We start from the raw sequence: 57,671 nt of genomic DNA on the forward strand, positions 1-57,671 counted from the left end.
GCGCAGGCCGTCGGCCATGGCCTTGATCCGGGCCTCGTTGAGCATGAGCCGGTCGAGCATGGCGGCCGAGAGCCCCTTGGCCTCGCCCGCTTCCAGGTCCTTCCGGTTTTCCTCCATGAGCTGGACGGTGTTCCTGACCAGGGACCCGGCCATGGCCAGGAGGAGCCCGTTCTTGGCGGGGGCGGAAAGCTTCGCCATGGCGATTGCGGCCTGGCGGGCGTCGGCGGCGATGTTCCGTATCTTTTCGGCGATCGACATGTCAAACCCCTCTCTTGCGGATTCAGATGTGGATACCACCAATTCCACTTTGTCACATGTGGTTTCTGCTGTGTGTAAAGGGGACCGTCGGTGGAGCTATGACAACGCGAAACTACAGCACAACGAGATTGTCCCGGTGGATGATCTCGTCCCCGTACTTGTAACCGAGGATTGCCTCGATCTCGCCGCTGCGATGGCCGAGGATACGGATGATCTCGTCATGGGAATAGTCCACGAGCCCCCGGGCGATCTCGGTACCGTCGCTGCCGCAGACCCGGACACAGGCGCCCCGGTCGAACTTCCCCTCGACCCGCACCACCCCCGACGGCAACAGGCTTTTCCCCTGACGGGCAAGAACCGTGCGGGCGCCGTCGTCCACGATGATCCTCCCCGATGGCCGCAGGGTGTGGGCGATCCAGTGCTTGCGCCGGTTGAGGCTTTCCTTGCCGGGGAGGAACAGGGTCCCCACCTCGCGGCCGGCAAAAGCCTCCGCCAGCAGGGACGGCTTCCTGCCGTTGAGCATGAGCGTCGGCACCCCGAACTGGCCGGCCTTCTTGGCCGCGGCCAGCTTGGTCACCATCCCGCCCGTGCCGACGGTGGAGCCGCTGCCGCCGGCGGCCCGCTCCATCTCCCGGGTGATCTGCCGGACCAGGGGAATGAGCCGCGCGTCGGGAGTGGTGCGGGGATCGGCCTCGTAGAAGCCGTCGATGTCGGTCAGGATCACCAGCAGATTGGCCTCGGCCAGGTTGGTGACCAGGGCGGAGAGGCTGTCGTTGTCGCCGAACTTGATCTCGTCGAAGACCACGGTGTCGTTTTCGTTGATGATCGGGATCACCCCGAAGGAGAGCAGGGTGTCGAGGGTAGCCCGGGCGTTGAGAAACCGTCCCCGGTGGGCCAGGTCGTCGCGGGTCAGGAGGATCTGGGCCACCTTGTGCCCGAAGGGGTCGAAGGCCTCCTCGTAGGCGTGCATGAGGCGCGACTGGCCGATGGCCGCCGCCGCCTGCTTCTGGGGGATGCTCCGGGGCCTGCCGTCGATGCCGAGCTCTTTCCGCCCCGCGGCCACGGCGCCCGAGGAGACGATGATCACCTGGCGGCCGCTGGCGCGCAACTCGGCCACCTGGGCGGCGATGCTGCCCATGAGGGGCTTGTTGAGCCCGTTGTCGCCGCAGGTGAGGACCCCGCTGCCGATCTTGATGACGATCCGCTTGACCTTGGCAAGGATTCCGCTACGCATGGCGCCGTTCTACCACTCCTCCCCGTCCCTGCCCCAGAGGGAGCGGGCGATTTCGTCGAGCAGAGGGGGAATCCCCTCGCCGGTGGCGGCGGAGAGGGGAAAGACCGCAAGGCCCCGCTCCCGGAACCAGGGGAGCACCGCGGGCAGATTCTCTCTCACCGCAGGGAGATCCATCTTGTTGACCACCACGATCTGGCGCTTGTCGGCCAGCTCGGGACTGAAGAGGGCCAACTCCCGGTTAAGGGCCTCGTACTCGCGGACGGGGTCCCGGTCGGGCATCCACGAGAGGTCGAGCACGTGGAGCAGCACCGTGGTCCGCTCAACGTGCTTGAGGAAGCGGTGGCCGAGCCCCGCCCCTTCGGAGGCCCCTTCGATGATCCCCGGGATGTCGGCGATGACAAAGGAACGGTAGTTCTTGTAGGGAACCACCCCCAGGTTCGGCTTAAGGGTGGTGAACGGGTAATCGGCGATCTTGGGCCGGGCTGCTGAAACGCGGGTTATGAATGAGGATTTCCCCACGTTGGGGAACCCCAGGAGTCCCACATCGGCCAGGAGTTTCAGCTCCAGCCGCAGCCAGCGCTCTTCCTCGGGCTCGCCCGGCTGGGCAAACTTCGGCGCCCGGTTGGTGGACGTGGCGAACCGTGCGTTCCCCTGGCCGCCCCGGCCCCCCTTGAGCAGGACGATTTCCTCGCCGGCCGCCACCAGGTCGGCCAGGATCTCGCCGGTCTCCGCATCCTTGATGATGGTACCCGGCGGAACAGGAATGACCAGGTCCTCACCGCCAGCGCCATGGCGGTCCTTGCCCATGCCGTTTTTGCCCGAGCCGGCCTTCAGGTGAGGCCGGTAGCGCAGATCCAGCAGGGTGGACAGGTTCGGGTCGACCCGGAAGATGACGTCGCCGCCCCGACCGCCGTCGCCGCCGTTGGGGCCGCCGAAGGGAATGAACTTTTCCCGGCGGAAGGAGACGCAGCCGGCGCCGCCATGGCCCGACTGAACGTGTATTTTTACCTCATCGATAAACTGCATGGCTTCCCGTGAAATGCGTGAAATGAAACAGAGACTATAGCAGAATTCGTCAGATGTCGGGCAAAAAAAATCGGCAGCACCCACTGCCGGGGGAAAGAAACGGGGCAGTGGCTCCCCGGGTGATGTGCGGCTATTACTCGATGTGGCAGGCAAGCCAAAAAGCGCTGGGGCAATCCTCCACCGCCAGATGCATGGGGCGGGGGGTGAGCATGCTCTGACAGGCGAGACAACTCACGGTGGACCTTCAGAGATTCCAATGGTACACTTTCCGGGCAGTCCGTAACGTGCGCCTTCAGCGCCTCGGCACCTGCACCCGGACGTTGCGGGCGAAGAACCTCAGCACCAATGGAGAGAAAATCGGCCAGATCAAGGTCAAGGTCACCGCTCCGGCCGCGGATCGCAGTGGCCACCGCCGGCATCCCCCGTAACAGCCTCCGCCGGCTACGCCATCATCCCGCTCACCATCACCGGCGTGACCTACAACAAAACAAGATCAAGATCATCCGGAGTGACGGCAACCCTACCATCTACACCACCTCCGACGCAAACGTCGTCCTGCCCCCACAAGTTCCGGGGTTAGCCGACGAAGAAGCCCTTCGCCGCCAAGGCCTACCTCTCCTGGCGCGCAGGACGAGAACATACCGTGCTGTTTCCCTAACCTGATGTGAACAGTGTGCCTGCAATGCAATACGCCCGGGGATCCCCTTCCCGGGTTTTTTTTGGAATTACGTGGCGAGCGCTGAAACCGATGCCTGCCCCTGAGGGATGGAATTGCACTTGTTGCAAGGGGCTCAACGGGAATGCGTGGCAGGGATGTAGCAAGGGGGGCAGGTATAAACAAAAAGCCCGGAGCGCAAGCCCCGGGCTTTTATTGCCGGTTTTTTCTCCAGCCTGAATCAGTTGGCGGGATAGACGGAAACCTTCTTCCGGTCGCGCCCCAGCCGCTCGAACTTCACCACGCCGTCGATCAGTGCGAAGAGAGTGTAGTCCTTGCCGCAACCGACATTGGTGCCGGGATGGATCTGGGTGCCGCGCTGACGGTAGATGATATTGCCCGCCTTGACGGTTTCGCCGCCGAACTTCTTGCAGCCGAGTCGTTTTGATTCCGAATCGCGTCCGTTCCGTGTGGAGCCGACGCCTTTCTTGTGTGCCATGGTGCTCTGACCTCCCGCGTGGACCGGGTGACGGGCACAGCCCGACAGGTGGTCGGACCGCTTCGTCACGCGTCACGCTGCTACGCGTTGATCTTCTCGATTTTGAGAACGGTTCGGGGCTGACGATGCCCGTACATTTTACGGAAATTTTTGCGCCGCTTCGACTTGAAGACCAGGATCTTCTTGTCCTTGCCCTGATCGACGATCCTGCCGACGACAGAGGCGCTGGGCACTAACGGTGTTCCGATCGCTACCGTTTCGCCGCCAACCATGAGGACGTCCTTGAGCTCGACGGTGTCACCCACCGCTCCCTCAAGCTTTTCGACTTTCAGAAAGTCGCCTTCGGAAACTTTGTATTGCTTCCCTCCGGTTCTGATTACCGCGTACATGTACCTTCACCACCTTTATACAATTTTTGAAAGAGCATAGAAAAATATCCAAATTCCATCAATGAGTCAAGGACTTTTTTCCTCGCCCGATTTCCCGCCACGGTCAGATTTCCACCATGACATCCTCGCCCACGACCTGGGACGGATAAATCTTGAGGGAATACTCGGGGAACTCCCTGCAGGCGCCGGTTTTCAGATTGAAGCGATACCCGTGGCGCTGGCAGGAGAGGTGCTCCGCATCTTTCACCAGCGCCCCGGAAAGGGGAGCGCCCTGGTGGGGGCACTCGGTCTCGCAGGCATAGACCTGGCCCTTGGCCTTCACGAGGAGGATATCCTGTCCATTGACGGTGACAACTTTCTTCCCGAAATCGGGGATTTCGGAAACCTTGGCAACGAATACCATGCGCGTCCCCCTTGAACCTGCCGTCAGCTGATGGCGATCTCGAACTGCTCCTGATGAAAACCGGGCTTGGCCCGGACTGTAATCCGCTTTTTGAACTTCTTCTCCAGCTCCTCCAACCCCCGCCGCTCCTCGTCGTAGAGGAGATCGGCCACCTGGGGATGCACGGTGAGCATTGCCTTGCTGCCGCGAATATCGAGCATCTCCCGGCGCAACTCGCGGAATATCTCGTGGCAGATCGTGGTCTTGGACTTCACATACCCTCTCCCCTCGCAGTAGGGGCAGGGCTCGCACATCATCCGGCCGATGGACTCCCGCACCCGCTTGCGGGTCATCTCCACCAGGCCCAGATCCGAGATCTTCAGGATGTTGGTCTTGGACTTGTCGGTCTTCATGGCCTCCTCAAGCGCCGTGAAGACCTTCTCGCGGTTGACCTCTTTCTCCATGTCAATGAAGTCGATGATGATGATCCCGCCGATATTGCGCAGCCTGAGCTGGTAGGCGATCTCCTTCACCGCCTCCAGGTTGGTCTTGAGGATGGTGTCCTCCAGGTTGTGCTTGCCCACGAACCGGCCGGTGTTGACATCAATGGCGGTGAGGGCCTCGGTCTGCTCGATGATGATGTACCCGCCGCTCTTGAGCCACACCTTGCGCCCCAGTGCCCGGCTGATCTCCACCTCCAGCCCGAAGTGGTCGAAGATGGGCTCCTCGTCGTCGTAGAGCTCCATGGAGTACTTCATTTTGGGCATGAACGTGGAGATGAACTGGACGATCTTGTCGTGCTCGTGCCGGGAGTCGACCACGATGCGGGAAACGCTTTCGGTAAGGATGTCACGGATGACCTTCTGGGTCACATCCAGATCGGCGTGGATGGGGCAGGGGGCGTGGGCCTTCTCGTTGCGCCTGACGACCTCTTCCCAGAGCTTCGTCAGGTAGTTCATGTCCGCAACCAGATCGTCCTCGGTCTTCCCTTCGGCGGCGGTCCGGACGATGAATCCTCCCCCGGCCGGCTTTGCCCGGCCCACGATCTCCTTGAGCCGCTCGCGCTCCGACTCGTCCTCGATCCGCCGGGACACTCCCACGTGGTCCACCGTCGGCATGTAGACCAGGTGGCGGCCCGGCAGCGACACATGCGAGGTGATGCGTGCCCCCTTGGTGCCGATGGGCTCCTTGGACACCTGCACCAGAATCTCCTGCCCTTCCTGGAGGAGCTCCTCAATGGGGTGGAGGGGGTGGAGGACCTGCCGTTCGCTGTCGCTCTCCTCGCCGTTCACCTCCATGAAGGTCTCGAACTCTTCCATGGCGTCGAAGACGTCGGCCACGTAGAGAAAGGCCGCCTTCTCCAGGCCGATGTCGACGAAGGCCGCCTGCATGCCGGGCAGGACGCGCACGACCCTTCCCTTGTAAATGTTGCCGACGATCCCCTTTTCGCGGCTCCGCTCGATGTAGAGCTCGGCAATGGTGCCGTTCTCGATGAGAGCGATGCGGGTTTCGTGGGACGAGGTGTTGATCACCAGTTCATTGGCCATTGATGGGTATCCTGTATGGAGAATTGAATCACGATTCCTTGAAAAGCACCTGGAGCTTCTCGATCCTGGCCTCAGCCAGGGCCTCCGGCGCAAGCCCGGTGATGGCCGAAACGAACTCCAGCGGCTTGCCCCGCCCAGTCACCATCTCCAGGGTGTCCCCCTCCACGGTGAGTTCGGCCAGTTCCCGGCGCAGGTCGTACTCCTGGACCCGCCCCTTCTTTTCGCGGCGCATCGGCGCACTCTCCCGGGCCAGGAACGCCGCAGCCAGTTCAGGCAGCCCGGCGACCGCCCCCGGAGGAAGCGTAACCCGGTAGCGCACCTTGTCCATTATAACAGAGAGGGAAGGACTGCCCGGAGGGATCACGGATGCCTCGATGATCCGTACCCCCTCGGGGAGGGCCCCGTTGAGGCGCGTGCCGATGTCCGTCGGGTCGGCGTCGGGGGAAAGCTCCATGTCGAGATATTCGGCCCACGATTCTACACCGACCGAAAGGGCAGTGGCAAACGAGAATTTGGGGTGGGGATGGAACCCGCGGGAGAAGCGGATCGGGATTCGCGACCGTCTCACCGCCCGGGTAAAGAGACCGATCATCTCCAGGTGACTCAGAAACCGCATGGCCCCGGTCTTGGTGTAACGGAGCCGCAGCGTCACCTTCCCTTCGACATCTTCCGCCTCATCCTTCTCCCGCCGGGTGGTCGTGCCCTGCCAGCCGCCATCGGTGGTGCGCATCCGCACCCGGTCGAAATCACAGACACCACAGCCGGTGCAGCGGCCGGTACGGCAGTCCTCCGTGGCCGCCCCCTGCCGCGACAGCTCCAATTCGCGGAGAAGAAACGCCCTGGTAACGCCGAAATCCAGGTGATCCCAGGGCAGAACCTCATCCGGGTCCCGGCGGCGATGATAGAACTCCGGATCGATACCGGTTTCCTCGAAGGCAGTCAGCCACGCGGCCTCGTCGAACCGGTCGCCCCAGCCGTCGAAGCGGCAGCCCAGCTCCCACGCCCTGCGGAGCACGGCCCCGAGCCGCCGGTCGCCCCGGGCGAAGACCCCTTCCATGAAGGAAAGAGGCGCATCGTGCCACTTGAAGACCAGCTTGCGCGCCCTGAGCTCACGGCGCAGAAGGCCCTGCTTTTCCAGGATCTCGCCGACCGTGATCTGGGGCTCCCACTGAAAGGGGGTGTGTGCCTTGGGAACGAAGGTTGAGACCGACACGTTCACCTCGCCCCCGTTGCCGGTCCGCCGCCCCTCCATCTTCACCTTGCGGGCCAGTTCCACGATGCCGTGCAGATCTTCCTCCGTCTCGCCCGGCAGGCCGATCATGAAGTAGAGCTTGATCAGGCGCCACCCGTGGGAGTAGGCCTCAAAGGCATTGCGCAGCAGATCCTCCTCGGAGATTCCCTTGTTGATGACCTGGCGCAGCCGCTCGCTCCCCGCTTCGGGCGCCAGGGTGAAACCGGTCTTGCGAACGGTGCGGATGGCCTCCACCAGCTCATCGTTGAGGCTTCCCACCCGCATCGACGGGAGCGACACGGCGATCCGCTCCGAGGCGTAGCGGGCCATGAGCTCGGTCAGCAGCGGCGTGAGGCAGCCGTAGTCGCCGGTGGAGAGGGACAACAGCGATATCTCGTCGTAACCGGTGGTACGAAGGGTCTCCTCCACCAGCGACAGAATCTTCTCCGGGGAACGTTCCCTCACCGGCCGGTACAGGTAGCCGGCCTGACAGAACCGGCACCCGCGGGTGCATCCCCGGCCGATCTCGACGCTCACTCGATCGTGAATCGTCTTCAGAAAGGGGACCACCGGGGCAGTGGGATAGGCGGCCGACTCCAGGTCAGCCAGAAAGCGGCGCTTCACGGAGCCATAGCCGGGGCGCAGCGGTTCCACGGCGGCGATCCTGCCGCCGTCCCCATACCCCACGGCGAAAAAGGAGGGGACATACACGCCGGCGATGCCCGCCAACCGCTCCAGCAGCGCTGCCCGTGCTCCGCCGGTACGCTTCCATGCCCGGAATGCCTCCGCTATTTCGATGACCGCCTCTTCTCCGTCACCCAGGAGAAAGGCGTCGAAAAAGTCCGCCAGCGGCTCCGGGTTGCAGGCGCACGGTCCGCCGCCGATAATGAGCGGATGGCGCTCGTCCCGCTCTGACGCAAGCAGGGGGATGCCGGCCAGGTCAAGCATGTTGAGGATATTGGTGTACGAGAGCTCGTACTGAAGAGTGAACCCGACGATATCGGCACGATCCAGGGAGGTGCCGCTCTCCAGGGTGGCCAGCGAACCCCCTTCTGCCCGCAGTTGGGCCTCCCGGTCTGGCCAGGGGGCATAGGCCCGCTCGGCGGCAACACCGTCGAGGCCATTGAGCACGCCATAGAGGATCTGAAGCCCCAGGTGGCTCATGCCGACCTCGTAAACGTCGGGAAAGGCAAGAACGAAGCGGAGTTCCGGCGTTGCGGCACAGCGTGTGCCCACCTCTCCCCCCATGTAGCGTGCCGGCTTCTCGACGGCAAGTAACCTGTTGTCGGACACTCTGGTTATCTCCGGAATTGCGGATAAGTCCGCCGATTTGTAAAGGAATTACTGTAGTACACAACCAGATGCCGTGACAAGCGAAATGCCCCAGGCCCCAACCGCCTCATTTGCGGTATCGTCATGAGCATTTGCGGTCGCCCCGGCACGAAAAACACGGACCGGCACCGGCCCTCTTCCAGCTAACACACTGACGTATAAGGATATTTTACAAACCAACACCAAATGGCACGCTCCATGCTCTATGGAAAGATACATCACCCAATTTTTTGGAGGTACTCGTAATGAAAAAAGTTCTGTCCACCCTCGTAGCCGCTCTTGTTGCCGTTGCCTTCGCCGGTACCGTCTTCGCCACCGAAGCGAAGAAAGAAGCTGCTCCGGCTGCGCCCGCCGCTCCGGCCGCCGAAATGAAGAAAGAAGAGAAGAAGCCGGTCAAGAAGGCCAAGAAAGCCAAGAAGGCGAAAAAAGAAGAGAAGAAGGAAGAAGCCGCTGCTCCGGCTGCCGAGAAGAAGTAATCTCCTCTTCCCGATTCACGAAAAAAGCCGCATCCCCACGGGGTGCGGCTTTTTTCGTGTCCCGAAGTCGGACGAGGAAAATCCGCCCTACTCCTTCTGCCATACGTAGGGAGGATCAAGGTACGCGTCATAGAAGCCGGGCCAGGCAAGAAAGAAGGTCGCCACTTCGCCGACCCCGGCCAGAGTCCGCACCAGGGTCATCCCGACCCCCTTGAGGGGACCGATCAGCAGCCCCCTGCCGGCTCCGTCTTCGGACCAGGTGACGTAAATCTGCTTGGGAAACTCAGCCCACCCCGTGGCAACATTGGCAACTCCGCGGCCGAATTTACCGGCCATGCCGTCGACCACCTCCTGAGCCGAGGCGTTGTCCACGGAGCGCACCCCGCCGGCACATACAGGCGCCCATTGCCCGGCAATCAACACTGCAACCAGTGCCACGGAGGCAATAACTGCCCTCATTTGCCCTCCCCGCCGGAGACATCCGGGTTGCCCGCCGCCGACCGGAGCCTGTCGTCCCTCGCCTCATCCCACCCCATCCAGACATACTCGGGCTCGACCATCGGATCATAGTAGCCAGGCTGGGGAACCGGGAAGAAAATGGCCTCCGCCGCCCCCATGAATCCCCGGTAGACGGTCATGCCGACCCCCTTGAGCGGACCGACCACGTAGCCAACGGCGCCGCGATCCCTCACACTCAGATATGACTGTTTGGGAAGCTCCACAATGGCCGTGGCCACGTTGGTGACGCCCCGGACGAATTTGTAGGCCATTTTCTCCACAACGAACTCGGGCTTGGGTCCGTCCTGGGCCAGAACCGGGGCGGCAACGGACAACACCAGGGCAAGGGCGAGCAACAGTGCGAAAGCGCGCATGTTTTCTCCTTTTGCTGCATGGTTGGAACCTGCTGTCCCTTGTAACACACTTGGGCCGAGGTGGCAAGCGGCAACAGGCCGCGAATGGCGGGGAAACCGTCAGTCGAACAGGGTCCGTTCCCGGGGGAGAAAGGGGGCAAATTTCTTCATGAGCTGGGCCAGCTTGTCGACGTAATAGTCCACGTTCTCGTCGGGTCGGGCCGGGTCGTGCCGGAAGACCGGTGCGCTCTGCCCATAGACGGTCACCCCCTTGCCCCGCCCCGTGACGTAATAGCTGATCTGATCGCCTGCCCGATACGGCCGGTCGGCGCGGAGCGCTATCTCGAAGGCCGCGGAGGGATTGCGTTTCCCGGCGCGGACCTTCTGCTGGTACGTGGCCGGCGACTCGCCGAGGGTCTCGGTGCGGGCGAGCCATTCTACGGGAAACCGATGCTCGCGGATACGACGGACGTACTCCTCGTACAGGCCCGGAACCTTCTGGGCCTCGTCCGTCAGCAGAAGGCGGATCATCTCCCCCATGAACTCGCGCAGGTAGCGCTCGATCCCCCGCGAGCGAAGGGCGCTCCCCCTCACGGTGATCCGGCCGTCATGGCCGAGCAGGGCGTAGTTTTTGGCCTTGTAGGAAAACATGGCCCGGTAGCGGCCGGCCAGCTCGACCTCGATGCCGGCCGGGAGCGTAGCGGAAAGGGCGCGGACAAGGGCGGCCTCGGCCTCTTCGCCGCTTACGCCGGGGGGCGGAATAAAGTAGACGCCGTCCGTGTCCACCTCCACCGGGCGGGCGCCCCTGTCCCGCAGCCAGTCAAGCATGGCCCCGATGAGTTGCCGGCCCGCCCGGGTCACCTCGGCGGCGGCAGCCAGATCGGCAAAGTGGTGAAGGGGCGCGCCAGGTAGCCGTAAAAGGAGTTGATGAGAACCTTGAAGGTTTGCTGGAGCGCCGCGTAGTAGTCGCGCCGATGGGGATCTGACTCTTCCCGGGCGCGCGCTTGGCTGTCAGCCGGAACCGGCGCAGTTCCTCCAGAAGGGGGAGGAACAGGCCGAGATGTTCCCGGACCGGAGCGATCTGCCGGGCAAGCATGAGCGACGGATAGAGGGAGGCTACGTCGCAGTGGACAATGGGACCGAGAATACCGGTCTCACGGAGCTCCACATACCCCCCTTCAAGGCCTGCACCGTCGCCGCCAGCCGGCAGCGGCACCGCCTCGCGCCGGTGCAGGTACTCGCGCAGGAAGAGGGCGTTGATCTTGGTTGCGTTTCCCCGAATCACGGATGTCTGGTAGGTGTAGGGAAAAATGCGCGCCTGGAGGAACCAGGGGTAGGAGAGGAGCCGGGACAGGGCAAGGGTTTCACGGGTGTCGTCCAGGTTGTAGCGCTTCATGCGTTCCGGGTCGGTGCGGAATGCCTCGTCCATGGCCTGCCGGTCCAGGTAGACCCGGTCGGGCGCGGCCAGACCGAAGTGGATGGCCGCCTGCTTGAGGCCGTAGCTTTCCAGGTCCCTGCTCGACACGTCGTGGATCTGGACGAGAAAATAGGTATCGATGACCGTCCGGCCGTAGACGTCCCAGCGCGGGTAGTCGATGAGCCGTTCAGCCACGGAGAAGCGCGAGGGGTGAACCCGGGGAATGCTCCCGTCCCGCCCCCAGGCGAGCTTTACCCCGTGGCGGGCGGCCCGTGCCCGGATGTACTCCAGGTCGAAGCGGAAGATATTGTGGCCCTCGATCACATCCGGATCGCGTTCCCGGATGATCCCGCCCAGCCGTTCGAGCATCTCCCGCTCGTCCATCTCCGCCGCCGACAGGAACGCTTCGAACCCGCCCTCCTCCATGAGAGCAATGGAGAGTATCCGGTCCCCTTCCCGGTCAGGATTGGAAAATTCGAACCCCTCGCCGCAGGAGGTTTCGATGTCCAGGGCGAGCCGCCGCAGGTGCCCGAACTCGAACCCCTTGAAAAAGGTCTTGCCCGTGAGCAGAAAGTGCTGGTGAACCGGGTCCGGCAGGTAGAGGTAGGGGGCTCCGGGCGCCGACGGATTCTGGCCGGTATGGCGGGCCAGAAAATCACGGGCCGCGGCGCAGCCGTGCCACTCGCGGAACAGGGCCATGAACCGGAGCTCACCCGGTCCGGAAAGCGGGTGAACGGTCACCTCCTCCCGGAATCCATCCAAGAGCGATGGGTCCGTCAGGAGAATGAACGGATGGAAGGGATCGTCCCTCACCACTACCCCGCGGGGAGTCCGGATGAAGAGGCGGACGAACCGTCCGGCCAGTTCCGCGGCCACGATCCCTTCGGTGTCGTCGGCACCGAAGAGGAGACGGTTATCGGTCCGGTCCAGGTCGTTCATGTCATGGGCCTCCCCAAAAACGAACGGCACGGTGCGGGACCGTGCCGTTCATTCGGATGCATTGCACCGGAGGTTATTCCGCGGCGTGCTTTGCCAGGTACTCGGCCACGCCGGAGGCGGTCGGCTTCATGGCCTCGTCCCCTTCCTTCCAGTTGGCCGGACAGACCTGGTCACCGTGGGTTTCCACGAACTGGAGCGCATCGACCATGCGGAGGGCCTCGTCAACGCTGCGGCCGAGGGGCAGGTCGTTGATCACGGCGTGACGGACAACTCCCTTGGTGTCGATGAGGAACAGGCCGCGCAGGGCAACCCCGGCCGCCTCGAAGAGAACGCCGTACTGGGTGGCGATCTCCTTCTTGAGGTCGGCCACCAGCGGATACTGGATGTCGCCGATACCGCCGTTCTCTACCGGCGTGTTCTTCCACGCCATGTGGGTGAACTTGGAATCGACGGAAACCCCGATCACCTCGCAGTTCTTGGCCTTGAACTGATCCAGCTTCTTATTGAAGGCAAGGATCTCGGACGGGCAGACAAAGGTGAAATCAAGGGGATAGAAAAAGAGAACCACATATTTTCCGCGGTAGCTCGACAGCTTGACAGTACCGAAGGTGTTGTCGGGCATAACCGCATCGGCGGTGAAGTCGGGGGCCTCCTTGGTAACAAGCGTACACATGCACATGGTATCGTTTCTCCTTTCTTTGAAATGATGTTGCAGACAAGGAAAACTCATACCAGCCCCACCGGGGCTTGTCAATCAAAAAAGATAAAAACAATCCTCTTTGTCCGCTACACCTCCTTCAACTCACCATTGATGCCCACGGTCACCTCGCGCAGGGGAATATCCTTGCCCGATGCGGCCAGGGCCTGGCGGACCGCCATGACGATACCCCCGCAACAGGGCACTTCCATACGGACCACGGTGATGCTCGTGAGGTCATTGGCGCGGATCAGTTCAGTAAGCTTCTCTGTATAGAAGCGATTGTCATCCAGCTTGGGGCAGCCCACCACCACGGCGCGGCCGTCCAGGAATTCCCGGTGGAAGTCGGCATAGGCAAAGGGAACGCAGTCGGCGGCGATGAGCAGGTCCGCGTTCCGGAAGTACGGCGCGGAGGTCGGCACCAGGTGCAGTTGGACGGGCCACTGGCGGAGCCGGCTTTCCTGGCGCGGGACATCCCGGCCGCTCTCCGCTGCCGGGCGGTCAATGACCATGGCCCGTGATCCGGGACAGCCGCCGTGACCGGAAACGGCCAGGGGAACGGGCTGGTGACCGGCGTGACGGGATTCATGCCCTGCCTGGCCGAGGTGCGCCTCCACCGCCGCCTCGTCGAACTCGTCCGCGTCCCGCTCGATGATCCGGATGGCATCCAGGGGACACTCGCCCAGGCAAGCGCCGAGGCCGTCACACAGATTATCGGCAGCCAGCACCGCCTTGCCGTTTTCTATCCTGATGGCGCCCTCGGCACAGGCCGGAACGCAGATACCGCAGCCGTTGCACTTTTCCTGGTCAATCTCCACGATCTTTCTGATCATCGTTCTCACCCTTTCGTCTTGTCGTTATCTAATATGGCCGCACTCAAAAGAAATAGTGCCAAAGGTAATCGAGCCGGCCCCGCATGATCATCCGCCGCCCAGAAAAGGCCATCACTTCGCGGATTTTTGTCCGGTATTCCGTGCTGTAGCAGTGGATGCGGCAATGCTTGCACGACGGTTTGGGGTCCAGCGGGCATTTTCGCCGTTTGGCAATGCCGTGGGAAAGAAGCGCGGCGCAGGCCGGGCAGAGACTGACCCCTTTGCGGTAACGCCCCTCAAGCTCAGGCGGAACCGCGAAGGGCTCCCGCGCGGCAGGATCGTGGCTGGCGTGGCAGTAGACCCTGACAAAATCGATGAGGACCTTGAGATCCTTCTGCTGACCGGGGGTGAACGTTTCCATGGCTGTCATCATAGCCCAAAGGGGGCCTTTCTGTCATGACGCAGGTCAAAAGGCGCATTTTTGCTTTTCAAAGAATTCTGTGTTATGAATCCCCCATGAGCATCGAACCGGTCATCATTCCCCGCGCCAACCACCCCATCTCCCGCTCCCTCGTCAGCCCCAACGCCCTCCGGGTCCTCTACCGTCTCCGGGACAACGGCTACATCGCCTACCTGGTGGGGGGGTGCGTCCGGGATCTGCTGCTGGGGCGCGAGCCCAAGGATTTCGATGTGGCAACCGACGCCACGCCCAACCGGGTCAAGCGCATATTCCGCAACTGCCGGCTGGTGGGGCGCCGCTTCAGGCTCGCCCACATCCACTTTACCGACGAGATCATCGAGGTGGCCACCTTTCGCGCGTTGTCCCCCCCCGAAGAAGGCGAAGGGGAGCCGATTACCGAAGAGACTGCGCAACGCGGTGGAGACGAAGCGGAACGCCCCCGTCCGCCCCGACACCTGGTGAGCGACGAGGGAATGGTCCTGCGGGACAACGTCTTCGGCACCCCGGGCGAGGATGCCCTGCGCCGGGACTTCACCGTCAATGCCCTGGCCTACAGCATCGCCGACTTCTCGATCATCGACTATGCGGGAGGAATGGAAGATCTGAAGCGGGGAATGATCCGCACCATCGGCGACCCGCGGGTCCGCTTCACCGAGGACCCGGTCCGGATGCTCCGGGCGGTCCGGTTCGCCGCCCTGCTCGGGTTCACCGTGGAGGAGGAGACCTGGCAGGCGATGCTCGATCTGGCACCGGCAATCACCCGGGCCACGGCGCCCCGGCTCTACGAGGAGATGCTCAAGCTCTTCCTGTCCGGGGAAGGTGAGCGGGCCTACCAGCTCTTGCGGCAGACCGGCCTCTTCAGGCACCTCTTCCCCGGCTTCGACGCGTGGCTCGGCGAGGAAACCGACGGGTTCCCCCATGCCCGGACCGGCAGCGCCCTTGAATGGGTGGACTCACAGGTGGGCAGCGGCGAGCCGGTATCGCCGCCGCTCCTCCTCGCGCTCCTCTTTGGCGGGTACCTGGAAGAACGGTCCGAACGCTTCATGGGCCAGGGGGCTTCCCCCCTGGACGCGGTGAGTGCCGCAGTGGCGGCCTTTCTGGGGGAGCAGGCGCCGCTGGTGGCAGTGCCGCACCGGATCGGGCTTGCCGTGCGGGAGATCCTCGCCCTCCAGCAGCGGCTGCGCAGGATTCCCGGCAAGCGCCCCCAGGCGGTCCTGGCCCGGGCCAGCTTTGCCGAGGCCATGGCCTACCTCCGCTGCCGCTGCACCGTGAACGGCGAAGACGGGACGGTGCTCGCGTGGTGGGAGCGCTACGCCCGCGACAGCGTCATGCCTCCCGTGGAACCGTCCGCAACGGGAGGCGAGACAAAGAAACCGCGCCGGCGTCGCCGGCGGCACAGCTCCAGGAAGGCGGCACCGCCGTAGTTTTGCAAGAGCCTCAGTCGGCAGCCGTCTACACATGATTGCGCAGCATCAGTTCCAGGGGAGCGGGACTGAGGTAGACCTGCTTCAACAGATACTCCTGACCGTATTTTTTCACGTAGTGCCTCAGCAGCGTCACCGGCACGATGAGGGGCACCAGGCGCCGGTGGTACTCCCCGATGATCTCCTGGAGTTCGGACTTTTCCTCCCGCGTCAGATGTTTTTTGAAATAGCCGGCGATGTGCTGGAGCACGTTGGTGTTCTTGCGCACCGTGGCATGGAACGACAGCGCCTTCATGAAAAGCTCCTGATAGCAAGCGAACAGATCGTCGCATCCCAGCTCCCTGCCGTGGGCCACGAGAGCTCCCATCTCCCGGTAGATTTCCGGGCTATGGGCCATGACCAGGAGCTTGTGGTCGGAATGGAACGCCACGAGACGCCCCAGAGACTTCCCTCCCCCCAGCAGATCCTTCCACCGGCGAAAGGCGAAGACCCGCTCAACGAAGTTTTCCCGCAGGTCCATATCGTGGAGCCGCCCCTCCTCTTCCACGGGCAGCAGGGGGAAATGCTTCGTGACAGCGTCAGCGAAGAGGCCCCGCCCTGCCTTGGCCGGCATCCCCCGGCGATAGAGCGTTACCTTGAACAGGCCGGAACTGGGGGAATTCTTCTTGAAGATGAAGCCGCACAGGTCTTCTTTCTCCAGCTCAACCACCTTTGTGCGGCAGAAATCGAGCATCTGTTCCGTCTTGTCCACCCTGGTCACGGTGGTGACGAGCCGAACCACTCCCCCATCCGCCTCCAGCCTCATGGCCTCGCGCGGGATCGGCATGCCGCACTCCACCTCGGGGCATACGGGGACGAATTCGAAGAATCTGCCCAGGGTGTCGGTGATGTAGCGGTCATGCTTGTGGCCTCCGTCATAGCGGACCTTCGCTCCGAGCAGGCAGGAGCTGACCCCGATCTTGATGGGTATGGTCATAAATCCCTCACAGATTAACAAATAATTAATGAAATACTCCGCAATGCCGAAGAGACATGTGGTGGGTAAACGAACGGAGAACCAAGGGATGATTCATTAATAAACTGCCGTGACCATTCGGTCATTCTCCTTGAAAATACAGACCCAACTGGTATAATTGTGCCGCTTCCCCCGATAAAATCAAGTCAGGGAGATACCCGAGTGGAGTGGAAGTGCTGCTGGAACAAAAGCGTTATCGAGCCGACCGATTGCCCGAACATCGGCGAGGGCGAAGAGATCCTCTTCTCGTCCCTGCAGCGCAGGGTAATCGAAAAGTGCGTGGATTGCCCCCTGTTCGCCGACGACCTGAAGACACTGCGCGAATCGGGCCACCCCCTGGCGGCAGTGCTCCCCCTTGTGGTGGCGGAGCTCCAGGAACAGCGGAGCCGGCTCCAGTCCATGGTCGGTTTCCTGGACAGTAAGGACCGGGAAATCAAGTTCTTGCACGAAATCAGCCTCGTGCTCCAGACCTCGGTGGATCTGGATGAAGTGCTGTCGGTGGTCATGACCGCCATCACCGCCGGCAAGGGGTTCGGCATGAATCGGGCCTTCCTGCTGCTGACCGACAAGGAGCGCAAGCACCTGCGGGGCTACCTGGGGGTCGGGCCACGGAACTACGGCGAGGCGTGGTCCATCTGGGAGGAGATCAGCCGCGACGACTTCACCCTCAAGGAGATGGCGAAGAACTTCTACCAGACCAAATTCACCAGCGAGAAACAGAAGTTTCACGACATCCTGGAGAATCTGACCGTTCCCCTGGCTGAACACGATCACATCCTGGTCCGTGCACTGCGGGAGAAGAAACCGCTCCTGGTGGAGAACGCCTTCCACAACCCCGGCTGCGACTATTCCCTGACCCAGACCCTGGGGGTCGACACCTTCCTCATCACGCCGCTGGTTTCGCGCAACCGGCGGATCGGGGTGATCATTTCCGACAACTGCGTGACCAATAAGCCGATTACCCCCCAGGATGTCCAGTCCCTCGAAACCTTTGCCTTCCCCGTTGCCTTTGCCATCGAGCGGGCTTCCCTGTACGAGCGGCTCCAGGAGGAACTGCTCAAGGTGACGGCAGCCAACGTCAAGCTCAAGGAGCAGCAGGAGCTCATAGTCCGGATGGAACGGATGGCACTCGTGGGCAAGATCACGTCGAGCATCGCCCACTCCATCCGCAATCCCCTCATGATCATCGGCGGTTTCGCCCGCACGCTCCTCAAGGGAACCGACGAGGGAGATCCACGGCGCCAGTACCTGGAATCCATCGTCCGCGAGGCCCGGCAGTTGGACGAGGTGCTGGACGAGGTGCTCAGCTACTCGGATTCCCTCTACCCCACCCTCGATTCATGGGACGTGAACCAGCTGGTAAGCACCGGATGCCGGGAGCTGGACAGCCGCCTCCAGGAACGCCGGATTGCCTGCCGGCTCCGCCTGGATGCCGAGCTGCCGGCCGCCCGCATCGATTACAAGCAGGTTTCCTTCTGCCTCCGCTCAATCCTGACCTCCGGCATGGACCGGATGCCCGACGGTGGCGAGATAGTCATCGAAACCAGGCTGGAAGGCGAGTGGATCGTGGTCGAGGTGCGGGACACGGGCCGGCCCGCCTCTGCGAGCGGGATGGACGCATCTTCTTCCTTTGCCCCGCCCCGGGAGCTGGGAGGAGGTCTTGGCCCGGAAGTCTGCAAAACTATCATGGAGAAACACGGCAACATCCTCATCATTGAAACCCCTCCCGAGGGAGGGGCTCGCTATCTGCTCAAACTACCCGTAAACAGGGAGGAGGAACCCCATGGCACGACTGTTGGTGGTTGACGACGAAAGCAGCATCCGGCTGCTCTATTCCCAGGAGCTGGCCGAAGGGGGGCATGAAGTGGTGACCGCCGCCACGACAGCCGAAGCGGTGGACAAGATCAGGGAACACGAGTTCGACCTGATCGTGCTGGACATCAAGCTGAAGAACGAGAGCGGGCTCGACCTGCTCCAGAAGGTGGTCAAGGAGCGGCACAACCTGCCGGTGGTCCTCTGCACCGCGTTCTCTTTCTTCAAGGACGATTTCTCCGCCTGGCTCGCCGACGGCTATGTGGTCAAATCCAGCGACCTGACCGAGCTGAAGGAAGAGGTCAAGCGGGTCCTGGCCAAGAGGAAGCCGGGCAAGGAATAACTCTCGCACTTCTGCCATTCAATTCCCATGCAAAGGAGCATCCTATGAAAGCCGTGATCATGGCCGGCGGGTTCGGTACCCGCATCCAGCCCCTGACGAGCAGCATTCCAAAACCGATGATCCCCCTTCTCAACCGCCCGATCATGCTTCACATCGTGGAGTTGCTCAAAAAGTACGAGATCACCGACCTGGTCATGCTCCTGTACCATCAGCCGGCGGTCATCAAGAACTTTTTCCGCGACGGCACCGATTTCGGCGTCAGGATCACCTACGTAACCCCGCTCCAGGACATGGGAACCGCCGGAGCCGTCAAGTGCGCCGAGAAATACCTGGACGAGCGGTTCATCGTCATCAGCGGCGACCTCCTCACCGACTTCAACCTCCAGAAAGTCATCGACTTCCATGATGAAAAAAAGGCCCTGGCCACCATCACCCTCACCTCGGTGAAGGATCCGCTCCAGTTCGGCGTGGTCGTTACCGACAAGGAAAAGCGGATCTCCCAGTTCCTGGAGAAACCCGGCTGGGGCGAGGTGATATCCGACACCATCAACACCGGCATCTACGTCCTGGAGCCGGAGATATTCTCCCACATCCCGGCCGAGGAAAACTACGACTTCTCCCAGGACCTCTTTCCGAAGCTGCTGGAGAAGCAGCAGCCCCTGTTCGGCTACACCGCCAAGGGGTACTGGCGGGATATCGGCAATACCGACTCCTACCGTGAGGCCCACCACGACATCTTCAAGGGAAAGGTGAACGTGAGGATCGACGAGCCGAAGCAGGATCTGGTGGGCAAGGACCTGCGGCTCGGCTCCGACGTGAACCTGGACGAGCACGTGACTCTTGAGGGGACGGTGGTCATCGGCGACAACTCCCAGGTATTCGAGAGCGCCCACATCAAGGACACGGTCATCGGGCGCAACTGCACCATCGAGGCGGGGGTGCGGCTCTCCCGCTGCGTGATCTGGGACAATGTCTACGTCAAGCGGGGGGCAAAGCTGAACGACAGCGTCCTCTGCGGCAACGTCCGCGTGGGTCACGGGGTGGTGATGGAGGAGGGGGTCATCGTGGCCGACGACACCTCCATCGGCGAAGAGTCCTACATCAAGCGCGACGTGAAGATCTGGCCGCGCAAGGTGATCGAGGCGGGGGCCACCGTCACCGGCAACCTGATCTGGGGCGAGAAGTGGAAAAAAGCCCTGTTCGAGGGAGCCCTCATCAAGGGGCTAACCAATATGGAACTCACCCCCGAGTTCGTGGCCAAGCTGGGCTGCGCCTACGGCACGACCCTTCCCAAGGGGAGCTTCGTGCTTTCCGGCCGCGACGCCTACCGCTCCTGCCGGATGCTCAAGCGGAGCTTCATCGGCGGCCTTCTCTCCTCCGGGGTAAACGTCCGCGACCTGACCATGGTCCCGATGCCCGTGCTGCGCTACAAGCTCCGCTCCTTCGGGGAGGTGGGCGGCATCCAGTTCCGCCAGGCCCTGGACGACCCCGCCTCCACCGAGATCATCTTCCTGGATGGCGACGGCCTCGACTTCTCCAGCTCCATGGGCAAGAACGTGGAACGGATCTTCTTCAAGGAGAACTTCCGGCGGGCCCACCACACGGAGCCGGGGGCGCTCACGGAGATCCCCCAGCAGGTGATGGATTTCTATCGCGAAGGGTTTCTGAACGCCATCGGCAAGACGCCGCTCCAGAAAAAAGCGTTCAAAGTGGTCATCGACTTCAACCACTCGCCGGCCAGCCAACTTCTCCCCGGCATCCTGACCCAAATGGGGTGCGAGGTGATCAGCCTCAACGCATACGTGGACGAAGAGCGGGGGGTCAAGGCCCTGTCGGATCGGGACCAGAGCCTTTCGCAACTCTCCAAGATCGTCGCCACCCTGGAGGCGAACGCCGGCTTCTGGCTCGACCCCACCGTGGAGGGGATCATCATGGTCGACGAAACCGGGACGGTCCACGGGGAGGCCGACATCCTGCTGCTGATGGTCGGCCTTGCCCTGAAGGCCGGCGAGAAAGGGGTGTTCGCCATACCGGTTTCGGCGCCCTCGGCCATCGAGCGGATGGCCCAGGAACGGGGCTGCGCCGTTACCCGCACCAAGAGCGCCGATCGCTCCATGATCGAGGCGGCCCTCTCCTCGGAGGTCGTGCTGACCGGGTCCATGGACGGCCGCTTTGCCTTCCCCCGGTTCCAGGCCGCCTTCGACGGCATGTTCGCCATTGCCAAAGCCATCGAAATGGCGGCCCGCAGCGGAGCGTCCATCTCGGCAACTGCCGCAGGAATCCCCCGCCGGGCCTTTCTCCAGACCCGGGTTCCCTGCGTCTGGGACATGAAGGGGGGGATCATGCGCAAGATGAGCGAGGACAGCCTCGACAAGGAGGCAAGCTTCATCGACGGGATCAAGGTCCATTTCGGCGAGGACTGGGCCCTGGTCCTCCCCGACCAGTACCAGCCCCACGTCCACATCGTGGCCGAGGCCCGGGACCCCAAGGCCGCCCAGAAACTGCTGACCGAGTACCAGAAAAAAGTGGAGCAGTGGAAGAAGGAGCTGTCATAAATGACGGAGCCGCTGCGCATCGTCTTTCTCTGGCACATGCACCAGCCCTACTACAAGGACCCGGTGAAGGGCGAGTACGCCCTCCCCTGGACCTATCTCCATGCGGTGAAAGACTATTACGACATGGCGGCCATCGTGGACGCCACCCCCGGCGCGAAAGCGGTCTTCAACCTGGTGCCGTCGCTGCTGGACCAGCTCCTGGACTACGCCTCGGGAGAGGCGGTCGATCCCTGGCTCCTGCGGGCGCGCATGAGCCCCGCGGACATGGATGAAGAGGACCGCCGCTTCGTTCTGGAAAACTTTTTCTCGGCCAACCGGCAACGGTTCATCGAGCCCCACAAGCGCTACCTGGAGCTTCTCTACCGGGCCGGCGACGGCACCAGGGGCAGCGCCCGGCACCGCCAGTTCAGCGACAGGGACATCCTCGATCTCCAGGTCTGGTTTCTCCTGGCCTGGACCGGCGAGGCGGCCCGACGCCGTTATCCCGAGATAGATGAACTGCTCCGGAAGGGGAGGAACTTCACTCCCGGCGACAAGGAAACGCTCCTGGCCCGCCATGCCGACATCCTCAGGGAGATCATCCCCCTCTACCGTAAAATACATGACGAGGGAAAGGCGGAGCTGGCCGTCTCGCCCTACTATCATCCCATTCTGCCCCTGCTCTGCGACATGAAGAGCGCCCTTGCCGCCATGCCCCGGGCAAACCTCCCCGCAGCCCGCTTCCGCCACCCCGAGGATGCCCGCAGCCAGGTGGCGCAGGGGATTGCGCGCTTTCGAGAAATATTCGGCTTTACCCCGGCCGGCATGTGGCCGTCGGAAGGGTCGGTGAGCGACGAGGCCCTCTCCATCATTGCCGGCTGCGGCATCAAATGGGTCGCCACCGATGAGGAGATCCTGGCCCGGACCCTGCCGGCGGGCCTCGGCCCCGGCAAGGGACGCCTCTACCATCCCTACACCTTCCAGCAGGGCGCCCGGGAACTGAAGATGTTCTTCCGGGACCACCAGCTCTCGGACCTGATCGGGTTCACCTACTCTTCGTGGGAGCCTCGCGGGCAGTGGAGGACTTCATGGGCAGGCTCCGGGCGATACGGGAGCAGACCCCCGACGCGCGCGTGGTGCCGGTCATCCTCGACGGCGAAAACGCCTGGGAGTATTACCCGGAAAACGGCTACGGCTTCCTGCGGCACCTGTACGGAACCATCGCCTCCACGGACGGGTTCGAACTGCTCACCTGCTCCGAAGCGCTGGACCGGGGGCCCGAACGGCGGGTCATCGAGCGAATCCATCCCGGCTCCTGGATCAATGCCGACTACGGCATCTGGGTGGGACACCCGGAAGAGAACCAGGCATGGGATTATCTGGAGCGGGCCCGGGAGGCGGCGGTCACCTCGAGCCCCGCCGTGGCCGAACGCCTGGCAGTGGGGGATGGCCGCGGCGAGACGGCGGGCATCGACGACAATGCGCGCCTGGTCTGCACCTCCCTCTACGCCGCCGAAGGAAGCGACTGGTTCTGGTGGTACGGCGACGATCACTTCTCCGTCCACAGCGACCGCTTCGACCGCCTCTTCCGCAAGCACCTCATGAACGTCTACCGGCTGCTGGGCCTCGACGTCCCCCGGGAGCTTTTCGAGCCCATCAAGAAGACCACCCCCGCCGGCTGGTGCGCGAGCCTGCGGCCCTCATCACGCCCCAGGTGAACGGCCTGGTGGATGACTACTTTGAATGGCTCGCCGCCGGGCTGTTCGATCTCTCCAAGCAGTCATCCGCCATGCACGCGGCAGAAAGCCTGTTCCAGTCGTTCTTTTACGGATTCGACCGGAAGAACCTCTACTTCCGGCTCGACAGCCCGGCCCGGCTGGCGGAACTGCTGCAGGTGGACGACGAACTCCATCTGAACGTGGTCTCGGGCGGTGAATTCCGCCTCGACATCACCCCGGCCGCGACGGACGGGCCGCTCCTGCGCCGCGGTGACGGCACCTGGCATGCGACCGGCTCCCGGGGGACCTGGGGCATCGACCGTATCTGCGAAGTGGCGATCCCGCTGGCTCCCCTGGGATTGGAGCCCCGGGGAAAGCTCTTTGCCTCCGTTACCCTCACCCGCGGAGGCGAGGAGTTCGGCCGCTGGCCCGCCGACGCGCCGTTGCTCCTGGCCTATGCCGGGCCTGAACTGGAAATCGACAACTGGATGATTTAGCGGAGGACCAATGTCCGAACTGAGATGGGACCCCCTGAAGCAGCACTGGGTAATCATAGCCACCGAACGGGGACGCCGGCCCCGGGACTTCATGGTGGAGCACAAAGCCACGGATGCAGCCTGCTGCCCCTTCTGCTACGGGCTGGAAGAGAAGACTCCGCCGGAGATATACGCTGTGCGCGACACGGGCGCTGCCAACTCCCCCGGCTGGATGGTGCGGGTAATCCCCAACAAATACCCTGCCCTGCGCATCGAGGGCGACCTCAACAGCCGGGGATTCGGCCCCTATGACGTCCTGAACGGCATCGGCGCCCATGAGATAATCATCGAAACCCCCGATCACGACCGAGACATGGCCGAGCTTTCGCCGGCAGAGATCACTGAGGTCCTCAGGGCATGGCGAGCCCGGTTTCTGGATCTGCGCCGCGACACCCGCTTCCGCTACATGGTCCTCTTCAAAAACCACGGCACCAAGGCCGGCGCCACCCTGTCCCACTCCCACAGCCAGCTCATCGCCGTCCCCCTCATCCCTCCGGTGGCGGCAACCGAACTGCGCGTCTGCAAAGACTACTTCTCCGCCAAGGAGCGTTGTCTCATCTGCGACTTGATCGACTTCGAACTGAAGAGCGGCGAGCGCATCGTCCGGGAGTTCGCCAACTACGTCATCATGACCCCTTATGCGGCCTGCTTCCCCTTCGAAGTGCGGCTCTATCCCAAGCGCCACGCCTTTGATTTCGCCCTGCTGCCCGACGCGGAACTGACGGAACTGGCCGTGGCGCTCAAGGATATGCTCACCCGCCTGCGGAGCATCCTGCGCGATCCGCCCTACAATTTCATCCTCCACACGGCCCCGCCGCGCCACCCGCGCCTCGGCAAGCCCGGCTACTGGAGCTCCATCGAATATGATTACCACTGGCACATCGAGTTGGTGCCGAGGCTGACCCAGATCGCCGGATTCGAGTGGGGAACCGGGTTCCACATCAATCCGACGTCTCCGGAAGACGCCGCGACATTCCTCAGGGAAGCGGGGTCATGAGACGATGAAAATCCTCATGGTTGCATCCGAGGTGGCCCCCTTTGCCCGGACCGGCGGACTGGCCGAGGTGACTGCAGCCCTGCCCGCGGCCTTGCGCCGGATGGGACACGACGTGCGGGTCATCATGCCCTTCCACCGGTGCGCAGCCCAGACGGAGCCCGGGGTGCGCAAGGCGCGTAAAAGCACCGAAGTCACCCTCAACGGCGAAACGCACAAGGGATTACTGCGCCAGGCCGCCATGGGAAATGTGCCGGTCTATCTGGTGGAGAACCGGGAATTCTTTTCCCGCGACTATCTCTACGGCACACCCGAAGGAGACTATCCGGACAACCCGCGCCGGTTCGCTTTTTTCTGCCGCAGCGTCCTGCAGTTTCTCAAGCGGATGGACTTTCGCCCCGACGTGATCCACTGCCACGACTGGCAAACCGCCCTGATCCCCATCATTCTGCGCCTCGAAGCGGCAGACGACCCGTTTTTCGCCCGCACGGCAACGGTTTTCACCATTCACAATCTAGCCTACCAGGGATTGTTTCCCGCCCCGGCCATCGCCGAAACGGGCCTGTCACCCGCCCTGTTCACCACCGAGTGGCTCGAATACTACGGCCAGCTCAATCTCCTGAAGGGAGCCATCCTCACGGCGGATCTCATCACCACCGTGTCCGAAACCTATTGCCGGGAGATCATGACCCCCGCGCAGGGGTGCGGCCTGGAGGGGGTGCTGGCCCGGCGCGGTAACGACCTGTTCGGTATCGTGAACGGCATCGACACCGACGAATGGAATCCGGCCGCCGATAAGCGCATTTTCCGCAACTACTCGGCCCGGGCCCTGGCCGGAAAGGCCGCGGACAAACTTGAACTCCAGCGGGAATTGGGCATGCCGGCAGCGCCGTCGGTGCCGCTCATCGGCATGGTCAGCCGGCTCGCGGAGCAGAAGGGGATCGACCTGGTGCTGGAGCTGCTGCCCCGCCTGGCCGAGAGCGAACTTCAACTCGTGCTCCTCGGCACCGGCAATGCCTGCTACCTGGAACGCCTGGACGCCTTCCGCCGGAAAGGCGCGGCCAACATCTCCATCAACCTGGGATTCAATGATCCACTGGCACCGAAGATCTATGCGGGCAGCGACCTGTTCCTCATGCCGTCGCGTTTCGAACCGTGCGGCCTGAGCCAGCTCATTGCCATGCGCTACGGCACGGTTCCGGTTGTCCGGCACACGGGGGGACTCCGGGATACGGTCATCGACGTCACGCGCCATCCCCGCGAGGGGACCGGCTTCACCTTCGAGGATTTTTCAGCCGATGCCTGCTGGGAAGCCCTCGAACGGGCCCTGGCCTGCTACCGGGACCGGGAGTCATGGCGCAGGATCATGCGCAGGGGCATGCACAGAGATGTTTCGTGGCATACTGCGGCAGGCCGCTATGAGACGCTGTACCGAATGGCGGTGGACACAAGACGGGGGTAGCGGATGGGAGACGGGAAAGACGATCTTGAATCATTGAGCCGGGAGATTCGGAAGATCATCGACACCAACCGGCAATTTCTCGACCGGATCATGGACGATGACTTCGAGGCTGACGGCGACGAGGCGGTGGAACCGCACGGGGAAGAGGCGGAGGGGGAGTTCGAGGAGTTGTAGCCCCATGCCCGCCGACGCAACGAAAAAGCCCCCCGGAGAGCGCTCCGGGGGGCTTGCTGCTGCAGGCCGAGTCAGTGCTTGCCGTGGCCGTCGCCGCCGGCAGAGTCCTCGGCGGCCGCCATGTGGCAATCGCTGCAGTTGACCTTGTAAAGCGCATCGCCGATGTCTGCCGGGTGGACGAACTCCTTGACCACCTTTCCTTCCGGGATGTTCTCGCCCTTCTGGCCGATCATCTCGTGACACATGGTGCAGTCCTTGGAAATGATCTTGCCGGTGGACGTCTTGTGCTTGCCGTCGTGACAGCGGAAGCAGCCCGGCGTATAGAAGTGGCCGATGTGGTTCGGATATGTGCTCCAGGTGACCTTCATCCGGGGGAAGAAGTTCCGGGCGTAAATATCCTTCACATGCTCAACGGCCTGGTTGATGGCCGCGGCCTTGGTCTTGGCCACCTCGGGGAAGTTCTTGGCGTAGTACTCGGGGAGCTTCGCCTCGATGGCCGCATGGGCCTCTTCCTTGGACTTGTAGGGTTGTTCGAGGATCTCCACCGCCACCTTCTTGATGTAGGGAAGCCCCGCGTCGATCTGGCCGGACACGATATGCTCGTCCATCTCGCGGGCCGGTGAGCGGTAGATGTGGGTCGGCCGGTTGTGGCAGTCGATGCAGTCCATGCGCCGCTTCTCGGCCTTGGCGATCTCCTCGCGGGTAAGCGGCTTTTCGGTATCCATGTACTCGACGATGCTGCCATCCTTCTGCTTGACCGCCACATAGGGGATGTCGAGTCGCTTCCTGTCGCGGGCGATGTAGGTAACCTCGGTGCCGATATGCCAGTGGATGCCCATGGCATGGGGAGACTTGGGCGTCCCGCCGATCTTGATCAGCATGTTGATCTCACGGGGGGTGTTTTCCTTGTTGGGCGCGTAGTGATAAAATACCCGCTGCCGGCCGGAGTAGAACTTCTCCGGCCAGTGACACTGTTCGCAGGTGTCCCGGGCCGGTCGCAAATTCTCGATGGGGGTGGCGATGGGGTAGTGGTAGCTGTTGGTTAGAACCGCCCAGACCTGACGCAGGCCCGAAAGCTTGGCCTTCACGTACCACTCGGCGCCCGGCCCCACGTGGCACTCCACGCACTTGACCCGGGCGTGGGGGGATCCTTGCCACGCCTTGTGCTCGGGCTCCATGACCACGTGACAGAGCTCGCCGCAGAAGGTGGTCGACTCGGTGAACTCGAAACCGAGGATGGACGCCACCGACACGATGAGGACGAAGATGACGCTGGCCAGCACGAAGAAAATGAACAGCCGGCGCTTGTGGGGATCATTGAAATCCACCCGCGGGTAGGGCGGCACCTCTTCGGGGACTTCGGTCCGCCGCTGGTTACGGACGCGCCAGGCGCCGATCGGTACGAGGATAAGGCCGAGGATGAGCATGCCCGGGAAGGCGAAATAGACCAGGAGCCCGATGTAGGGGTGATCTATGCCTGTGATCATCTCCATCGCGATGAACGCGATGATGAGTCCCGTGGCCACCACGGCCAGGAGAAACCCTATCAGGCTGATGGGGTTCCAGAGGTAACCTGCGGTTTTTCGCAATGTCATACATCTCCTCCACGTTGAAACACTTTTTTACCAATTCACTATTGGTTCCGCCATCTCCTAGCAAATGTGAAAGGGTAGACAATATAATCAGTTGATTCGTTTTGTCAAATGCTAAAAACAGTACCACAAAAAAGTGGTTGTGAAAGGGAACGGTTAAGAATAATCACTCTGCGACAGATCACATGAATCGTTTTTTAAAATAGGGTTTTCTATCGGCAGATGCCGTCCGCTTGACACTATCTGTCGATTTTGCTAGCTTCGAAGCCCACAACAGTCTAAAAACCAGCAGGTTCCCGAGCGAACCGGGCCCCCTGACGGCCAGGGAAGCGGCGACGGGAGCAGGAGAGAGTCCATGGTAAAAAAACTATTCATTCCCGGACCGGTCGACGTCCATCCCGATATCCTCCAGGCCATGGCCTCCCCCATGATCGGCCACCGGATGCCCGAATACGCAGCGCTCCACGGACGGGTGACCGCCGGCCTCAAGCGGGTTCTGGCCACGGACGGACGGGTATTTCTCGCCACATCGAGCGCCTTCGGCGTCATGGAGGGGGCGGTACGGAACCTGGTGGCGAAGCGGTGCGTCAACTTCTGCAACGGCGCTTTTTCCGACAAATGGCACGACGTGACCAGGCGCTGCGGCAAAGAGGCCGATGCGGTCAAGGTCGAGTGGGGCAAGCCGATCACCCCCGAAATCGTGGATCAGGCACTGGCCACGGGCAGGTACGACGCTATCACCCTCATCCACAACGAGACTTCCACCGGCGTCATGTCCCCCCTGCCGGAGATTGCCCGGGTCCTGCGGAACTATCCCGACGTGGTTTCCATCATCGACACCGTCTCGTCCATGAGCGCACTCCCCGTTCCCGTGGACGAACTGGGCATCGACTGCTGCATCTTCGGGGTCCAGAAGGCCTTTGCCCTGCCACCGGGACTGGCCGTTTTCACCGCCAGCGACAAGGCCTTGGCCCGGGCCAGGACCGTGGAGGGGCGCGGTTACTATTTCGACTTCCTTGAATTCGAAGCCAATGACGTAAAAAACAACACCCCCTCGACCCCCTGCATCTCCCACATCTATGCCATGGACCGCCAGTTGGAGCGGTTCTTCGCCGAAGGACTGGAGCAGCGCTGGGCGCGCCACCGGCAACTGGCGGGCATGGTGCGCGAGTGGGTTGCCGACCGGGGATACGGTTTCTTTGCCGATGAACCCTACCGCTCCGTGACCCTCACCTGCGCCCTCAACACCCGGGGCACGGATCTGGCCCGGTTGAAGAAGATGCTCGGCGAGCGCGGCTACGCCTTTGACGACGGCTACGGCACGATCAAGGGGAAGACCTTCCGCATCGCCCACATGGGAGACATGCAGCGGACCGACCTGGAAGAGTTCCTGGCAACGGCCGACGAGTGCCTGGTAGAGCTTGCTTGATCCATTGCCCGGTCTGATCACGCAGACGGACCATTTGCCGTTCCTCATGGTTCATATTTGTGGTATGGTATAACACAATTGTGCCGCTCACCCCTGTGTGCAGGAGGGCTTGAATGAACAGCAAAATGATCCTGCTGGTGGAAGACAACCCCGACGACGAGGTTCTGACCCTCCGCGCCCTGGGCAAACATGCCATTACGCCCGACGTGACGGTAGTGCGCGACGGGGTGGAGGCCCTGGACTTCCTCTTCGGGACAGGCTCCTACAGCGGCCGGGATCTGAGCATCATGCCGAAGCTGGTGCTGCTCGACCTGAAACTGCCCAAGGTGGACGGCCTCGAGGTTCTGCGCCGGCTGAGGGCCGACCAGCGGACGCGGCTCCTGCCGGTGGTGGTCTTCACCTCCTCCAACGAGGAGCAGGACATCCTCGAATGCCACAACCTCGGCGCCAACAGCTACATCCGCAAGCCGGTGGACTTCAACCAACTCAGTGAAGCCCTGCGGCTCATCGGCACCTACTGGCTGAACCTCAACCTCACTCCCAAGTCCGCCGGCGCGGCACGATAGACGTCCACGCGGCACGGGCTCGCCCGTGCCGTTCCATTTTCTTCCCAAGGTGTCCCCATTTCCATGGAACGCTTCAGACTGGCTAGCGATTACGAGCCCCGCGGCGACCAGCCCCGGGCCATTGCCGAACTCTCGGAAGGGATTGTCAGGGGAGACCGGGATCAGGTGCTCCTGGGGGTCACCGGCAGCGGCAAGACGTTTACCATGGCCAACGTCATCGCCGCCGTGAACCGCCCCGCCCTGGTGCTGGCCCCCAACAAGACCCTGGCGGCCCAGCTCTATGGCGAATTCCGGGAACTGTTTCCGGACAATGCCGTGGAATATTTCGTCTCCTACTACGACTACTACCAGCCGGAAGCCTACATCCCCACCACCGACACCTTCATCGAGAAGGATTCCTCCATCAACGACGAGATCGACAAGCTGCGCCACGCGGCCACGCGGAGCCTGCTGACCCGGCGCGACGTGATCATCGTTGCCTCGGTGTCATGCATCTACGGCATCGGCTCCCCGGCCGAGTACCAGGCCATGCACATCTTCTTTCACCAGGGGGACGAGTACGGCCGGGACGAACTGCTGCGGAAGCTGGTCGACATCCAGTACGAACGGAATGATCTGGACTTCCACCGGGGGACCTTCCGGGTGCGGGGGGACATCGTGGAGATATTCCCGGCCCACGAGGGGGAGCGGGCCTACCGGATCGAGTTTTTCGGCGACACGGTGGACGCCATCAGCGAGATCGATCCCTTGCGGGGCGTGGTGATCCAGCGCCTGACCAAGTGCGCCGTCTATCCGGCTTCCCATTACGTGGCGACGCGCGAAACCCTGGACCGGGCCATGGAGGAGATCCGCACCGACCTGCGGGAGCGGCTCCAGTGGTTCCGGGAGCGGAACATGCTCGTGGAGGCCCAGCGGCTGGAACAGCGAACCATGTTCGACCTGGAGATGATGGAGGAGATGGGATTCTGCCAGGGGATCGAGAACTATTCCCGCTACTTCGACGGCCGGACGCCGGGGGAGCCCCCCTACACCCTGCTCGACTACTTCCCCCGCGACTTCATCCTCTTCGTGGATGAATCCCACATCACCGTCTCCCAGGTGGGAGGGATGTACCGGGGGGACCGGAGCAGGAAAGAAACCCTGGTGAACTACGGCTTCCGCCTGCCGGCGGCCCTGGACAACCGGCCCCTCACCTTCGGGGAGTTCACCGAACGGCTCAACCAGACCGTCTACGTCTCGGCCACCCCGGCCGACTACGAACTGCAGCAGAGCAGCGGCGTGGTGGTGGAACAGGTGATCAGGCCCACGGGCCTCCTGGACCCGCTCATCGAGGTCCGTCCTGCCACGGCGCAGGTGGACGATCTCCTGCACGAGGTCCGGGAAACCACGGCCCGGGGCGAACGGGTGCTCGTAACCACCCTCACCAAGAGGATGGCCGAGGACCTGACCGATTACTACCGGGACCTGGGGGTGCGGGTCAGGTACCTCCATTCCGACATCGACACCATCCAGCGGATGCAGATCATCCGCGATCTGCGCATGGGGGAGTTCGATGTCCTGGTCGGCATCAACCTCCTGCGGGAGGGGCTCGACATTCCCGAAGTGTCGCTGGTGGCGATCCTGGACGCCGACAAGGAGGGGTTCCTCCGCTCCGCCCGCTCCCTCATCCAGACCTGCGGCCGGGCCGCCCGCAACGTGAACGGCAGGGTCATCATGTACGCCGACACGATGACCGGCTCCATGCAGAGCTGCCTCGACGAAACCGCCCGGCGGCGCGCACTCCAGGAGGCCTTCAACACCGAACACGGCATCACGCCCCAGACCGTGAAAAAGGGGCTGCGGACCATCCTGGAGTCCATCGAGGAGCGGGATTACTACACCGTTGCCGCCGCTGCCGAGGCGCGGGAGGAGTATCTCCCTGCCGACGAAATACCGAAGCGGGTGAAGAAGCTCCGCAAGGAGATGCTCGACGCGGCAAAGAAGCTGGAGTTCGAACGGGCGGCCGAGCTCAGGGATCAGATCAAAAAACTGGAGGAAATGGAGCTGCGGCTGCGCTGACCGCTCCACGGGGGATATTCGATGAAGGAACCACGCGTGCTGCTCGTTGACGACGAACGATTCTTCCTGGATCTCCAGCAGGAGTTTCTGGCGGATTCCCCCGTGCGGATCATCACCGCCCAGAGCGGCCGGGAGGCTCTCGACATGGTTCGGCGGGACCGGCCGGGCATCGTCTACCTGGACCTGCGGATGCCCGAACTGGACGGTACCGCCTGTTGCTCCACCATCAAGAATGATCCAGACATCAGGGACACGCCGGTGGTCATGGTGGTGAGCGAGGGGAAGCCCCGCGACCGGGAGCTCTGCCTGGATGCCGGGTGCAACGGCATCATCAGCAAGCCCCTGGACCGGATCCAGTTCCTGTCGGTGGGGCGGCGGCTCTTCCCGGCCATTGAACGTCGCCAGCCCCGCCACCCCTTCTCGGCCCTCGCCTTCTTCCGAGTCCGGGAAACCGGCTTCCACGGCACCGTTGCCGACATCAGCCTCGGCGGCGCCTACATCGCGTGCCGTTGCGACCTCTCAGCCGATGAGGATATCCGCCTCGGCTTTCTCCTGGGAGATGCGGGGGTCGTCGAATGCCGGGCACGGGTCGCCTGGATGAACCAGGGGGGGGCGCGCCCCCGCAAGAGCCTCCCGGACGGATTCGGCGTCCAGTTCCAGTCCATGGAGCCTCCCCACCAGGAGGTTGTCCGGCAGATCGTGGCGAGGCTCGGATGATCCGCCCCGCCTGGCTCACCCGCACCAGTCTCTCCTGGGCGCTCTACGACTTCGCCAACACCATCTTCTCCATGAGCGTGGTGACGCTCTACTTCCCCCTGTTTCTCGTCCAGACCCTGGGCTACCGCGAGTACTGGCTCTCCTTGGGGCTTTCGCTCTCCATGGGGCTTGCCGCCGTGGCCAGCCCCTTCGTGGGGAGCGCCTCGGACCGGCGCATCGGCAAAAACGTGATCCTGGCGGTCGCCACGTCCCTTTGCTGCATCGCAACCCTTCTCATCCCCGTGCCGGGCCATCTGGCCGGCGTTCTGGCCGCTTTCGTGGCCGCCAACTTCCTTTACCAGGTCTCCCTGGTGGCCTATGACGCCCTTCTCCCCTCGGCCACCGACGAACGGCACTACGGCCCGGTGTCCGGATTCGGCGTGGCCCTGGGCTACATCGGAACGTTCCTGGCGTTGATCATCGGCAAACTCCTGGTGACCACCCCGGCGGACAATGGCCGGGTATTCCTGCCCACGGCGATCTGCTTTCTCCTCTTCGCCCTGCCCTGCTTCTTCGTCAAAGACCTGAAACGCAGCCAAACCTCGCCGGTCCGGGTTGCCGACACGGCCCGGGAAATCATCCGCGATCGGGACCTGCGCTGGTACTTCGCCGGCCACCTGCTCTACCTGGACGCGGTGAACACCGTGATTGCCTTCATGGCCGTCTTTCTGGTGAAAGTGGGCGGCTTCTCCCAGGCCAAGGGGGAGGTGAACTATTTTCTCATGTTCTCGACCATCGTTCGTACGGCGCCGGGGAGCACGAACCGGACTCCTGGCGACGCTTGCCCTCTGGATCGCCGCCCTCGGCATGGTCTGCCTTCCCTTGGCCAAGGAACACTACTGGATCCTGGGCCCCCTTTCCGGCATCGCTCTGGGTGGGGTCTGGGCGTGCGACCGGCCGCTGCTGCTGAACATGGTCCCCCGGGAACGGGCCGGGAGCTTCTTCGGCTTCTACTACCTCACCGGCAAGTTCTCGTCGGTGGTGGGTCCATTGCTGTTCGGCGCCATCCTCGCGCTCCCCCTCGGCACCGAGGCGATCCGCTACCGGCTCGCCTTCTTCTCGCTGCTTATCATGGTAATCGCCGCCACGGCCTGCATCGCCCGCATCCGCCCGAAGCAGGCCACGCCGCAGCTTCAGGCCGGCGGACCGTGATACCCCACGCATGTTCGAAAAAGGAGTGACCATGAAAAAAGACATCCTCGAAAAGGGGGCCATCCTCCAGCGTGACCGGGAGACCTACGCCATCGCCCCCCACATCCCCGGCGGGATCACCGATACGGCAACCCTGCGCAAGCTCTGCGACGTGGCCGACAAGTACGGCGTGCAGGAGTTGAAGCTCACCTCTGCCCAGCGCATCGCCCTCTTCGGCATAAAGGAGGAGGATCTGGACGCCATCTGGTCCGATCTCGACCAGCAGCCGGGCGCAGCCATCGGCCTATGCGTCCGGAGCGTCAAGATCTGTCCCGGCACCACCTGGTGCAAGCGGGGGGTGCAGGATTCGGTCTCCCTGGGATTGAAGATCGATGCCATCTACCACGCCATGGAACTGCCCAACAAGATGAAGATGGGAATCTCGGGATGCATGCTCAACTGCGCCGAGACCATGCTGAAGGATGTGGGAGTGGTCGGTACTCCCAAGGGGTGGCGGATCTACGTGGGGGGCAATGCGGGGGCACGGCCCCGCATCGGCGACCTCCTGGTGGAACTGGGACCGGATGAAGACAAAGTCCTCGCCGTGATTGCGGCTCTCGTGGAGTGGTACCGCTCTTCGGGCAGCGAGCAGCGGCTGGGCCGCGTGGTGGAGCAGATGGGGTTCGATGCCTTCCGGACCGCGGTGCTGGGGGCGGAAGCAACTCCCTGAGCCGCCGCGGCCGACAGATACTCCGGGCATGATCAGAAGAGGTCCAACTGTTCCCCCTTCGGCTTCCGCCGGCCGCCCCGGCCCGGCTCCGGCTGTCGGATCAACCGTCCGGGAATCTCCCCTGCGAAGCGGGAAAGCGGCCGCTCGGCAGGCCCGACCCAGGGACGTTCAGAGGAGGCGCTGAGCACGAGCGTCTCCTTTGCCCGGGTCATACCCACATAGAAAAGCCGCCGTTCCTCCTCCACATCCACGTCCCGCCAGAGGGTGCAGGGGATGAGCCCCTCCTCGCACCCCGCCAGGAAGACCACGGGGAATTCCAGCCCCTTGGAGGCATGGAGCGTCATGAGCGCCACCGCCTCGGCCCGCTCGTCATAGACCGTTTCGGCGGCATACTCCCGCAGGTGCCGGTCAAAGGCGACGATGTCCCGGCCGAAGCTTCCGGCAAGGGCCAGGAGCCGCCGGCAGTCGGCATGCCCCTGATCCGTGCCGAACAGGGTCAGGGCCTCGCCCAGGGCCGGCGCGATTCCCTCCCGGCCGGCCGTGGACCGGAAGCGTTCGAGGAGAGCGGTCAGCTCGGCCATCCGACGCGCAACAGGGGGCGGCAGCTCGACACCGGCCACGAGCGCCGGGAAATCGCCGGTCAGGGGAAGGGCCTCTTCCAGCCGACGGATGGCACCCTCGCCGATCCCCGGCAGCTCCTGTGCCAGGGCCAGCCAGTCGGCCAACTCCGTACTCCCCGCAGCGGCCCGGACAAACCGGGTGGCCGCGCCCGCTACCGGGCCGAGGAAGTAGGGAACGGCCCCCACCAACTGGAACGGAATCCCCCGCCGGTCCAGGGCGTTGGCCAACTCGTCGGCCTGCCGCGCCAACCGGTAGAGAATGGCGATGTCGCCGAAGCTCCGGCGGTTGTCCTGGTCGCCGCCCCGCCCCGAGGCGATGGAGAAACTGCTGATCCCCCCCATGAGCTCCTCGATGCGCCGAACGATAAACTCGGCCTCCGCCGCCGGCGTCGGAGCCCTGTACAACTCGATCGTTCCCTCCCGCGCCGTGGCAGGCGTTAGACTGATGCCGCTCCTGAGCCGGTTGTGGGCGATAACGGCCGATGCGGCCTCGATGAGGGGCGCCGCCGACCGGTAGTTGCGGCTGAGGTCCAGCCGCCGGGTGGCGGGAAGGTCGGCGAAACGGAAGAAAAAAGAGGGATCACTACCCCGGAAGCCGTAGATGGCCTGGTCTGGGTCGCCGATGGCGAAGATCGTGGCCTCTTCCCCCAAAATCTCCACCAGGGCGTACTGGGGAGCGTTCAGGTCCTGAAATTCGTCCACGAAGAGATGGGCGACTCCGGCGCACACCTGTCGCCGGAAGGTCTCGTCGCCTCTCAGGCGGCGGACCAGGGCCGGGACCACGTCGTCCAGGTCCATGGCGCCGCGCCGGGCCAGTTCGTCCAGGTAGAGGCGCACCGGCTCCGGTGCGTCCCCACCATTGTCGCGATGCAGAAAATCGGCGATCTCCCCGGCCAGGCCGTTCCGCTCCCGGACGCCGAGCTCGGGAAAGAGGCGCCGCAACAGCCGCTCCCGGCTTTCGTCCCCCACCACGACCCGGTCGGGGTCCTCGCGTCTGAGCCAGTCGAGGCAGAAGCGGTGGAAGGTGCCGACAAACACCTGCCCGGCAGCCTCGCCCGCCGCAGCGGCCAGTCGCTCCCGCACCTCGGCGGCTGCCCGGTTCGTGAAGGTGATGGCGCAGACCCGGCCCGGGTCCGTGTCAGGCATTGCCAGCAGCGCCGCCAGCCGGGCCACCAGGGTGTAGGTTTTGCCGGTACCCGGCCCTGCGGCCACCAGCACCCGGGGTGCATCGCAGGCGAGCGCCTCGGCCTGGCCGGGATCGGGTCCCGCGGCAGGCGCCGGATCGGGCGGGGCCACCGATCTTCGCCCGCCGGCTGCCGGAGGCCGGCCGGTCGCTTTGGGGCGCCCCGCCGGGGGGACTCCCCGTCGCTGAAGAGTCCCCCCTGTCCTGACAGCCGGGCCACTTCACCCTCCTCGAAGACCTTGATGGTTCCGTACTCGCCGTCGAAGCCCCCCTGGCGGATGACCCGCCCCTCTCTCATCCGGACGATCGCCTCCGCCAGGACCGGCGATGCGGCAGCGATCTCAGCGGAATCGGCCCGGAGAAGGATGTTCAGCTCCGAACCGAACCGGTCGATAAGCCGGACATAGTTGCTCATGACCTGTTTGGAGGCCGGTCCCACCCCGAGGATCTCCCCCACCACCTCTGCCAGCGGCACCAGACTGAAGAACGCCGGGGCGTCGGCGGGATAGAGCGGCGTGTCCCGGTCAGCCAGTTCCAGCACCCGGTGGAGCACCCCCACGGTGAGGGGGCGGCCGCACACGGGGCAGCGGCCCCCGTGCCGGCGCGTCTCGTCGGGTTCGAAGCGGATGCCGCAGTCCCGGTGACCGTCCATGTGGTACTTCCCCTCCTCGGGAAAGAACTCCACAGTGCCGCTGAAGGTTTCGCGGCTGTTGCCCTTCAGGGCGTCGCGCAGTGAAAAGAAGTCAAAGCCGGTGCTGAAGAGATTGGCCTCGCGCCCGAGCCGGGACGGGGAGTGGCAGTCAGAATTGGAGATGAGGGAGAACCGGTCCAGGGCGGAAATCAGCCGGTTCATGTCCGGATCGGAGGAAAGTCCGGTCTCCAGGGCAAACACGTGGGGGGTGAGGTCGCCGAAGCACTCTTCCACGGTATCGAAACCGGACTTGGAGCCGAACAGTGAAAACCAGGGGGTCCAGATGTGGGCCGGCACCAGGAATCCGTCCGACGTGGCCTCCAGCAGGATTTCCAGCAGGTTCCGGGAGTCGAGGCCGAGGATGGGGCGGCCATCGGACTCGATGTTGCCGATGCCGGCCAGCCGCGCGTTGATCCGTTCAGCCGCTGCAAAGTCAGGGACGTAGAGGAGGTTGTGAACCTTGCGCACCACGCCGTGCCGCTTGTAGATGCAACTGATCTCGGCGGTGAGCATGAAGCGGACCGGTGCCGAGGAGGGAGCGAGCCCGGCCAGGGGCGCGGGGACATTCTCGTCCCGCAGCCGGAAGAAGCCCGGCTCGGCCGGCTCCAGCACCTCCCGCAGCCGGGCGAACCACCCCGGATGGGTGAAGTCCCCCGTGCCCACCACCTGGATCCCCTTCACCCGGGCCCACCCGGCAAGCCCTGCAAGGTCGCACTCCTTGCTCGTTGCCCGGGAAAAGGGCGAATGGATGTGGAGATCGGCGCAATAGTCCATGGCAGAGGCACCCCCTGGATCGACGTTCGTGAGTACCATCAACCGTACACGTCAACCGGGCGCCTGTCCACCCCCTATTCCTCCGCCGGGGGCGGCACGCGGCCGGTTTGTCCGGAGTACGGCGGAGAGGCGGGATTGAGGCTGCGCGAGTTACGATGTTGCGGGATCCTTTCTACTTCTTGTCGCAGCAGCCTGACTCACCCCCCCTGCAGTGCCCATGACTCAACCTCCCAGTCCCAGGGGCACGCTCCCCTGGTAGACGGTAAACGCCCCCGGGCCAGAACCGAACCATTTTCAGGAGCCGAACTCCTGGCGCATGGCGATGCCCCCCACGCACGGCACGAAGGGTAGCAGAAACGCCGTCAGGGCCTTGTCCCAGGGGCATCATGGGAACTCCTGTCGTGAACACCCCGCTAGGGACGTGATTCGCTGCCCCCTGCCAGCGTTGCAGAATATACCGTCTAGAAACTGATCAGCGAGCGCAGACCCAGGGCCACCACGTCATCCCTGCTGCTGTCCCCCAGGGGATCGATCAGGTACTGAACCACAGGCGCGATGCCGATCTGCTCGTTCACCTGGACCTTGTAGTAGAGCTCCGCCAGCTTCTCCCGGGTGTCCGCGCCCACGGCCTTCACCTGCCCGTAGGCAACGCCGAGGACGTCGTCCTTGCGCTCGGGCAGCAGCCCGGCGTACTGACCGCCGCGCTCCAGGCCGTCGTCGTGGCGTAGACGTCCCCGTCACGCCGGCCGTAGCGCACGAACAGGGTCAGTTTGTCGGTCACCTGCTGGTCGGCGCTGATCCCGAACCCGAAGGCGTTTTCTCCTGCAGCTTCACCTCCCCATCGGCACGCGCCCCGTCCAGGCTGCCATAGACGCGGTAGGTCCCTTCCAGTTCGCCGACCTTGATGGTGTAGTCCAGCTCGGCTATGCCGTAGCCGTGTGAGAACATATCCTCCGTGTCGGTGTCGCCGCTGCCGTAGCCGAGCCCGAAGGTGAGCGATTCGCCCAGTTTTGCCTGGAGCCTGGCTCCCGGTCCGTTGCCGGGCGCACCCAGGACCGCCGAGTTCACGAAGGCCCCGGCCAGGAACTGGCTGTTCTCGTCGTTTGCCACGCCGTTGGCGTCAAAGTAGTTGGTCAGGTCGATCTTGCCTGCGGTGAGGATCAGGCGGTCATCAAAGGCGGCATGCTCCACCCATGCTCCCGGAAGCGGACCGTATCGCCGGTGCTGCCGGCCACGGCGTTCAGCAGCGAGAAGCTGGGCACCCTGGTGTCGATTCCGTTGCCGCCGGTCGCCTCCACGTCGATCACCGCGATGGTGTTCTCCCCCACCGTGAAGCTGAAGACCAGGTCTCCCCTGCGACCGCATCCGCGTGGTCGGAGGGCCCGTTGCCGATGGAGCCCTGGAGGACCCCCACGAGTCCCCCGCTGAGGGAGATGTTCCTGGTGATGGCGGTGAGCCTGGTGCCCAGGTCATCCCGGCGCTGCTGGAAGGTGCGGGTGCGGGCCAGGAGCATCTCCCCGCGCAGTTCGTCCTGGAGCTCCGCCAGGAGCAGGAGGTCTTCCTTGGCCACTGCTGCCGAGCCTTCCTTCACCACTTTCTCGGCCAGCTTCTCGGTCAGCAGCTCCAGCACCACCGCCAGGTCCGTGCGGGTGTAGCACACCTGGCCCGCCTCGAATTCCTTGGAGAACAGCCCCTCCACCTGATACGTGGCCCCAAGCCGTAACATCTCCTGGCAGGCCTTGTGCTTGATCTCGACCCTTTCGGGAAGAGCTAATTCCGGATTGCGCGCCATGGCTCCCGTGGAGCCGACGACCAGGCTGCCGAGCAGCGCTAGTCCCACCACCAATGCTTTCTTCACATTCCGCATGTTCCCCCCTTGTTGTATCGCTCCGACCGGTAGACAGCGCCTTCCGCTTTACTGTTGTAAAAATGATTATCATCTTCAGTAAATTGCCGCACGCCGTCATCAGTATGCAGGCCGCCGCCCCAGACCATGACCGTCAACGGTTTCCGCGAGCACCGCTCTTCACAAGACATTGTCGTCAGTAATGGTTTTTCCGCCGACCGTGGCCCGACCGCTCCGATTCCCCGGCATGGGCGACCGTGGCTGCAAGACAACTCAGGCAATCCCTGAACGTGCAGACACCACACGAATGGTTCATGAAGACCGGAATGCCGTTTTGCTTCGCCGCGGCCAGGGCCTCGTTCTTCACCCGGTGGGACACCTTGTTGGTGAAGATGACCAGGGCGTCGAAGCGCTTCAGCTTGACTGCTATTTTGTTTTCCGACCGGGAGAACATACGCAGTTCCACCCCTGAACGGACCGCCTCTTCCCGATAGTGTTTCTCCAGGCGGTCCATGCCGCCGATCACCGCAATACACACGGCCTTATCCTCCATTATTTTGAATTTCATTTTCATTCAAGGTCGGCGACTGGGTGTAACGTCCCGTCCGTCAGACAATCGAGCGCCGAGGCACAACTGTTCAGGCGCTCCGCCATCCGCGCCCGGCAGCAACGAAAGACTTCGGCAAGGCGCAGGCTCTCCCTGGGGTCGCCGAAGATCTTCCACGGTCCCTGGCAGACGAACGGAATCCTCACCAGCCCCATGAAAGCCAGCTCGTCTTTGAGAGGGTAACCCAGGAACACCCCGATCTCATGAGGAAAACCATGACCGGCGATGCGTGCCGACAGCTCCGTCAGCACCTCGTCAAGCCCGCTGGCTGTGCCGTATCCCGCCCACGCCAGCACCGCTGAGGCGCTGGGGCGCCGCAGCAGGGCCTCAAGGGTTTCCGGGCGATAGATAAGCAGCAACAGCGAATCCCCGCGGTCGGACAACTCCCGGACGCCAAGGCCGCTCTTGCCCAGTACCATCGCCCCCCACTGTTTCCAGAGGATGTAAAGATTGCGACCGCATGCGCGGCTACGGTTGGCAATGCCGATCAGGTTGGCGGGCTTTTCGCCCGCAAGCACCTCGGCCGCTTCCAGCGCGAGAAACGACGCCAGACACTCCCGGGGCTCAGCGAACCGTTCCGCCAGATCGTGCCAGACCGGCCGTCGAACACTGTGCCGCATTTCCGAAACAATCTGCCCCATGGCACCCCCTTTCCCCCGTCAGTACGTGACCGTGATGGCGTTAAGCTCTTCCCTGGCAATGCGGGGCGATCTTTTGAGATTCCAGGCACCGACCCACACCTTGAAGACCGCGAGGTTCTTTTGCCGCTCTTACTCTGTGGCACCGAGATGCTGGTACATAGTTCCCGGCGTGGCATCCTTGCTGTTTTTCCCGTCGTGAAGCCTGCGCATGATGGCGCCGGTGTCAGTCCACGCCGTATAAAAAACCAGATGACTATATGTGTCCATCCGCAGCCCCTGCCCCTTGGCAGGCCGTTTTTCCTTCTCGGCCTTGGAAGCATGATAGTCGGGGACGGCCTCTGCGCCATGCCAGCCTGCACACCTGGCATCGAAAGATCGGTTTTATGTCCGTGCGATAAGGTGCGGTAGCCGAAACCAAAACCCCATAACAATCTAACGTATCGCTGTTTTACCCGCAGCAAGCCCCACTATTGAACTTGAAAATGTTTTTCACTTTTAACAAGGTCGGCAATGTGTTGTCAATGATTTTTCGCAGCCGAAGCCCCGGAACGCATCCAACTGTGCCTACAGGGGGTCAACCGCGTTTCAATGATGTATTAAAGTGTTGATTCTCCGACGCCGGTTTCTTAGAATACGGCCAGCTTCAGGGAAAGCGGGGGACACGTGGTCACAATCCTACTCATTGCCGATCAAGCTCGGCTTGAAGGACTCTTCAGCTTCACGCAGGAGTCTTCTCAGATTCACTTCAGGATGTGTCGGACCCTGAACCAGGGCACCGAGGAGATGGCAGAAGCTGTCCCCGATTTCCTCTTCATCCAGAACCACCTGTCGGGACTTTCGGGCGAGATTCTCGCACGCCACCTGACCTCCGGCCAGACGGACGGGCGGCCCACAGTCGTTCTGTTCGGCGATGCGGCCGAGTGCGCGCCGGTGCCGGGCATAATCGACTCCTGCCTGGACCTCACTCAGGCGGATGCGGTCCTCGCCGCCGCCATTATCGGTCTCATTACCGGCGCCATGCATCGGCAAGACGAACCGGCGGTGACGGAGGCAGGGGCCGAAACGGAGGAAGCGCCGGCGACCGCCGGGGAGGCCGCCGCCCCACCCCAGGCAACGCAGGCGGCCGACCATGTCCCACCGGCTCCGGAACCGGCGGAACCATCCCCCTTTGACCAGAAACTGCAGAGTGTCATGGAAGAGACCCTTCCCCCCGTACCTCTTGCCGAGATCGAGGAGCAAGTGGCCCTTGGCAGGCAGGCTGAACCTGCCCATGACGACACGCCGCAAGGGCAGCCCGTCCGCAGGCGGCCCGGCGACTCCCGGTCCACGGTCAGGCCGGTCGCTATCGGTGCGGGGGTGTTGATTGTCGCGGCAGTGGTCATCTACCTCGCTGTCTCGCTTGGCACAAGCTCCACTACGCACCGCTCACAGGCCCTGGTTGCCGAAGTTAAACCTACGACTTCCGGCACAGCGCAGCAGAAGCCAGCGTCTCCGCCACCGGCACCCGCCCCGGAGACATTGCCTCCGGCGGCTCCGGCGATCGCTCCCGCCCAGGCCCTGCCGGCCGGTATGACCGAACTGCCCCCTTTCATTCCCCGCCAGAAACCCGACCGCGCGTATGGCGATAAAAATCCCGGATGGGAGCGATACCTGGGCGCCCGCACCGAGTTCAAGGTCTACCGCGAGGCAGGAGTCATCAAGGCGATCCAGTCCATCGACCGCAGCGGTGTCGGGATCCCCGAATCGTTCATGCGCGGAGCCCTTGAACAAATGACCCGGGTACGGCAGTTCTCCATCAACGACAAGGAAACCAAGGGCTCTTTCCACGTGGAAAAGGGTACGACCACGGCTGGGGCCAGGATACTGATCTACCGGACAGCGCCCAAAGGCTCCATCAGGGCGTTCGTAGTCTATTTCCCCTGATGGCCCTGCCATCCCGCTCTCCGAGGAACCACATGAACACATGCCATTTCTACCGGGTCCCGCTACTTCGTGCCTTTCTTCTGCTCATGGCCATTGGCGCCCCGGCGTCAGCCTCCGCCACCTCGTTCGAACTCGACGTGAAGGACTTGCAGACCGTTGCCCCGGCCAAGCGCACCCCCAAACGCAAGACCGCCGCTCCGGCCGCTTCTGCCGAAACAAAGCGCGGCACCGCACCTGCCGAAACAAAGGGTGGAGTTTCCCGCTATACCGTTAAGCCGGGAGATTTCATCTTCAAGGTACTGATGCGCGAATACGGCCTTTCCAATGCGGCGGCCGAAGCGCTCATCCCGGAGATTCAGAGGATCAACAACCTGCGGAGCATCACCCGTCTTTCGGTTGGGCAGACCATCCTCATCCCCCTTGCGGGACCACGCACTACCGGGCGCGCCCAGGAGACCGGTGAACGCCGGGAGCCGGCCGAACCCGCCGTAGCAGCGCCCCCCCCTGAGGAACCGTCGGCCCAGGCAGTGGCGCCCGCCCCTGCAGCACCGCCCGAGCCGACTGTCCCTCCCGCCGTGGAAGCAGCCGCGCCCCCCCGGCCCGCGCCGGCACCGATGGTGCGAGCCGTTGAAACAGCACCGCCTGCTTACCCGGTTCCTGCCGCCGCTCCGGCATCCGCCTCTTCCTTCAGCCAGCGGCTCATCTCCCTGTGGCAGAGCCTCGTCCCCGGCCAGGAGCGGGTGGGGCCCATCTCTCTCAACGGCAAGGTGCTCTCACCCGAAGAATTCCCTCTTCTGCTCGCCGCGGATGGAGGGAAGATCCTGGTCGACATGAAGGGAGCTCTACTCCCCCGCGACAAAAATATCCTGGCTGAAAAACACTCCGATATCCGGCTGATCTCCCGCGGAACCGGCAGCGAGCGTGATTTTTTCACCGTACTGCTTCGCGCCGCGGAATTCGCCCGCGTCGAGGAAGACGCCGTCGCCACCATAGGTTCGGATCCCCAACTCACGGTCCGGGCCGACTACCGAATCACCAGACTGCCGGCAGTGGCCATGCGTGGCCCGGAGAGCGTGCTCCTCTTCCTTGAACGGAGTGGCTCCTGCCTCCCGGCGGCACTCATCTCTACCCTGGCCGACAACGGAATCACTGTTGCGGAATTCTGCCAAGCCGCCCCGCAGCCACCGTCGGTGCCGGGCTACGAGGTGAGGGGCATCACCGGCACGACCCCGTGCGAGTTGGCTGTCCAGCTCCTCGACGCCCTGACCGTGAAGCTGGAACGCAACCGGATTGTATCGGGCTCCATGGGGGAGAATGCTGAGAGCCGGTTCAGCATCCGCGTGGAAGGGTACTTTGAAAACGACGGGAAAAAATTCATCCTGAGCTGCAACGACAATGATTCCTACAACTACACACTCTTTCGCCTGCTGCAACTGGAAGGATACGGCGTCATCCAACTGGGAGAAACGGACGACTTCGCCATCGTCGCGGACAGGATCCTCACGACTCTGCGCTATCCCCACTCCTTTGGCCGCCACGACTTTACCCATGACCGCTACACCGTATCGGTAGTAGGGTTCAGGGTGACGCGACTCGGACCGGTCAGCGGTCGGATGCTGATCATCGATCGCCCCGTGGACCCGGCATTCGCGGAATTATTACAATGGGAGCGCTAGCAGCATAGGGCAGAAAACGCAAAGAGGGGGGTGTCCGCCGGGACACCCCCCTCTTTGCATATGAACCGCCTGCCGTTCGACTGGAAGGTTGGTGCGTTACTGGCCAGCCATCTTGAGGAAGGCATCCGCGCGATAGAGTGTTGCGTCGGGGACCAGCGGCGAGGACGGGAAACGGGCCAGGAAGCGCTCGAACAGTTCAACGGACTGCGCGTAGGCCCCCGCCTTGTATGCGCTCACCCCTTTCTCGTAGAGAGAGTGCTCGCTTTCATCCGCCGTTGCCGTTTGGGGCCGGTGCGCTTCCGCCGCAGGCCGCGGGCTTGCCGGGGCCTTGGCGACCGCCGGCTTCGGCGCCCGGGCGGACGTGGTCACAGCGGCTCCCGCGTTGCCTTCCGGCGGGTCGCGCCCGGGACCACCTTCTTCTCCCGGACGGGGCGAGGGACCGGCTTCTTTCCGGCCACGGCGGCCGGAGCAGCGGAGGGCTGAAGGCTGAACTCCGCTTTCGGCCCGACCGGGGCCACCGGCACCATGAGTTTGTTGCCAGCGTAGATAAGGTCAGGGTTCTTGATTTCGTTGAAGAGAAGTATCTGGGGATAGTACCCGCCCTTGCCGTTGTACTTGCGGGAGAGGGAATACAGAGTATCCCCCTTCTGGATGGTTATGCTCCTGACGAGCACCCCTTCGTCCGGCCCCGAAGGACGAGCACCCTCCGAAGATTGGGGCGCATAGAGAAGGTATTCCCCGCCGGCTGCCAGGGAGGCCATGGAGAGGACGAGGGAGGCGGAAACGACCCTGAGTGCGCTCTTCATATCAGTACCTGTTTCCCAACTGATCTTGATACTTCAGGACATTCTTGACCTGGATGCTCGTTCCCACGGCAGTGCCCGAACGGACGCGGAACGTGACCTTGATGGTGCGCTTCTCGCTGGCGCCCAGTTCGTCAAAGGTCCAGAGATAGTCGCCGTTGGCATTTCGGGCGAACGACGGATCGGACGCCACCAGCTCCAGGTCCCTGGGCATGGTGCTCTGGAGCTCGACACTCTTGGCCATGTTCGAGCCGCGGTTCGTGAAGTTGAGCTCGAATGAGGAAACCTCGCCCGGCTTCAGGCGTCCGCCCTTGCCGCTCATGGCCAGGTCCACCACCGGCCGTGAGTAGAGAAGACGCAGCGAGGCAAGAGTTCCCCGGGTCCGGTCGGTTTCCGGCTCGAAGGCCAGGGCAACGGTGGCGGCAGTCCCGTCGCTCTCCGAGAGGGGAGTGGACAGATCGAGGATCACGTACGATTCTTCCTTGGGTGCGAGGGGGCCCACGTGGTTAATGATCGGCTCGTTGTTCTGCCGGATGCCGTCGCGGTTCAGGTCCTGGTAGACGGTATAGGCCACGTTCGGCGGAAGATTGGGCTTGATGATGACATCCTCGCGCTGGTTGCCGGTGTTGGTAACCACCAGCGGGATCGAAACCTGCTGGCCGGGGATCACCACGAGTTTCTCGCTGGCGGTCCTGACGGCCACCCCGCTTACCGGTTTGACCACAGCCGCCGCAGAGATGAACGAATCGCGGGTCTGCAGCTCGCTGTTGATCAGGTCGGCGCGCAGGAAGAGTTCCTGGCGTGCGATGGCCTCATCCTTGAGCTGGAACGTCACTTCGAACTCCCGGCTCTCCCCGGAAACGAGCCGCATGCCGTCCAGGACGAGAGCCGCCTTCATTTCCTGCTTGAACCCGGCCTCGCCAAAGTTCACCGGCTCATACTGGGGCGGATAGTTCAGGCGAAGCGCCACTCCCTGGGCAGCGGCGGTCCCGATATTGAGGAGCACGACCCGATAGGAGACCTTTTCGCCGGGAAGCACCTGATTCTTGTCCGTCTTGACCACTGCCCGCAGGAGCGGGGCCGAGGCGGTCAGGAAGATGTCCCGTGCCTGGGATGCCTCACGGTCGAGACGCGAGGCGACCTTGATCGGATAGACCAGCTTCTGCCCGTCGATAGCCTCACGGGGCACCGCAATGGAGAGTATCCCCCGGAATCGTTCTCCCGGCGCCAGGGAGGGCGTTAGGTTGATCGGCATCTCCTTCCGGCCGGCATCGGCGAACTGGGCTCCGAATTCGGGGGGGAAACCCGATTCCAGGTAGAAGCTGTCGGTGCCATTGCCCCGGTTGACCACTTCAAAGGGGATCTCGTGGCGCTTGCCGGCCTCAAGGCCCTGGGCCTGGGGCTGAATCGTGAGATCGGCATCGGCGAACTGCCCCACCTCCAGCGTGAGGACCTGGGCGTTCCTTTCGGGGAGCGCCGGAGGGGCAGCGGCAACGGCCGGGCTTGGTGCGACATGGGTGATCCCCATTTCCGCGAGCTTGGCGGCGGCAGCAGCAGCGGCCCGGGTCCCCGGGAAGCGGTCGATGAGCGATTTATACTCGGCAACGGCCTTCTCGCGCAGAGCGGCCCGCTTCTGTTCCTCGGCGCGGCGAACGGCGGCCTGTTCAGTCTCTTCCTTCTGACGGGCTGACTTCTCGGCAGCCAGGCGTTCGGCAGCCTCCCTGTCGCGCCGGGCCTGTTCGGCGGCCACGCGCTCGGCTTCGGCCTTGGCTGTCGCCGCCTGCTCCGCTGCTCTCAATTCTGCGGCAGTCTTCTCTGCGGCAAGACGCTCGGCAGCCGTCTTCTCTTCTGCTGCCTTCTGGGCGGCAACCTGCTCAGCTTCGGCTTTCTCGCGGGCTGCCTGCTCTGCGGCACGATGCTCGGCCGCCGCCTTCTCTTCTGCTGCCTTCTGGGCGGCAACCCGCTCAGCTTCGGCTTTCTCGCGGGTGGCCTGCTCTGCGGCAAGACGCTCGGCAGCCGCCTTCTCTTCCGCAGCCTTCTGGGCGGCAACCCTCTCAGCCTCGGCTTTCTCTCGGGCAGCCTGCTCTGCGGCGCGGCGCTCGGCAGCCGCCTTTTCTTGAGCGGCTTTCTGGGCGGCAAGCCTCTCAGCCTCCACCCGTTCGCGGGCAGCCTGCTCTGCGGCAAGGCGCTCGGCAGCCGCTTTCTCCTCAGCAGCTTTCCGGGCGGCAGCTTGACTCGCAGCGGTAGCGGCAGCAGTGGCGGCACCTACCGCCTCAGCAGTAGTGGTGGCGGCTCCGGCAGTGGCACCCGCCGCTTTCTGGGCAGCCTGTTCAGCAGCCTGGCGGGCAGCGGCGGTCTTTTCAGCCAGAGCCTGGCGGGCAGCCGCAGGCTCCGAAACCGCCGGCTCGGCCCCTCGCCGGGCCATTGCCGGGAGTTGCTCCCCCTTGTCGTAACGTGTTACGAGGCCGAGGAGATCGTCCTCCACAGTTCCCTTGAGAGGACTGTCGGGGTATTCCTTGAAAAACTGCGACATATAGCGGGCGGCATCCCGCTCGTACCCAGCTTTGAAGCTTGCCCGGGCAAGCCAGAAAATGGCCATGTCGCGCAACGGCGTATCGGGATACTTATCGAGGACCGTCTTCATCCGGTCGATGGCTGCCTGGTAGTCCTTCTTCTGATAGGCGTTGAAGCCGGCAATGAATATCTGTGAGTCTTCAGAGGTGACGGCAAAGGCGGGGGAGGTAAGGAGCGACGCGATTATGAGATATCCGGCAAGGCACCTGACAAAGGTAATGCGGAAGGATTTCATAAAATTCACGGGCTTAACCTTTCCAGTGGCTTGCAGGGGGTGTAAGTAATCAGTTCAGTTACATAGCATCATAACCGTGGCTTGTCAACGGGGAATGCCGGCGCGAACCCCTGTAATTACGCGATAAACGGCCCAACGGATCAACTGTGGCCCGAGGATGGCTTCGCCTTCCCAAAACTGCTGCCTGCCGCTATACTGGCATCATGTTCGACACCAGGCGACTGACAACCCTCCCCGACGCTCCGGGCGTCTACCTCATGAAGGGACACGGTGGGGACATTCTTTACGTGGGAAAGGCCAAGAGCCTCCGGAAACGGGTCCGCTCCTATTTCAGCAAGGGGGGAGAGTCGCGCTACCATATCCGGTTCCTGGTGGGACGGGTCGCCGACATCGACGTGATCGTCACCGACACGGAGAAGGAAGCCCTCCTCCTCGAGAACACCCTTATCAAGGAACACCGACCCCGGTACAACCTGGACCTGCGGGACGACAAAACCTACTTTTCCCTCCGGCTCGACATGAATGAGGAGTTTCCCCGCCTGACTATCGTGAGACGGCCGGCCAGGGACGGAGCCCGCTACTTCGGCCCCTATTCCTCCGCTTCTGCCGCCCGGGAGGTCCTCAAGCAGTTGTACAAGCTCTTCCCGCTCCGCCACTACCCGCTGGAGACCTGCCGCCGCCGCAGGCGCCCCTGCCTCTTTTACCAGCTCAGGCAGTGCGCCGCCCCCTGCCACGGGCTCATCTCGGGCGAAAACTACCAATCGCTGGCAGAAGGCGCGGCCCTGTTCCTTGCGGGGAAAAACAGCGACCTGACCCGTCTCTACCGGCAGCGCATGGCCGCGGCAGCAGCGGATGAACGGTATGAGGACGCCGCCCGCTACAGGGACCTGATCCGCGCCATCGAGGTGACCGTGGAGAAACAGAAGATGGTGGCCGGCGACAGGGACACGGACGTGGTCGGATTCTTTCGCGACGTCACAGACCTCTCCGTCTCGATTCTGTTCTACCGCGGCGGCCGTCTCATGGGGAGCCGCAACTATTTCCTGGACTGGGAAATGGATGACGCCGAGGGGCTCTCGTCATTCCTGTCCGTCTACTACAACAGGGATGTCGTCATCCCCGATGAAATCCTCATCCCCTTCACCGTGGACGACACGGATCCCCTCGGGGAACTGCTAACGGAACGGCGGGGTAAAAAGACCGTTCTCCGCCACCCCGTGCGAGGGACCAAGGCAGAACTGGTCAGGCTGGCGGCGAGAAACGCCGAGGCGTACCTGCGTGAAAAGAGGGAAAAGGACTCCGGCATGGAGCAGGTTCTCGGAGAGCTCAAGGAAAAGCTCCACCTGGCCAATCTTCCCCGACGGATCGAATGCTACGACATATCCACCATCCAGGGCCGCTATTCCGTGGGAAGCAGGGTCCGGTTTCAGAATGGCGCTCCGGACACGACGGGGTACCGCCGCTACCGGATACGGACCGTTCCCGGCACCGACGACTTCGCCATGATGCACGAAGTTCTGTCCCGGCGCTTCAGGGACGGACACGGCGGGGACGATCGGCCGGACCTCATCGTGATTGACGGGGGAATTGGGCAGTTGAATGTGCTGACCGCAATCCTGGAGGAGCTGGGGCTTCACGGCATTGATGCCGTCTCCCTGGCAAAAAGCAGGGTAGAACGAAATATGTCCGATAATGAGGTGGTCCGGAGCGACGAACGGGTCTTTCTCCCCGGCCGCCGCAACCCGGTGGTGCTCCGGCAGAACGGTGCACCGCTTCTGCTCCTGGCACGAATCCGGGACGAAGCTCATCGCTTTGCCATAACCTATCACCAGAAACTGCGCGGCAAAGGCTCGATCCGATCGATCCTGGAAGGCATCCCCGGTATCGGCGAAAAACGCAAACGTGAACTGCTGAAACGTTTCGGCAGCATCAGGGCACTGCGCGAGGCGGACCGAGAACAGCTTGCCACCGTCCCCTCCGTCTCACCCGCCCTGGCGGATGCCATCTGGAAGGCTCTCCACGGCGAAGAGTCCGAGGCTCCATAGACGCAGGCCCTGAAAACACAAGGCGGCCCCCGTGCGGGAGGCCGCCTTGTGTGCGGACAGAGTGAGCCGAAGCGCCCTACTTCTCAGCCAGCAGCTTCTTCACCAGGTCTTCCATTTTTCTCAAGGTCTCATCGGAGCCACCCATGAACTTTTCCGCCACGTTACCTTTCTTGTCGATGACGTACACCGTCGGCAGCGACCGGAGCCCGTAGTCGGTCTGGATGTCACCAGATGCCAGGGCAACGGGATAGTTGATCCGCTTGCTGACGATGAAATCCTTGACTCCCTTCTCGTCTCCCTCGTCGAGAGAGAGGCCGAGAATCTGGAGACCCTGCTTGCCGTATTTGCGATTGAGGGTTACCAGGTGGGGGATGGCATCCCGGCAAGGGGGGCACCAGGTGGCGAAAAAGTCGACCACCAGCACATAGCCCTTGTAATTGGCCAGACTGATGGGCTGGCCGGACGTGCTCACCACCTTGAGGGGAGGAGCCGGCTCACCCTTTTTGGGCAGGGCGAAGGACGGCGATGCGAATCCGCTCACAATAACGAAGGCCGCTGCCGCGACGGCCCCAAGGATACCGGTAACCTTCATAAGATTCCCTCTTGTACCGATTACAGCGCTTTTTTGATAAGCGCCTCAAGTTGGGCTTTGGGCACGGCCCCCACCACCTGATCCACGACCTTGCCCTCCTTGAAGAGGATAACGGTGGGGATGCCGCGTACGCCATACTTGCCCGGGGTTCCGGGGTTGTCATCAACATTGACCTTGCCGACCTTCACTTTTCCGTCGAATTCGTCGGCAATGGCATCGATGACTGGAGCGATGGCCTTGCAGGGGGCGCACCAGGTGGCCCAGAAATCAACGAGAACCGGAACGGGTGATTTGAGCACCTCGTTATCGAAGGTATCGTCACTGAATGTGAGGACTTTGTCGCTGGCCATGAAAGCCTCCTTTGCCGAAAAGAATAGTAGTTTTAGAATATAGCCGAGCGACCTCAAAACATCAAGGAGGAAATCGGTCGCAATCGGCGCGCTTCCCACCGCAGAGTGCCGTTTCCGGCAAACGCGCCACCCTTGGCAAACGTGGTGAAATCTGCTACACCAGGACCTATTATGGCATATTTTATTGACACCGGGGAAACAAGCTCATGACATTTCTCCCCATCAACCTCAACGTGACCGGTCGTCCCGTGACCGTCGTGGGCGGCGGAAGGGTTGCCAGGCGCAAGTGCCTCTCCTTGCTGGAGGCCGGTGCCCGGGTGACGGTCATTGCCCCCCGGCTTGATGCGCAGTTGCTGGAGCTGGCCAATGACGGCTTGATCTGCCTGGCACAGCGGCCCTATGCAGACGGCGACCTGGCGGGCTCGGTGCTTGTCTATGCCGCCACCGACGATCCGGCTGTGAACCGGGCCGTGGCCGCGGAGGCCCATGACAGGGGGATTCCCGTTGACGTTATCGACGCCCCCGAACGGGGGAGTTTCATCAGCCCGGCCGTCCTCAGGCGAGGCGACCTGGTGATCGCCGTCTCCACCGGCGGCGGCGTCCCCGGCTTCGCGGCACGCGTCAGGGATGACATCGCCGGCACCATTGGCCAGGAATATGCTGAAGCCCTGCTCATACTTGGCGCGATTCGTGAAAAGCTGTTGACTGCGTCAAAAAACGCCGCATACAATAAGAACATTTTGCACGACCTGTCCGCTGCACCGCTGCCTGAAATGGTCAGATCGCGGAACTTCGAGGAACTGGACCGAACCCTCGCGCGCATCGCCGGTCCCGACTGTACCTTGGAAAACCTGGGATTCGGGAGAAAGGACTCCCCATGAACGCCGTTCTTTTTGTCGCAACCCTGCTGCTCTACCTCGCTGCGAGCGCCGCCTATCTCGCGTTTCTCGTCAAGCCGCGGGAGGTGCTCGGCAAGGTCTCCCGATGGGTACTGACCGGCGGGTTCGCTGTCCATGCCGTCTATACCGTGGACCGCTATATCGAGGCGGGCTACACGCCGATTACCAACCTCCACGAGTCGCTCTCTTTTTTCGGCCTGGCAATCGCGGGGGTTTATCTGGTTTTTGAGCGCAAGTACCGCACCATCATCCTCGGCTCCTTCATTACGCCCCTCGTGCTCTTGATCCTGATCGGCTCCACCGGCTTCCCCACGGCCATCTCGCCTCTCAATCCGGTTCTCAAGAGCCGCTGGCTCGCCATTCATACGGTCATGGCGTTCTTGGGCTACGCAGCCTTCGCGGTGGCCTTCGGCGCAGCATCATGTACCTCATTCAGGAACACTTTCTCAAAAACAAAAAGCTCGGCGCGCTCTATCAGAAGCTTCCCTCCCTGGACGTGCTCGACGAAATCAACTACCGCTGCCTCACCCTCGGCTTCCCGCTCCTCACCTTCGCGATCATCAGCGGCGCAATCTGGCTGAAACCGCCTGGGGCACTTACTGGAGCTGGGACCCGAAGGAAACCTGGTCCCTCATTACGTGGTTCGTCTATGCGGCGCTGCTCCACGGCCGGCTCACCACCGGCTGGCGCGGCAAAAAAGCGGCCTGGCTCGCCATTATCGGCTTTTTCGTGCTCCTCTTTACCTTCCTCGGCGTGAACCTCTTCATGTCGGGATTGCACAGCTACAAGTGAGAGAAGAGGCATACTGACATGAACATTGTTGTGGTGGGGCTCTCGCACAAAACAGCCTCCGTGGAGATTCGCGAGAAAGTCGCTTTTTCGCCAACCCAGATGGAAAACCCCCTGAGGACGCTCGTCGCCATTGATGACATCGCCGAGGCGGTAATCGTCTCTACCTGTAACCGGGTCGAACTCTACGCCTCGACCCGAGACGTGGCCGGCGGCATGGCGCGGCTCAAACGCTTCATGGGCGACTATCACGGTGTTCCCGTCGAGGTTCTTGAGCCCCACCTGTACAGTCATCACGGGGAAGCGGCCATACGGCACGTGTTCCGGGTGGCGGCAAGCCTTGACTCCATGGTCGTGGGCGAACCCCAGATCCTCGGCCAGATCAAGACCGCCTACGGCTATGCCGCGGAATTCAAGACTTCGGGCATCATCCTCAACCGTTTCCTGCACAAGGCATTTTCCGTGGCCAAGCGGGTCCGTACCGAGACGAAGATTGCTTCGTCGGCCGTTTCGGTATCCTTTGCCGCCGTGGAGCTGGCACGCAAGATCTTCGGCGACCTTTCCGACAAGACCGTCATGCTCATCGGTGCCGGGGAGATGTGCGAGCTGGCGGCAAAACACTTCCTGACCAACGGGGTACGCGGCGTCATGGTCACCAACCGGACCTACGAGCGGGCCGAACGGCTTGCCGAGGAGTTCGAGGGGAAGGCGATCCACTTCGAGGACCTCTTTGACCAGCTCCACAAGGCGGACATCGTACTCTCCTCCACGGGTGCCACCCACTACATCATCCGGCCCAAGGACATCGAAGAAGTGATCCGCCGCCGGAAGATGAAGCCCATGTTTTTCATAGACATCGCCGTCCCGCGGGATATCGATCCCAAGGTCAACGACGTGGAGAACGTCTATCTCTACGACATGGACGACCTCCAGAACGTGGTCGCCTCCAACCTCCAGCTACGGGCCGAGGAGGCCAAGAAGGCGGAAGGCATCATCGAGGAGGAGATCGGCCAGTTCTACAAGTGGATATCAAGCCTTGAGGTCACGCCGACCATCGTGGCCCTGCGCTCCAAATTCGAGGATGTCCGCCGGGCCGAGCTGGAAAAGACCCTCTCGGCCTGGAAAGACCTGCCCCCCGATGGAGCAAAGCGGCTGGAGGCACTCACTGCCGCCATCGTCAACAAACTCCTCCACCCTCCCACCGCCACCCTCAAGCGGACCGGCCAGGGGGGGAGGACCGATCTTTACGTGGACGCCCTGCGCACCCTCTTCGATCTCCAGACCGAGCTTCCGGAACCCGAAGGAAGCCTGGAGCTTGAGGAGTAACCCGCTCGGCCCCTCTGCTGCATGTATGTGCTACCCCATTAACGAGACAGTAAGGAGACCGGAAACCTATGGCACTTAACCGCCTCAGAATCGGAACCCGGGCGAGCCAGCTCGCTCTCTGGCAGGCCAATTGGGTCAAGTCCGAGCTGGAAAAACGCTACCCCGGCATGGAGGTCGAGCTGGTGAAGATCAAGACCACCGGCGACAAGATCCTTGACGTCCCCCTGGCCCAGGTGGGCGGCAAGGGCCTCTTCGTCAAAGAGATCGAGGAGGCGATGCTGAGGGGCGAGATCGACATCGCCGTGCACAGCATGAAGGACGTGCCGACCGAGTTTCCCGAAGGTCTCGGGCTGGTCTGCATCACCGAGCGCGAAGATCCCCGCGATGCTGTCATTTCCAACGGCGTGGCCTTTGCCGACCTGCCCCGGGGGGCAAAGATCGGCACGTCGGCCCTGCGCCGCCAGGCCCAGCTTCTCAAGGTCCGTCCCGACCTGGAAATGGTGATCATCCGCGGCAACGTGGAGACGCGCATCCGGAAGCTCACCGAGGACAAGCTGGACGCCGTCATCCTGGCCGCCGCAGGCCTCAAGCGCCTCGGATTCACCGATGCGGTGACCGAATATCTGCCCGTGGACCTCTCCCTGCCGGCCATTGGTCAAGGCGCCCTGGGCCTGGAGTGCCGCCTCGACGATCAGGCCGTCCGGGAAACCATCGACTTTTTCAACCACCCGGACACCGCCCACGCGGTACGGGCCGAGCGGGCACTGCTCTGGCGCTGCGAGGGGGGATGCCAGGTTCCCATCGCCGCCCACGGCCAGGTGAGCGGAGATTCCCTCGTCCTGACCGGCTTCATCGCCTCCGTGGATGGCACCCGTTCCGTCAAGGAGAGCATCTCGGGGCCGGTGACCGAGTGCGAGAAGCTCGGCATCGCCCTGGCCGAGAAGCTCCTCACCGACGGCGGGCACGAAATTCTTGCCGAGGTCTACCAGCGGGAAGTGTCCCGGGAGAAGGAAATCCCGGTCTAATCGTCCATCCGCTTCACCGTCTCCGGCCACAGGGGACATGGAGGGATTCAGAGGAAACCTGCCCGGACCTTCTTCCTCTGAAATTCTCTGTGCCCCCTGTGGTCGGCTTTTTTGCACAATGACCATGTCCACAGCGTCCCGTAACAATTGTCTTGTCTACCTCATCGGCGCCGGCCCCGGCGACCCGGGCCTCATCACGGTTCGGGGCCGGGAATGCATCGCGCGGGCCGATGTGGTCATTTACGACTATCTGGCCAACGACGAGCTCCTCTCCTTCGCCCGTCCCGATGCGGAACTCATTTATGCCGGCAAGGTGGGGGGTCAACACAACCGGGCCCAGTGGCAGATCAATGAGCTCCTGGTCCGCAAGGCGCTTGAAGGACGCATCGTGGCGCGCCTCAAGGGAGGCGACCCCTTTGTCTTCGGCCGGGGCGGCGAGGAGTGCGAGGCCCTGGTCACCGCCGGCGTACCCTTCGAGGTGGTGCCGGGAGTGACCGCGGGAATCGGGGCTGCGGCCTACGCCGGCATCCCCCTCACCCACCGCAACGTCACCACATCGGTCGCCTTTGTCACGGGACACGAGAGCCCGGGCAAGGAATCGTCGGACATCGACTGGGAAGGGCTGTCACTCGGCAGCGGCACCGTTGTGTTCTACATGGGAGTGAAGAGTCTCCCGCACATTACGGAGAACCTCATGGCCCACGGCCGGCGCGCCGACACCCCGGTGGCCCTTGTCCGCTGGGGAACCCGGCCGGAGCAGGAAGTTCTGGTGGGAACGCTGGCCGACATCGCCGACAAGGTCCGCCGCACAGGGTTCAAGGCACCGGCCATAACCGTTGTGGGCGAGGTGGTCCGGCTTCGTGAAACGCTTCGCTGGTTCGACAACCGGCCCCTCTTCGGCCGCAGTATCATGGTCACCCGCGCCGCCGACCAGGCGGGCGAGTTCAGCGCCATGCTCCGGTCCCTGGGCGCACGGGTGTTGGAGTGCCCCACCATCGCCATCGTGCCGCCCGAGAGCTGGGAAGACCTCGACAACGCCATCAGCCGCATCGATACCTTTGACTGGGCCATCTTCACCTCATTCAACGCCGTACGCTTCTTCTTCCAGCGGCTGGCCGCCGCGGGTCGCGACTCGCGCGCCCTGGGAGCTTGCCGGATCTGCGTCGTGGGCCCGAAAACGGCCGAGGCCCTTGCCCCCTACGGGATCCGGCCCGACCTGGTGGCCGCAGACTATAAAGGAGAAGGGGTTATTGACGTGCTTCGCGACGTGCCGCTGGCCGGCAAACGGGTCCTGTTCCCCAAAAGTGACCGGGCGCGGGACGTGATCCCCACGGGCCTTGCAGCCTTCGGCGCCCAGGTCGAGGCACCGATCGCCTACCGCAACGCCACGCCCGAGGCGCTCCCGGCCGGCGTTGTCGAGGAACTGGAGGCCCGGCGCGTTCACTGCGTAACATTTACCTCCTCGTCCACCGTGCAGAACCTGGCGGCCATTCTTGGCGAGAACAGAATGCTCCACCTGCTGGAAGGGGTAACCATAGCCTCCATCGGTCCCATCACCTCCCGCAGTTGCCGCGAGCTGGGACTGCAGGTCCATATCGAGCCGCAGGAGTACACCCTGGCGGCCCTCGCCGCCGAGATGGTCCGCCACGTCGCGGCACCTGCCTGAGCCACGTTCACGGGGCAGTAGAGCTGAATGGAGCCCTTGCTCACCGACACCCATTGCCACCTGGACGCCCCGCCCCTGCGAGGACGCCTCGACGAGGTCCTGGCTTCGGCTCGCCATGCCGGCGTCGACCGGATCATCGTCCCCGGCGTTGCCCCGGAGGGATGGGATGAGATCGCCCTCCTGCCCCACAGGTACTCCCGTGTTTCCGCCGCCTTCGGCATCCATCCCATGTACGCGGACCGGGCCGACGAGCAGACCCTCGCCCGGCTCGCAGAACTGGCGCGTGATGCCGTTGCCGTCGGTGAAATCGGCCTCGACTACCTCTGCGCCGTTCCCCGCCCCGTTCAACAGGCGGCCTTCAGGGCCCAGCTCCGCGTGGCGGTAGAGGCCGGTGCACCCGTTCTGATTCACTGCCGCCGCGCTTTTACCGACCTGCTTGCCATCCTGCGCGAAGAGCATATCTCCCGCATCGGCGGCGTGATGCACGCCTTTTCCGGGAGCGCCGAAATCATGGCAGAGTGCCTGAAGCTCGGGCTCCACATCGCCGTTTCAGGAGTGGTGACACGCCCAAACGCGGTCCGTCCGCTGGAAATCGCACGCATCATCCCGGCGGACCGGCTGCTTCTGGAGACCGATGCCCCCGACATGACGCCCAGCTCCCGGCACGGGTGCCCCAACGAGCCGGCATTCCTCACGGAGACGGCACAACGGGTGGCGGAGCTCCGGGGAACGACCATCCGGGAACTCGCCGCCCAGACAACCCGAAACGCCCTCTGGCTCTTCCGCCGGATCGACACAATCTAACCCGTTGCACTGACACCGAGGTACCCCATGTCCCTTCACCGTTTTTCACGCACCGAGATCCTGATCGGCCCCGAAGGCTTCAGCGGCTGCACGGCTCGACTGTTGCCGTGTTCGGCCTCGGCG

Annotated in this window: 41 protein-coding genes and 8 pseudogenes (2 of these 49 cut by a window edge); 25 read left to right on the top strand and 24 right to left on the bottom strand. The window is 63.1% G+C overall.

The features are described 5' to 3' along the window. The 8 genes from proA to A2G06_15165 form a co-directional block, all read right to left on the bottom strand. Window positions 1-258: the 5' end (the start) of a gamma-glutamyl-phosphate reductase gene (gene proA, locus A2G06_15130; GenBank protein ID ANA41353.1), read on the bottom strand. The gene continues 999 nt to the left of window position 1, outside the view; only the first 258 of its 1,257 coding nucleotides appear in the window; it begins with the start codon at window positions 256-258; its stop codon lies off the left edge, out of view. A 112-nt stretch (window positions 259-370) separates the two neighbouring features. Then, entirely contained in the window at window positions 371-1,492 is a 1,122-nt protein-coding gene (locus A2G06_15135) for a glutamate 5-kinase (GenBank protein ID ANA41354.1), read from the bottom strand. A 9-nt stretch (window positions 1,493-1,501) separates the two neighbouring features. Further along, window positions 1,502-2,518, bottom strand: a complete 1,017-nt coding sequence (locus A2G06_15140; protein ANA41355.1) for a GTPase ObgE — start codon at window positions 2,516-2,518, stop codon at window positions 1,502-1,504. 896 nt (window positions 2,519-3,414) lie between these two features. Then, window positions 3,415-3,672 carry a 50S ribosomal protein L27 gene (locus A2G06_15145; protein ANA41356.1) on the bottom strand — a complete coding sequence of 86 codons (258 nt, stop codon included), beginning with the start codon at window positions 3,670-3,672 and terminating at the stop codon, window positions 3,415-3,417. 80 nt (window positions 3,673-3,752) lie between these two features. Then, on the bottom strand, window positions 3,753-4,061 hold the full coding sequence (locus A2G06_15150; GenBank protein ID ANA41357.1) for a 50S ribosomal protein L21: 309 nt from the start codon (window positions 4,059-4,061) through the stop codon (window positions 3,753-3,755). A 103-nt stretch (window positions 4,062-4,164) separates the two neighbouring features. Next, window positions 4,165-4,464: a 2Fe-2S ferredoxin gene (locus A2G06_15155; protein ID ANA41358.1), complete on the bottom strand. Its 300-nt coding sequence runs from the start codon at window positions 4,462-4,464 to the stop codon at window positions 4,165-4,167. A 23-nt stretch (window positions 4,465-4,487) separates the two neighbouring features. Further along, entirely contained in the window at window positions 4,488-5,990 is a 1,503-nt protein-coding gene (locus A2G06_15160) for a ribonuclease G (GenBank protein ANA41359.1), read from the bottom strand. 28 nt (window positions 5,991-6,018) lie between these two features. Then, window positions 6,019-8,514, bottom strand: a complete 2,496-nt coding sequence (locus A2G06_15165; protein ID ANA41360.1) for a B12-binding protein — start codon at window positions 8,512-8,514, stop codon at window positions 6,019-6,021. 284 nt (window positions 8,515-8,798) lie between these two features. Here A2G06_15165 and A2G06_15170 point away from each other — a divergent pair, with 284 nt between their 5' ends. Beyond that, window positions 8,799-9,029: a hypothetical protein gene (locus A2G06_15170; GenBank protein ID ANA41361.1), complete on the top strand. Its 231-nt coding sequence runs from the start codon at window positions 8,799-8,801 to the stop codon at window positions 9,027-9,029. Between the two features lie 87 nt (window positions 9,030-9,116). On the opposite strand, the gene A2G06_15175 is transcribed toward A2G06_15170, so the two are convergent. The 6 genes and pseudogenes from A2G06_15175 to A2G06_15200 form a co-directional block, all read right to left on the bottom strand. Next, window positions 9,117-9,488: a hypothetical protein gene (locus tag A2G06_15175; protein ID ANA41362.1), complete on the bottom strand. Its 372-nt coding sequence runs from the start codon at window positions 9,486-9,488 to the stop codon at window positions 9,117-9,119. Beyond that, window positions 9,485-9,901 (bottom strand): hypothetical protein, encoded by a 417-nt coding sequence (locus A2G06_15180; GenBank protein ANA41363.1) that lies wholly within the window; start codon window positions 9,899-9,901, stop codon window positions 9,485-9,487. The genes A2G06_15175 and A2G06_15180 overlap by 4 nt, the downstream gene beginning before the upstream one ends. 99 nt (window positions 9,902-10,000) lie before the next feature. Further along, window positions 10,001-12,236 (bottom strand): annotated as a pseudogene (locus A2G06_15185) (DNA polymerase II). 73 nt (window positions 12,237-12,309) lie between these two features. Further along, complete coding sequence (locus tag A2G06_15190) at window positions 12,310-12,915, bottom strand: thioredoxin peroxidase (protein ANA41364.1); 606 nt, start codon at window positions 12,913-12,915, stop codon at window positions 12,310-12,312. A 107-nt stretch (window positions 12,916-13,022) separates the two neighbouring features. After that, window positions 13,023-13,766, bottom strand: coding sequence for a 4Fe-4S ferredoxin (locus tag A2G06_15195; GenBank protein ANA41365.1), 744 nt, complete (start codon window positions 13,764-13,766; stop codon window positions 13,023-13,025). Window positions 13,767-13,809: 43 nt separating this feature from the next. Next, window positions 13,810-14,166 (bottom strand): hypothetical protein, encoded by a 357-nt coding sequence (locus A2G06_15200; protein ID ANA41709.1) that lies wholly within the window; start codon window positions 14,164-14,166, stop codon window positions 13,810-13,812. A gap of 35 nt (window positions 14,167-14,201) precedes the next feature. Here A2G06_15200 and A2G06_15205 point away from each other — a divergent pair, with 35 nt between their 5' ends. Continuing rightward, window positions 14,202-15,629 carry a poly(A) polymerase gene (locus tag A2G06_15205; GenBank protein ANA41366.1) on the top strand — a complete coding sequence of 476 codons (1,428 nt, stop codon included), beginning with the start codon at window positions 14,202-14,204 and terminating at the stop codon, window positions 15,627-15,629. 28 nt (window positions 15,630-15,657) lie between these two features. Here A2G06_15205 and A2G06_15210 read toward each other — a convergent pair whose 3' ends face one another. Then, a complete protein-coding gene (locus tag A2G06_15210) occupies window positions 15,658-16,605 on the bottom strand; it encodes a hypothetical protein (GenBank protein ANA41367.1) in 948 nt (315 codons plus the stop codon). Window positions 16,606-16,806: 201 nt separating this feature from the next. Between A2G06_15210 and A2G06_15215 the strand changes: the two genes are divergently transcribed. The 7 genes and pseudogenes from A2G06_15215 to A2G06_15245 all read left to right on the top strand — a co-directional run bounded on the left by A2G06_15215 (window position 16,807) and on the right by A2G06_15245 (window position 26,217). Further along, the gene (locus A2G06_15215; GenBank protein ID ANA41368.1) at window positions 16,807-18,450 is read left to right on the top strand and encodes a histidine kinase; all 1,644 of its coding nucleotides are present in this window, start codon (window positions 16,807-16,809) and stop codon (window positions 18,448-18,450) included. Beyond that, window positions 18,428-18,799, top strand: a complete 372-nt coding sequence (locus A2G06_15220; GenBank protein ID ANA41369.1) for a two-component system response regulator — start codon at window positions 18,428-18,430, stop codon at window positions 18,797-18,799. Before A2G06_15215 ends, A2G06_15220 begins: the two co-directional genes overlap by 23 nt. Before the next feature lie 44 nt (window positions 18,800-18,843). Then, window positions 18,844-21,354 (top strand): phosphoglucomutase, encoded by a 2,511-nt coding sequence (locus A2G06_15225; protein ID ANA41370.1) that lies wholly within the window; start codon window positions 18,844-18,846, stop codon window positions 21,352-21,354. Then, window positions 21,355-23,548 (top strand): annotated as a pseudogene (locus A2G06_15230) (glycoside hydrolase). It begins immediately after the preceding gene. A gap of 10 nt (window positions 23,549-23,558) precedes the next feature. Beyond that, window positions 23,559-24,584, top strand: a complete 1,026-nt coding sequence (locus tag A2G06_15235; GenBank protein ID ANA41371.1) for a galactose-1-phosphate uridylyltransferase — start codon at window positions 23,559-23,561, stop codon at window positions 24,582-24,584. 4 nt (window positions 24,585-24,588) lie between these two features. Next, window positions 24,589-26,043: a glycogen synthase gene (locus A2G06_15240; GenBank protein ID ANA41372.1), complete on the top strand. Its 1,455-nt coding sequence runs from the start codon at window positions 24,589-24,591 to the stop codon at window positions 26,041-26,043. 3 nt (window positions 26,044-26,046) lie between these two features. Further along, window positions 26,047-26,217 (top strand): hypothetical protein, encoded by a 171-nt coding sequence (locus A2G06_15245; protein ANA41373.1) that lies wholly within the window; start codon window positions 26,047-26,049, stop codon window positions 26,215-26,217. A 71-nt stretch (window positions 26,218-26,288) separates the two neighbouring features. Here the strand turns inward: A2G06_15245 and A2G06_15250 are convergent, their stop codons facing one another. Next, window positions 26,289-27,812, bottom strand: a complete 1,524-nt coding sequence (locus A2G06_15250) for a cytochrome C (GenBank protein ANA41374.1) — start codon at window positions 27,810-27,812, stop codon at window positions 26,289-26,291. A 352-nt stretch (window positions 27,813-28,164) separates the two neighbouring features. On the opposite strand from A2G06_15250, the gene A2G06_15255 reads away from it, so the two are divergent. The 6 genes and pseudogenes from A2G06_15255 (at window position 28,165) to A2G06_15280 (ending at window position 34,479) form a co-directional block, all read left to right on the top strand. Then, window positions 28,165-29,238 (top strand): aminotransferase, encoded by a 1,074-nt coding sequence (locus A2G06_15255; protein ANA41375.1) that lies wholly within the window; start codon window positions 28,165-28,167, stop codon window positions 29,236-29,238. 113 nt (window positions 29,239-29,351) lie between these two features. Continuing rightward, window positions 29,352-29,804: a two-component system response regulator gene (locus A2G06_15260; GenBank protein ANA41376.1), complete on the top strand. Its 453-nt coding sequence runs from the start codon at window positions 29,352-29,354 to the stop codon at window positions 29,802-29,804. A 63-nt stretch (window positions 29,805-29,867) separates the two neighbouring features. Further along, entirely contained in the window at window positions 29,868-31,862 is a 1,995-nt protein-coding gene (locus A2G06_15265) for an excinuclease ABC subunit B (GenBank protein ID ANA41377.1), read from the top strand. A gap of 21 nt (window positions 31,863-31,883) precedes the next feature. Next, window positions 31,884-32,579 carry a two-component system response regulator gene (locus A2G06_15270; GenBank protein ID ANA41378.1) on the top strand — a complete coding sequence of 232 codons (696 nt, stop codon included), beginning with the start codon at window positions 31,884-31,886 and terminating at the stop codon, window positions 32,577-32,579. Continuing rightward, window positions 32,576-33,770 (top strand): annotated as a pseudogene (locus A2G06_15275) (hypothetical protein). The gene A2G06_15270 and the pseudogene A2G06_15275 overlap by 4 nt, the downstream one beginning before the upstream one ends. Before the next feature lie 31 nt (window positions 33,771-33,801). Next, window positions 33,802-34,479, top strand: a complete 678-nt coding sequence (locus A2G06_15280; GenBank protein ANA41379.1) for a sulfite reductase — start codon at window positions 33,802-33,804, stop codon at window positions 34,477-34,479. Between the two features lie 32 nt (window positions 34,480-34,511). On the opposite strand, the pseudogene A2G06_15285 reads toward A2G06_15280, so the two are convergent. The 4 genes and pseudogenes from A2G06_15285 to A2G06_15300 all read right to left on the bottom strand — a co-directional run bounded on the left by A2G06_15285 (window position 34,512) and on the right by A2G06_15300 (window position 40,841). After that, window positions 34,512-37,747, bottom strand: a pseudogene (locus tag A2G06_15285) (DNA helicase II). A gap of 461 nt (window positions 37,748-38,208) precedes the next feature. Further along, window positions 38,209-39,614: pseudogene (locus tag A2G06_15290) on the bottom strand (hypothetical protein). 175 nt (window positions 39,615-39,789) lie between these two features. Next, window positions 39,790-40,131, bottom strand: a complete 342-nt coding sequence (locus tag A2G06_15295; GenBank protein ANA41710.1) for a hypothetical protein — start codon at window positions 40,129-40,131, stop codon at window positions 39,790-39,792. Window positions 40,132-40,163: 32 nt separating this feature from the next. Beyond that, window positions 40,164-40,841 (bottom strand): hypothetical protein, encoded by a 678-nt coding sequence (locus A2G06_15300; protein ANA41380.1) that lies wholly within the window; start codon window positions 40,839-40,841, stop codon window positions 40,164-40,166. A gap of 663 nt (window positions 40,842-41,504) precedes the next feature. Here A2G06_15300 and A2G06_15305 point away from each other — a divergent pair. Continuing rightward, window positions 41,505-42,764 carry a hypothetical protein gene (locus tag A2G06_15305; GenBank protein ID ANA41381.1) on the top strand — a complete coding sequence of 420 codons (1,260 nt, stop codon included), beginning with the start codon at window positions 41,505-41,507 and terminating at the stop codon, window positions 42,762-42,764. Window positions 42,765-42,796: 32 nt separating this feature from the next. Further along, the gene (locus A2G06_15310) at window positions 42,797-44,440 is read left to right on the top strand and encodes a peptidoglycan-binding protein LysM (protein ID ANA41382.1); all 1,644 of its coding nucleotides are present in this window, start codon (window positions 42,797-42,799) and stop codon (window positions 44,438-44,440) included. A gap of 96 nt (window positions 44,441-44,536) precedes the next feature. Here A2G06_15310 and A2G06_15315 read toward each other — a convergent pair. Both A2G06_15315 and A2G06_15320 read right to left on the bottom strand, forming a co-directional pair. Continuing rightward, window positions 44,537-45,246 (bottom strand): annotated as a pseudogene (locus A2G06_15315) (peptidoglycan-binding protein LysM). A 1-nt stretch (window position 45,247) separates the two neighbouring features. Continuing rightward, window positions 45,248-48,061 carry a hypothetical protein gene (locus A2G06_15320; GenBank protein ID ANA41383.1) on the bottom strand — a complete coding sequence of 938 codons (2,814 nt, stop codon included), beginning with the start codon at window positions 48,059-48,061 and terminating at the stop codon, window positions 45,248-45,250. A gap of 194 nt (window positions 48,062-48,255) precedes the next feature. On the opposite strand from A2G06_15320, the gene A2G06_15325 reads away from it, so the two are divergent. Then, complete coding sequence (locus A2G06_15325; GenBank protein ANA41711.1) at window positions 48,256-50,097, top strand: excinuclease ABC subunit C; 1,842 nt, start codon at window positions 48,256-48,258, stop codon at window positions 50,095-50,097. A 76-nt stretch (window positions 50,098-50,173) separates the two neighbouring features. Here the strand turns inward: A2G06_15325 and A2G06_15330 are convergent, their stop codons facing one another. Next, window positions 50,174-50,689 carry a thioredoxin gene (locus A2G06_15330; GenBank protein ANA41384.1) on the bottom strand — a complete coding sequence of 172 codons (516 nt, stop codon included), beginning with the start codon at window positions 50,687-50,689 and terminating at the stop codon, window positions 50,174-50,176. A gap of 20 nt (window positions 50,690-50,709) precedes the next feature. After that, window positions 50,710-51,039, bottom strand: coding sequence for a thiol reductase thioredoxin (locus A2G06_15335; protein ANA41385.1), 330 nt, complete (start codon window positions 51,037-51,039; stop codon window positions 50,710-50,712). Between the two features lie 206 nt (window positions 51,040-51,245). Between A2G06_15335 and A2G06_15340 the strand changes: the two genes are divergently transcribed. The 7 genes and pseudogenes from A2G06_15340 to A2G06_15370 all read left to right on the top strand — a co-directional run. Next, complete coding sequence (locus tag A2G06_15340) at window positions 51,246-51,920, top strand: siroheme synthase (protein ID ANA41386.1); 675 nt, start codon at window positions 51,246-51,248, stop codon at window positions 51,918-51,920. Then, window positions 51,917-52,730, top strand: a pseudogene (locus A2G06_15345) (c-type cytochrome biogenesis protein CcsB). Before A2G06_15340 ends, A2G06_15345 begins: the two are co-directional and overlap by 4 nt. Window positions 52,731-52,748: 18 nt before the next feature. Then, window positions 52,749-54,053, top strand: a complete 1,305-nt coding sequence (locus A2G06_15350; GenBank protein ID ANA41387.1) for a glutamyl-tRNA reductase — start codon at window positions 52,749-52,751, stop codon at window positions 54,051-54,053. Window positions 54,054-54,121: 68 nt separating this feature from the next. Further along, entirely contained in the window at window positions 54,122-55,078 is a 957-nt protein-coding gene (locus tag A2G06_15355; protein ID ANA41388.1) for a hydroxymethylbilane synthase, read from the top strand. Window positions 55,079-55,196: 118 nt separating this feature from the next. Then, complete coding sequence (locus tag A2G06_15360) at window positions 55,197-56,744, top strand: HemD protein (protein ANA41389.1); 1,548 nt, start codon at window positions 55,197-55,199, stop codon at window positions 56,742-56,744. Between the two features lie 36 nt (window positions 56,745-56,780). Further along, a complete protein-coding gene (locus tag A2G06_15365; GenBank protein ANA41712.1) occupies window positions 56,781-57,548 on the top strand; it encodes a hydrolase TatD in 768 nt (255 codons plus the stop codon). A 27-nt stretch (window positions 57,549-57,575) separates the two neighbouring features. Continuing rightward, window positions 57,576-57,671: pseudogene (locus A2G06_15370) on the top strand (tRNA threonylcarbamoyladenosine dehydratase); it runs 671 nt beyond the window's last position.

This window comes from Geobacter anodireducens (assembly GCA_001628815.1).
GTDB lineage: Bacteria > Desulfobacterota > Desulfuromonadia > Geobacterales > Geobacteraceae > Geobacter > Geobacter anodireducens.

Excerpts from the sequence above, each read along its gene's own strand:
- A2G06_15135 (ANA41354.1), bottom strand. The coding sequence starts at position 1,492 with ATGCGTAGCGGAATCCTTGCCAAGGTCAAGCGGATCGTCATCAAGATC.
- A2G06_15140 (ANA41355.1), bottom strand. The coding sequence starts at position 2,518 with ATGCAGTTTATCGATGAGGTAAAAATACACGTTCAGTCGGGCCATGGC.
- A2G06_15145 (ANA41356.1), bottom strand. The coding sequence starts at position 3,672 with ATGGCACACAAGAAAGGCGTCGGCTCCACACGGAACGGACGCGATTCG.
- A2G06_15150 (ANA41357.1), bottom strand. The coding sequence starts at position 4,061 with ATGTACGCGGTAATCAGAACCGGAGGGAAGCAATACAAAGTTTCCGAA.
- A2G06_15155 (ANA41358.1), bottom strand. The coding sequence starts at position 4,464 with ATGGTATTCGTTGCCAAGGTTTCCGAAATCCCCGATTTCGGGAAGAAA.
- A2G06_15160 (ANA41359.1), bottom strand. The coding sequence starts at position 5,990 with ATGGCCAATGAACTGGTGATCAACACCTCGTCCCACGAAACCCGCATC.
- A2G06_15170 (ANA41361.1), top strand. The coding sequence starts at position 8,799 with ATGAAAAAAGTTCTGTCCACCCTCGTAGCCGCTCTTGTTGCCGTTGCC.
- A2G06_15175 (ANA41362.1), bottom strand. The coding sequence starts at position 9,488 with ATGAGGGCAGTTATTGCCTCCGTGGCACTGGTTGCAGTGTTGATTGCC.
- A2G06_15180 (ANA41363.1), bottom strand. The coding sequence starts at position 9,901 with ATGCGCGCTTTCGCACTGTTGCTCGCCCTTGCCCTGGTGTTGTCCGTT.
- A2G06_15190 (ANA41364.1), bottom strand. The coding sequence starts at position 12,915 with ATGTGCATGTGTACGCTTGTTACCAAGGAGGCCCCCGACTTCACCGCC.
- A2G06_15195 (ANA41365.1), bottom strand. The coding sequence starts at position 13,766 with ATGATCAGAAAGATCGTGGAGATTGACCAGGAAAAGTGCAACGGCTGC.
- A2G06_15200 (ANA41709.1), bottom strand. The coding sequence starts at position 14,166 with ATGGAAACGTTCACCCCCGGTCAGCAGAAGGATCTCAAGGTCCTCATC.
- A2G06_15205 (ANA41366.1), top strand. The coding sequence starts at position 14,202 with ATGACGCAGGTCAAAAGGCGCATTTTTGCTTTTCAAAGAATTCTGTGT.
- A2G06_15210 (ANA41367.1), bottom strand. The coding sequence starts at position 16,605 with ATGACCATACCCATCAAGATCGGGGTCAGCTCCTGCCTGCTCGGAGCG.
- A2G06_15220 (ANA41369.1), top strand. The coding sequence starts at position 18,428 with ATGGCACGACTGTTGGTGGTTGACGACGAAAGCAGCATCCGGCTGCTC.
- A2G06_15225 (ANA41370.1), top strand. The coding sequence starts at position 18,844 with ATGAAAGCCGTGATCATGGCCGGCGGGTTCGGTACCCGCATCCAGCCC.
- A2G06_15235 (ANA41371.1), top strand. The coding sequence starts at position 23,559 with ATGTCCGAACTGAGATGGGACCCCCTGAAGCAGCACTGGGTAATCATA.
- A2G06_15240 (ANA41372.1), top strand. The coding sequence starts at position 24,589 with ATGAAAATCCTCATGGTTGCATCCGAGGTGGCCCCCTTTGCCCGGACC.
- A2G06_15245 (ANA41373.1), top strand. The coding sequence starts at position 26,047 with ATGGGAGACGGGAAAGACGATCTTGAATCATTGAGCCGGGAGATTCGG.
- A2G06_15250 (ANA41374.1), bottom strand. The coding sequence starts at position 27,812 with ATGACATTGCGAAAAACCGCAGGTTACCTCTGGAACCCCATCAGCCTG.
- A2G06_15255 (ANA41375.1), top strand. The coding sequence starts at position 28,165 with ATGGTAAAAAAACTATTCATTCCCGGACCGGTCGACGTCCATCCCGAT.
- A2G06_15260 (ANA41376.1), top strand. The coding sequence starts at position 29,352 with ATGAACAGCAAAATGATCCTGCTGGTGGAAGACAACCCCGACGACGAG.
- A2G06_15265 (ANA41377.1), top strand. The coding sequence starts at position 29,868 with ATGGAACGCTTCAGACTGGCTAGCGATTACGAGCCCCGCGGCGACCAG.
- A2G06_15270 (ANA41378.1), top strand. The coding sequence starts at position 31,884 with ATGAAGGAACCACGCGTGCTGCTCGTTGACGACGAACGATTCTTCCTG.
- A2G06_15280 (ANA41379.1), top strand. The coding sequence starts at position 33,802 with ATGAAAAAAGACATCCTCGAAAAGGGGGCCATCCTCCAGCGTGACCGG.
- A2G06_15300 (ANA41380.1), bottom strand. The coding sequence starts at position 40,841 with ATGGGGCAGATTGTTTCGGAAATGCGGCACAGTGTTCGACGGCCGGTC.
- A2G06_15310 (ANA41382.1), top strand. The coding sequence starts at position 42,797 with ATGAACACATGCCATTTCTACCGGGTCCCGCTACTTCGTGCCTTTCTT.
- A2G06_15325 (ANA41711.1), top strand. The coding sequence starts at position 48,256 with ATGTTCGACACCAGGCGACTGACAACCCTCCCCGACGCTCCGGGCGTC.
- A2G06_15330 (ANA41384.1), bottom strand. The coding sequence starts at position 50,689 with ATGAAGGTTACCGGTATCCTTGGGGCCGTCGCGGCAGCGGCCTTCGTT.
- A2G06_15335 (ANA41385.1), bottom strand. The coding sequence starts at position 51,039 with ATGGCCAGCGACAAAGTCCTCACATTCAGTGACGATACCTTCGATAAC.
- A2G06_15340 (ANA41386.1), top strand. The coding sequence starts at position 51,246 with ATGACATTTCTCCCCATCAACCTCAACGTGACCGGTCGTCCCGTGACC.
- A2G06_15350 (ANA41387.1), top strand. The coding sequence starts at position 52,749 with ATGAACATTGTTGTGGTGGGGCTCTCGCACAAAACAGCCTCCGTGGAG.
- A2G06_15355 (ANA41388.1), top strand. The coding sequence starts at position 54,122 with ATGGCACTTAACCGCCTCAGAATCGGAACCCGGGCGAGCCAGCTCGCT.
- A2G06_15360 (ANA41389.1), top strand. The coding sequence starts at position 55,197 with ATGACCATGTCCACAGCGTCCCGTAACAATTGTCTTGTCTACCTCATC.